Source organism: Campylobacter sp. MIT 97-5078 (assembly GCF_006864455.1).
In the GTDB taxonomy this organism is placed as follows: domain Bacteria; phylum Campylobacterota; class Campylobacteria; order Campylobacterales; family Campylobacteraceae; genus Campylobacter_D.
Genome location: NZ_QHLK01000008.1, coordinates 1 through 57,671 on the forward strand (window position 1 = coordinate 1; position 57,671 = coordinate 57,671).

General features: G+C 34.5%; 53 protein-coding genes and 2 pseudogenes (2 of these 55 only partly in view). 31 read left to right on the forward strand and 24 right to left on the reverse strand.

Annotated features, from left to right (window positions below; translation table 11 throughout):
- The first annotated feature begins 224 nt into the window (after window positions 1-224).
- The 13 genes and pseudogenes from sstT to aat all read left to right on the forward strand — a co-directional run bounded on the left by sstT (window position 225) and on the right by aat (window position 12,471).
- A pseudogene (gene sstT / locus DMB91_RS05245) lies at window positions 225-1,446 on the forward strand (serine/threonine transporter SstT).
- A gap of 8 nt (window positions 1,447-1,454) precedes the next feature.
- Window positions 1,455-2,336, forward strand: coding sequence for an aspartate carbamoyltransferase catalytic subunit (locus DMB91_RS05250; protein WP_034906389.1), 882 nt, complete (start codon window positions 1,455-1,457; stop codon window positions 2,334-2,336).
- Between the two features lie 13 nt (window positions 2,337-2,349).
- Complete coding sequence (locus DMB91_RS05255) at window positions 2,350-4,068, forward strand: M3 family oligoendopeptidase (protein ID WP_034906392.1); 1,719 nt, start codon at window positions 2,350-2,352, stop codon at window positions 4,066-4,068.
- Complete coding sequence (locus DMB91_RS05260) at window positions 4,065-4,511, forward strand: hypothetical protein (RefSeq protein ID WP_034906395.1); 447 nt, start codon at window positions 4,065-4,067, stop codon at window positions 4,509-4,511. The genes DMB91_RS05255 and DMB91_RS05260 overlap by 4 nt, the downstream gene beginning before the upstream one ends.
- On the forward strand, window positions 4,508-6,598 hold the full coding sequence (locus DMB91_RS05265; RefSeq protein WP_034906398.1) for an ATP-dependent helicase: 2,091 nt from the start codon (window positions 4,508-4,510) through the stop codon (window positions 6,596-6,598). Before DMB91_RS05260 ends, DMB91_RS05265 begins: the two co-directional genes overlap by 4 nt.
- On the forward strand, window positions 6,595-7,407 hold the full coding sequence (gene truB, locus DMB91_RS05270) for a tRNA pseudouridine(55) synthase TruB (protein ID WP_034906401.1): 813 nt from the start codon (window positions 6,595-6,597) through the stop codon (window positions 7,405-7,407). The genes DMB91_RS05265 and truB overlap by 4 nt, the downstream gene beginning before the upstream one ends.
- Window positions 7,401-7,634: a carbon storage regulator CsrA gene (gene csrA, locus DMB91_RS05275; RefSeq protein WP_034906404.1), complete on the forward strand. Its 234-nt coding sequence runs from the start codon at window positions 7,401-7,403 to the stop codon at window positions 7,632-7,634. The genes truB and csrA overlap by 7 nt, the downstream gene beginning before the upstream one ends.
- Complete coding sequence (locus DMB91_RS05280) at window positions 7,631-8,389, forward strand: 4-(cytidine 5'-diphospho)-2-C-methyl-D-erythritol kinase (protein WP_034906407.1); 759 nt, start codon at window positions 7,631-7,633, stop codon at window positions 8,387-8,389. Before csrA ends, DMB91_RS05280 begins: the two co-directional genes overlap by 4 nt.
- A complete protein-coding gene (smpB, locus tag DMB91_RS05285) occupies window positions 8,389-8,838 on the forward strand; it encodes an SsrA-binding protein SmpB (RefSeq protein ID WP_034906410.1) in 450 nt (149 codons plus the stop codon). The genes DMB91_RS05280 and smpB overlap by 1 nt, the downstream gene beginning before the upstream one ends.
- Window positions 8,839-8,840: 2 nt before the next feature.
- On the forward strand, window positions 8,841-9,458 hold the full coding sequence (locus tag DMB91_RS05290) for a TlpA disulfide reductase family protein (protein ID WP_052043242.1): 618 nt from the start codon (window positions 8,841-8,843) through the stop codon (window positions 9,456-9,458).
- Complete coding sequence (locus tag DMB91_RS05295) at window positions 9,445-9,735, forward strand: ATP-dependent Clp protease adaptor ClpS (protein WP_034906412.1); 291 nt, start codon at window positions 9,445-9,447, stop codon at window positions 9,733-9,735. Before DMB91_RS05290 ends, DMB91_RS05295 begins: the two co-directional genes overlap by 14 nt.
- Window positions 9,732-11,852 carry an AAA family ATPase gene (locus tag DMB91_RS05300; RefSeq protein ID WP_143116856.1) on the forward strand — a complete coding sequence of 707 codons (2,121 nt, stop codon included), beginning with the start codon at window positions 9,732-9,734 and terminating at the stop codon, window positions 11,850-11,852. Before DMB91_RS05295 ends, DMB91_RS05300 begins: the two co-directional genes overlap by 4 nt.
- On the forward strand, window positions 11,827-12,471 hold the full coding sequence (aat, locus tag DMB91_RS05305) for a leucyl/phenylalanyl-tRNA--protein transferase (RefSeq protein ID WP_034906324.1): 645 nt from the start codon (window positions 11,827-11,829) through the stop codon (window positions 12,469-12,471). The genes DMB91_RS05300 and aat overlap by 26 nt, the downstream gene beginning before the upstream one ends.
- Before the next feature lie 161 nt (window positions 12,472-12,632).
- On the opposite strand, the gene DMB91_RS05310 is transcribed toward aat, so the two are convergent.
- The 7 genes from DMB91_RS05310 to rimO all read right to left on the reverse strand — a co-directional run bounded on the left by DMB91_RS05310 (window position 12,633) and on the right by rimO (window position 19,182).
- On the reverse strand, window positions 12,633-14,300 hold the full coding sequence (locus DMB91_RS05310; RefSeq protein WP_081946941.1) for a hydrogenase small subunit: 1,668 nt from the start codon (window positions 14,298-14,300) through the stop codon (window positions 12,633-12,635).
- 158 nt (window positions 14,301-14,458) lie between these two features.
- Window positions 14,459-15,103: a uroporphyrinogen-III synthase gene (locus DMB91_RS05315; RefSeq protein ID WP_034906321.1), complete on the reverse strand. Its 645-nt coding sequence runs from the start codon at window positions 15,101-15,103 to the stop codon at window positions 14,459-14,461.
- Entirely contained in the window at window positions 15,097-15,387 is a 291-nt protein-coding gene (locus DMB91_RS05320; RefSeq protein WP_034906318.1) for an MTH1187 family thiamine-binding protein, read from the reverse strand. Before DMB91_RS05320 ends, DMB91_RS05315 begins: the two co-directional genes overlap by 7 nt.
- Complete coding sequence (gene thiE / locus DMB91_RS05325; protein WP_034906315.1) at window positions 15,384-16,025, reverse strand: thiamine phosphate synthase; 642 nt, start codon at window positions 16,023-16,025, stop codon at window positions 15,384-15,386. Before thiE ends, DMB91_RS05320 begins: the two co-directional genes overlap by 4 nt.
- Entirely contained in the window at window positions 16,022-16,834 is an 813-nt protein-coding gene (gene thiD / locus DMB91_RS05330; RefSeq protein ID WP_034906311.1) for a bifunctional hydroxymethylpyrimidine kinase/phosphomethylpyrimidine kinase, read from the reverse strand. Before thiD ends, thiE begins: the two co-directional genes overlap by 4 nt.
- Before the next feature lie 42 nt (window positions 16,835-16,876).
- Window positions 16,877-17,872, reverse strand: coding sequence for a tRNA lysidine(34) synthetase TilS (gene tilS, locus DMB91_RS05335; RefSeq protein ID WP_052043241.1), 996 nt, complete (start codon window positions 17,870-17,872; stop codon window positions 16,877-16,879).
- Window positions 17,872-19,182, reverse strand: a complete 1,311-nt coding sequence (gene rimO, locus DMB91_RS05340) for a 30S ribosomal protein S12 methylthiotransferase RimO (RefSeq protein WP_034906309.1) — start codon at window positions 19,180-19,182, stop codon at window positions 17,872-17,874. The genes tilS and rimO overlap by 1 nt, the downstream gene beginning before the upstream one ends.
- Window positions 19,183-19,332: 150 nt before the next feature.
- Between rimO and prfB the strand changes: the two genes are divergently transcribed.
- The gene (gene prfB / locus DMB91_RS05345) at window positions 19,333-20,424 is read left to right on the forward strand and encodes a peptide chain release factor 2 (protein ID WP_034906306.1); all 1,092 of its coding nucleotides are present in this window, start codon (window positions 19,333-19,335) and stop codon (window positions 20,422-20,424) included.
- A 237-nt stretch (window positions 20,425-20,661) separates the two neighbouring features.
- Window positions 20,662-20,819 (forward strand): annotated as a pseudogene (locus DMB91_RS08865) (hypothetical protein); the annotation flags it as partial.
- Window positions 20,820-20,935: 116 nt separating this feature from the next.
- Here the strand turns inward: DMB91_RS08865 and DMB91_RS08870 are convergent.
- Window positions 20,936-21,097 carry a hypothetical protein gene (locus DMB91_RS08870; RefSeq protein WP_156104124.1) on the reverse strand — a complete coding sequence of 54 codons (162 nt, stop codon included), beginning with the start codon at window positions 21,095-21,097 and terminating at the stop codon, window positions 20,936-20,938.
- A 210-nt stretch (window positions 21,098-21,307) separates the two neighbouring features.
- Between DMB91_RS08870 and DMB91_RS05350 the strand changes: the two genes are divergently transcribed.
- The 7 genes from DMB91_RS05350 (at window position 21,308) to DMB91_RS05380 (ending at window position 30,076) form a co-directional block, all read left to right on the forward strand.
- Window positions 21,308-22,468 carry an efflux RND transporter periplasmic adaptor subunit gene (locus tag DMB91_RS05350; RefSeq protein ID WP_034905134.1) on the forward strand — a complete coding sequence of 387 codons (1,161 nt, stop codon included), beginning with the start codon at window positions 21,308-21,310 and terminating at the stop codon, window positions 22,466-22,468.
- 1 nt (window position 22,469) lies between these two features.
- Complete coding sequence (locus tag DMB91_RS05355) at window positions 22,470-24,431, forward strand: MacB family efflux pump subunit (RefSeq protein ID WP_034905125.1); 1,962 nt, start codon at window positions 22,470-22,472, stop codon at window positions 24,429-24,431.
- A gap of 4 nt (window positions 24,432-24,435) precedes the next feature.
- Window positions 24,436-25,785, forward strand: a complete 1,350-nt coding sequence (locus tag DMB91_RS05360) for a TolC family protein (protein ID WP_034905124.1) — start codon at window positions 24,436-24,438, stop codon at window positions 25,783-25,785.
- A gap of 164 nt (window positions 25,786-25,949) precedes the next feature.
- On the forward strand, window positions 25,950-27,089 hold the full coding sequence (locus DMB91_RS05365; protein WP_034905116.1) for a hydrogenase small subunit: 1,140 nt from the start codon (window positions 25,950-25,952) through the stop codon (window positions 27,087-27,089).
- A gap of 2 nt (window positions 27,090-27,091) precedes the next feature.
- A complete protein-coding gene (locus DMB91_RS05370) occupies window positions 27,092-28,807 on the forward strand; it encodes a nickel-dependent hydrogenase large subunit (RefSeq protein ID WP_034905114.1) in 1,716 nt (571 codons plus the stop codon).
- Window positions 28,808-28,817: 10 nt separating this feature from the next.
- The gene (gene cybH, locus DMB91_RS05375) at window positions 28,818-29,540 is read left to right on the forward strand and encodes a Ni/Fe-hydrogenase, b-type cytochrome subunit (protein WP_052043207.1); all 723 of its coding nucleotides are present in this window, start codon (window positions 28,818-28,820) and stop codon (window positions 29,538-29,540) included.
- On the forward strand, window positions 29,540-30,076 hold the full coding sequence (locus DMB91_RS05380; RefSeq protein WP_034905112.1) for a HyaD/HybD family hydrogenase maturation endopeptidase: 537 nt from the start codon (window positions 29,540-29,542) through the stop codon (window positions 30,074-30,076). Before cybH ends, DMB91_RS05380 begins: the two co-directional genes overlap by 1 nt.
- A 212-nt stretch (window positions 30,077-30,288) precedes the next feature.
- Here DMB91_RS05380 and DMB91_RS05385 read toward each other — a convergent pair whose 3' ends face one another.
- The gene (locus tag DMB91_RS05385) at window positions 30,289-31,476 is read right to left on the reverse strand and encodes a type II secretion system F family protein (RefSeq protein WP_034905109.1); all 1,188 of its coding nucleotides are present in this window, start codon (window positions 31,474-31,476) and stop codon (window positions 30,289-30,291) included.
- Window positions 31,473-33,116: a GspE/PulE family protein gene (locus DMB91_RS05390; protein WP_081946918.1), complete on the reverse strand. Its 1,644-nt coding sequence runs from the start codon at window positions 33,114-33,116 to the stop codon at window positions 31,473-31,475. The genes DMB91_RS05385 and DMB91_RS05390 overlap by 4 nt, the downstream gene beginning before the upstream one ends.
- A gap of 349 nt (window positions 33,117-33,465) precedes the next feature.
- Between DMB91_RS05390 and plsY the strand changes: the two genes are divergently transcribed.
- The 4 genes from plsY (at window position 33,466) to DMB91_RS05410 (ending at window position 36,677) form a co-directional block, all read left to right on the forward strand.
- Window positions 33,466-34,092: a glycerol-3-phosphate 1-O-acyltransferase PlsY gene (gene plsY, locus DMB91_RS05395; RefSeq protein ID WP_034905131.1), complete on the forward strand. Its 627-nt coding sequence runs from the start codon at window positions 33,466-33,468 to the stop codon at window positions 34,090-34,092.
- Window positions 34,077-34,394 (forward strand): dihydroneopterin aldolase, encoded by a 318-nt coding sequence (locus DMB91_RS05400; protein WP_034905107.1) that lies wholly within the window; start codon window positions 34,077-34,079, stop codon window positions 34,392-34,394. The genes plsY and DMB91_RS05400 overlap by 16 nt, the downstream gene beginning before the upstream one ends.
- Before the next feature lie 83 nt (window positions 34,395-34,477).
- A complete protein-coding gene (hsrA, locus tag DMB91_RS05405) occupies window positions 34,478-35,149 on the forward strand; it encodes a homeostatic response regulator transcription factor HsrA (protein ID WP_034905105.1) in 672 nt (223 codons plus the stop codon).
- Between the two features lie 67 nt (window positions 35,150-35,216).
- Complete coding sequence (locus DMB91_RS05410) at window positions 35,217-36,677, forward strand: Ppx/GppA phosphatase family protein (RefSeq protein WP_034905102.1); 1,461 nt, start codon at window positions 35,217-35,219, stop codon at window positions 36,675-36,677.
- Between the two features lie 428 nt (window positions 36,678-37,105).
- On the opposite strand, the gene DMB91_RS05415 is transcribed toward DMB91_RS05410, so the two are convergent.
- The 13 genes from DMB91_RS05415 to accB form a co-directional block, all read right to left on the reverse strand.
- Complete coding sequence (locus tag DMB91_RS05415; protein ID WP_034905100.1) at window positions 37,106-37,903, reverse strand: hypothetical protein; 798 nt, start codon at window positions 37,901-37,903, stop codon at window positions 37,106-37,108.
- A complete protein-coding gene (gene fliN / locus DMB91_RS05420; protein WP_034905094.1) occupies window positions 37,903-38,214 on the reverse strand; it encodes a flagellar motor switch protein FliN in 312 nt (103 codons plus the stop codon). The genes DMB91_RS05415 and fliN overlap by 1 nt, the downstream gene beginning before the upstream one ends.
- Complete coding sequence (locus tag DMB91_RS05425; RefSeq protein WP_034905089.1) at window positions 38,207-38,629, reverse strand: hypothetical protein; 423 nt, start codon at window positions 38,627-38,629, stop codon at window positions 38,207-38,209. Before DMB91_RS05425 ends, fliN begins: the two co-directional genes overlap by 8 nt.
- Before the next feature lie 72 nt (window positions 38,630-38,701).
- The gene (gene trpA, locus DMB91_RS05430) at window positions 38,702-39,445 is read right to left on the reverse strand and encodes a tryptophan synthase subunit alpha (RefSeq protein WP_034905086.1); all 744 of its coding nucleotides are present in this window, start codon (window positions 39,443-39,445) and stop codon (window positions 38,702-38,704) included.
- Entirely contained in the window at window positions 39,438-40,616 is a 1,179-nt protein-coding gene (gene trpB / locus DMB91_RS05435; protein WP_034905084.1) for a tryptophan synthase subunit beta, read from the reverse strand. Before trpB ends, trpA begins: the two co-directional genes overlap by 8 nt.
- Window positions 40,613-41,203, reverse strand: coding sequence for a phosphoribosylanthranilate isomerase (locus tag DMB91_RS05440; protein ID WP_034905080.1), 591 nt, complete (start codon window positions 41,201-41,203; stop codon window positions 40,613-40,615). The genes trpB and DMB91_RS05440 overlap by 4 nt, the downstream gene beginning before the upstream one ends.
- Window positions 41,193-42,806, reverse strand: a complete 1,614-nt coding sequence (gene trpD / locus DMB91_RS05445; RefSeq protein WP_034905077.1) for an anthranilate phosphoribosyltransferase — start codon at window positions 42,804-42,806, stop codon at window positions 41,193-41,195. Before trpD ends, DMB91_RS05440 begins: the two co-directional genes overlap by 11 nt.
- Window positions 42,806-44,047 carry an anthranilate synthase component I family protein gene (locus tag DMB91_RS05450; RefSeq protein ID WP_034905075.1) on the reverse strand — a complete coding sequence of 414 codons (1,242 nt, stop codon included), beginning with the start codon at window positions 44,045-44,047 and terminating at the stop codon, window positions 42,806-42,808. Before DMB91_RS05450 ends, trpD begins: the two co-directional genes overlap by 1 nt.
- 107 nt (window positions 44,048-44,154) lie before the next feature.
- A complete protein-coding gene (locus DMB91_RS05455; protein ID WP_052043206.1) occupies window positions 44,155-47,325 on the reverse strand; it encodes a S8 family serine peptidase in 3,171 nt (1,056 codons plus the stop codon).
- Between the two features lie 48 nt (window positions 47,326-47,373).
- The gene (gene glmS, locus DMB91_RS05460; RefSeq protein ID WP_034905073.1) at window positions 47,374-49,170 is read right to left on the reverse strand and encodes a glutamine--fructose-6-phosphate transaminase (isomerizing); all 1,797 of its coding nucleotides are present in this window, start codon (window positions 49,168-49,170) and stop codon (window positions 47,374-47,376) included.
- A gap of 3 nt (window positions 49,171-49,173) precedes the next feature.
- A complete protein-coding gene (locus tag DMB91_RS05465; protein WP_231549675.1) occupies window positions 49,174-51,228 on the reverse strand; it encodes a nucleotidyltransferase in 2,055 nt (684 codons plus the stop codon).
- Window positions 51,229-51,703: 475 nt separating this feature from the next.
- A complete protein-coding gene (locus DMB91_RS05470) occupies window positions 51,704-53,035 on the reverse strand; it encodes an acetyl-CoA carboxylase biotin carboxylase subunit (protein WP_034905069.1) in 1,332 nt (443 codons plus the stop codon).
- Window positions 53,035-53,487, reverse strand: coding sequence for an acetyl-CoA carboxylase biotin carboxyl carrier protein (gene accB, locus DMB91_RS05475; protein ID WP_034905066.1), 453 nt, complete (start codon window positions 53,485-53,487; stop codon window positions 53,035-53,037). The genes DMB91_RS05470 and accB overlap by 1 nt, the downstream gene beginning before the upstream one ends.
- A gap of 146 nt (window positions 53,488-53,633) precedes the next feature.
- Between accB and dcd the strand changes: the two genes are divergently transcribed.
- Complete coding sequence (gene dcd / locus DMB91_RS05480; protein WP_034905064.1) at window positions 53,634-54,194, forward strand: dCTP deaminase; 561 nt, start codon at window positions 53,634-53,636, stop codon at window positions 54,192-54,194.
- A gap of 80 nt (window positions 54,195-54,274) precedes the next feature.
- Window positions 54,275-55,129 carry a UDP-2,4-diacetamido-2,4,6-trideoxy-beta-L-altropyranose hydrolase gene (pseG, locus tag DMB91_RS05485; RefSeq protein WP_034905062.1) on the forward strand — a complete coding sequence of 285 codons (855 nt, stop codon included), beginning with the start codon at window positions 54,275-54,277 and terminating at the stop codon, window positions 55,127-55,129.
- A 516-nt stretch (window positions 55,130-55,645) separates the two neighbouring features.
- Here pseG and DMB91_RS05490 read toward each other — a convergent pair.
- Window positions 55,646-56,323, reverse strand: a complete 678-nt coding sequence (locus DMB91_RS05490) for an NAD(P)H-dependent oxidoreductase (RefSeq protein WP_034905061.1) — start codon at window positions 56,321-56,323, stop codon at window positions 55,646-55,648.
- 220 nt (window positions 56,324-56,543) lie between these two features.
- Between DMB91_RS05490 and DMB91_RS05495 the strand changes: the two genes are divergently transcribed.
- Window positions 56,544-56,771, forward strand: a complete 228-nt coding sequence (locus DMB91_RS05495; RefSeq protein ID WP_034905058.1) for a winged helix-turn-helix transcriptional regulator — start codon at window positions 56,544-56,546, stop codon at window positions 56,769-56,771.
- A protein-coding gene (gene fmt, locus DMB91_RS05500) for a methionyl-tRNA formyltransferase (protein WP_034905056.1) crosses the window boundary here: on the forward strand, window positions 56,764-57,671 show its 5' portion. Its footprint extends 7 nt past the window's final position; the window shows 908 of its 915 coding nt (coding positions 1-908); it begins with the start codon at window positions 56,764-56,766; the stop codon falls past the right edge of the window. The genes DMB91_RS05495 and fmt overlap by 8 nt, the downstream gene beginning before the upstream one ends.
- A protein-coding gene (locus DMB91_RS05505; protein ID WP_034905054.1) for a biotin--[acetyl-CoA-carboxylase] ligase crosses the window boundary here: on the forward strand, window positions 57,659-57,671 show its beginning. 623 nt of this gene lie beyond the right edge of the window; the window shows 13 of its 636 coding nt (coding positions 1-13); it begins with the start codon at window positions 57,659-57,661; its stop codon lies off the right edge, out of view. Before fmt ends, DMB91_RS05505 begins: the two co-directional genes overlap by 20 nt.

Below are 57,671 nucleotides of genomic sequence, written 5' to 3' on the forward strand. Positions count from 1 at the left end.
TTTTTCTCCTTATTTGTAGTTTTTTAATATATTTTTAGTGACAAAGCAGTTGTTGGTTTTTAAATTGGTTTTTAAAAATGAAAGGGTATTATATCAAAAAAAAAAAAAAACGAAAGGAAGTTTTTTGAAAAAGTTTGGGAAAAGATAAATAAATTTGAAAAAGTTTTGAATTTAAGCTTGATTTTGCTAAAATTTTGCAATTTTAAAAGAAAGAAAGGCTTTGCATGCTTTCAAACCTAATTCACAACTATAAAAATGGCAATTTGATCTTACAAATTTTCATCGGCATCATTACTGGTGTGCTTCTTGGGGCTTTTGTGCCTAAATTTGTGCCTTATATAAGTATTTTGGGCGACTTATTTATAGGAGCTTTAAAGGCTATTGCACCTATTTTAGTTTTTATACTCATAGCAACTTCGCTTTGCACCAAAGACTTTTCTCAAAGCAATCACAAGATGAAAAATGTCATCTTTTTATATATCATCGGCACTTTTTTAGCCTCAGTAAGTGCTGTTATCATAAGCTTTGTATTCCCTGTTGAGCTTGTTTTAAGCGGAGTTGAAAAGGCGAGTAATTCTTCGCCTGAAAGCATAGATATGGTTTTTAAAGACTTGCTTTTTAAGATCGTTGACAATCCGATCAATGCCCTTGCAAATGGCAACTATATAGGCATTTTAACTTGGGCTATAGCCTTTGGTATGGCGATGAAACATTGCTCAGCTCATGCCAAAGAACTATTTGTTGATATCAATCATGGTGTTTTAAAGATAGTTAATTTCATCGTCAAACTTGCTCCTTTTGGTATCTTTGCCCTAGTGGCTCATTCTATCGCAAGCACTGGTTCAGCTGGCTTGAATAGTTACTTAAAACTGCTTGTAGTGCTTGTTTTGACTATGTTTTTTGTGGCTTTTATCATCAATGCTCTCATCGTTTTTATCGTTACGAAAAAAAATCCTTATCCGCTCATCTTTATCTGCCTTAAACGAAGTGCAGTTTTTGCCTTTTTCACGCGAAGTTCAGCTGCAAATATCCCTGTAAATATGGCGCTTTGTGAAAAGCTTGGCGTGGATAAAGACTTATATGGGGTTTCTATCCCAATAGGAGCTACAATAAATATGGCTGGAGCAGCTGTAACCATAGCTGTTTTAAGCCTTGCAGCAGCTCACACTTTAGGCATACATGTTAGCTTTTTTGAAGCTATACTTTTAAGTATAATCGCTACTTTTGCAGCGTGTGGGGCTAGTGGGGTGGCTGGAGGCTCTTTACTTCTTATACCTTTTGGCTTGCTCTTTGTTCAATATTGACTATGATATCGCTATGCAAGTTGTGGCTGTAGGCTTTGTCATAGGCGTGATACAAGATAGCGTCGAAACAGCCTTAAATAGTTCCACTGATGTTCTTTTTACAGCGATTTGTTCTCAAAATGAGCTAAATTTAAAGATATAGGAGAGGCTATGAGACACCTCATCACAACAAAGGATTTTAGTAAAGACGAGGTTTTAGAGCTTTTTAAGGAAGCGAGCGAGTATTTAGATGAAAAGCCTAGAAATACGCTTAAAGGTAAAAGTATCACGACCATCTTTTTTGAAAACTCAACTCGCACACTTTCTTCTTTTGAAACAGCCGCAAAAAGACTTGACGCTAAAGTTTTGCGTCTTGATGTCTCAAGATCAAGTTCGAGCAAGGGCGAAACCCTCTTTGATACAGCTGCAATTTTAGATACGATGAGTCCAAGTGCCATAGTGGTACGTCATCAGCATGCTGGCGTGCCTGCTTCTCTTGCTTCTTATATGCATTGTCCGGTGTTAAATGGAGGCGACGGCAAGCACGCTCATCCTACACAAGCCCTACTTGATCTTTTCACTATCATGAAAGCTTTTAAGAATGAAGTAGAAAATAAAACTATCATCATCGTTGGAGATATCAAAAACTCAAGAGTAGCTGCTTCAAATATAGAGCTTTTAAGTCGTTTTGGCTTAAAGATCATCCTAGTTGCTCCGCCTCATTTTATGCCAAATGTCAAACTTGAAAAAACTTATAAACTTAAAGAAGCGATAGATCAAGCTGATATTATCATGAGCCTTAGGACCCAAACCGAGAGACATCAAAAGCAAATGTATGGTTCTTTAAAAGACTATGCAAATGATTTTTGTATCACTAAAGAACTGATTAAAGATAAAAAAGTTATCATCTTACACCCAGGACCAGTGCATAGAAATATAGACATTAGCGATGAAGTATTAGCCGATCCTCGCTCTTTGGTTTTAAAGCAAGTCAAGCACGGCGTAGCCATTAGAATGGCAGCTTTAAGAAAACTTATCTTAGAAAATGAATAAAGGAAAAATGATAATGAAAGAAAATTGGAATTTAAAGCATTTATTTGAAAATGAAAATGAGCTTGAAAAAGCCATACAAGAGACACAAAAACAAAGCGAAGCTTTTAAGCAAAACTATAAAAATAAGCTTGAAATGTTTTCTTGTCAAGATTTTGAAAAAGTTATAAAAGAGTATGAAAAGCTTTTAATCAAAGTTGGTAAAATCATGACTTATGCGTATTTAAATTTTGCAAGCGATACAAGTAAGGGTAGCTTTTTAGCAAAATGTGAAAATGAATGCAAACAAAGTGAGGAAAATTTACTCTTTTTCGAACTTGAGTTTTGCGAGTTAAACGAAGTAAAAAGCAAAGAATTTGCAAACAATTTAAAAGAATATAGCTTTTATCTCAATAATCTTTTAAAAAACAAAAAACACAAACTCAGCCAAAAAGAAGAGCGAATCATCTTAAATCTTTCAAACACAGGAGCACAAGCTTTTTCAAGGCTATTTGATGAAAGCCTAGCAAGGCTTAAAATCCCTTTTGAAAACGAACTTTTAAGCGAAGAAGAAATATTGAGCAAAATGTCAAATGCTGATAGAAAGGTGCGTAAAAAGGCTGCAAAAGCTTTTAGCAAAGCACTTGAAAAAAATGCCCCGCTTTTAACTTATATCTACAATATGATAAAAACTGAAAGAGCAAGTATTTGCAAGCTAAGAGGCTTTAAAAATGCTGAAGAACCAAGACATTTAAGCAATCAAATTTCACAAAATAGCGTTGATGCACTTATCAACTGCACAGAAAAAAACTTTGATTTAGTCAGCAAATTTTATAAAAAGAAAAAGCAAATTTTAGGCTTTAAAACGCTTAAAGATTATGATCGATACGCTCCTATTGGTAAGGATGTTAGCATGGAGTTTAGCGAGGCAAAAAGCATAGTTTTAAAAGCCTTTAAAAATTTCAGCCCGGCTTTTTTTAACATAGCAAATGAAGCTTTTGAAAAAGAATGGATTGATATTTACCCAAAAGAAGGCAAAAGAGGTGGGGCATTTTCACATTCAGCCACGCCTGATACGCACCCTTATATCTTGCTTAACTATACCAAAAAAAGACGCGATCTTTTTACTCTTGCTCATGAGCTTGGACATACCATACATCAAAAACTTTCTTATAATGTGAGCTATCTTAATCAAGACACGCCCCTAACCACAGCTGAAACAGCTTCAGTTTTTGCTGAAATGCTTGTTTTTGATCTCTTAAAAAAAGAGCTAAAAAAAGATGAGCTTATAGGGCTTTATGCAGCAAAGATTGAAGATATTTTTGCTACACTTTACAGACAGATCAATTTTACCACCTTTGAACGCAAAATTCACGCTCATACTGAAGAACTTAGCACCAAAAAAATCAATGAAATTTGGATGCAAGAAAGTAAAAAAATGTTTCAAGATAGCGTAATTTTAGGCAAAAGATACGCTTCTTGGTGGTCTTATATCCCACATTTTATCCATAGTCCATTTTATTGCTATGCTTATGCTTATGCTCAGCTTCTTGTTTTGGCTTTATATGGGCTTTATAAGAGTAAAAAATGCGAAAATTTCACCGAGCTTTATATCAAAATGCTATCTTTAGGAGGCAGTAAGGATCCAAAAGAGCTTATTGGTATGTTTGGCTTTGATATAGAAGATAAGTATTTTTGGGATATAGGCATAAAAGAGATAAAAAAACTTGTTGATGAATTTATGGAGCTTGAATGAAAGTAGAAAATTTCCTTGCTAATGCTGATTTTGTAAAACTTATGCAAAAACATTGCTTTGAGGTTATCAAAAGCTTAATAACTCAAAAAAGCGAATTTGGTGTAGTTGCAAAGACAAAATTTATCGATTTTGATCCACCTTTGCCCGAGCATTTAGACCTTAAAAAAAATCCTTATGCTCTGTTTGCTTTGGCTGGTTATACCTTTGAAAGCATTGAACTTAATGAAGAGCAAATCACCTTTCATGCTGGTTTTGGACTTGATGATTTTGCTACCTTTGTAAGCATTGATCTAGGAGCGATCACACAAATTCAGATCGAAAATGATGTTGTTTTTGTGAATTTTTCTCATTATGAAAGAAAAAAAGATGATAAGGAGCTCACTCAAAACTCGATCAATATCTTTTTAAAAAATCCAAAAAACAAAGACAGCCTTAAGAAATGAAACTCTTTGAAGGACTAAATGAGAGCCAAAAAGAGGCTGCAAGCCACCTTGAAGGAGCTATGTTAATCCTAGCTGGAGCAGGCTCTGGAAAAACTAAAACCATCACCACCCGCCTAGCTTATTTAATCGATGAAATAGGCATTGACGCAAACCAAAGTCTAACTTTAACCTTTACAAACAAAGCCGCAAATGTGATGAAAAGCAGAGCCTTAGCACTCATTCAAAAACAAAAGCTTGCTAGTCCTCTACTTTGCACTTTTCATAAATTTGGACTTTTATTTTTAAGGCTTCATATAGAAAAACTTGGACGTAAGAATGATTTTATTATCATTGATAGTGAGGATAAAAAACGCATTATAAAAGAACTAATCAATGAGGATAAAAAGCTTTCAAGCTCAACTTTAAGCGCGTATATCTCAAAACTTAAAAACGAAGCTAAGAGTGTAAAGGATTTTTTTAAAGACTTAGAACTCCTTAAAAACCAAAATCCAAATCCAGACACTAATCCAAACCCAGACACTCTTGAAGAGCTTGCACGAGTATATAAGCTCTATGAGACTTTTTTACTGCAAAATAATCTTGTGGATTTTGATGATTTGTTGCTTTTAACAAGTAAGATTTTAAATGTTGATGAAAATTTTAAAAAAGAGCAAAGCAAGCACTATCAATACATAATGGTTGATGAATATCAAGATACAAATGCCTTACAATACACCATCTTACAAAGCCTTTGTGCAACGCATCAAAATATAGTCGTTGTAGGCGATGATGATCAAAGCATTTATGCTTGGCGTGGAGCAAGGATAGAAAATATCTTAAATTTTCAAAAGCAGTTTGATAAGGTTAAACTTATAAAATTAGAGCATAATTACCGCTCAAGCTCTCAAATTCTAAAAGCTGCAAACGCCTTGATAGCCAACAATGAAACAAGGTTAGGAAAAACGCTCATCAGCACTAAAAATGAGGGCGAAGAAGTGCAAATCATAGAAAATTTTGATGAAAAAGCTGAAGCTAGTTATATCGCTTCAAAGATCAAAAAACTTCTCTCTCAAGGTATAAAAGCAAGTGAAATTGCCATACTTTACAGGGTGAATGCCCTTTCTCGCTCGCTTGAAGAAGCTTTTATGCGTGAAAAAATCCCTTTTAAGATACTTAGCGGAATTCGTTTTTATGAAAGAGCGGAGATTAAGGATATGATCTCTTATCTTAGACTTATTCATAATCCGCACGATAACTTTTCATTTAAACGTATCATCAACCGTCCAAAACGAGGCTTTGGCAATAAGGCTTTAGAAAAACTTGAAAATTTAGGCAAAACCCAAAAAAAATCACTTTTTCAAGCCCTTTTAAGCGTGCTTGATACGAATTTTTTCAGTGCAAAGCTCAATGAAGAATTAAAAAATTTTGCAAACGAGCTTAAAAACTTGCGTGAATTAAGCCAAAATACAGATTTAAAGACTTTATTTGTAAGTTTTGAAAAAAGCTTTGGCTTAAAGGAGTATTATAAAAATCTCATTGATGGCGAGGATAGAGTGCAAAATATGGACGAGTTTTTTGCCAGCCTTAAAGAAAAAGCAAGAGAGTATGAAAGCTTAGAGGACTTGCTTAATGAAATTTCCTTACTTAGCGATCAAGATGATTTAGAAGGCGAAAGTGTTTTTTTGATGAGCATACACGCAAGCAAGGGGCTTGAGTTTGATTATGTTTTTATTATAGGGCTTGAGGAAGGCTTTTTTCCTTTACAAAATGATATAAACGAGCTTGAAGAAGAACGAAGACTTGCGTATGTAGCCATTACAAGAGCTAAAAAAGGCTTGTTTTTAAGCCATGCTCACTCGAGGTTTTTTAGAAGTTCAAGAGCACAAATTCGCAAAAGTAGATTCTTAGATGAAATCACAAATGAAAACAAAGATAAAAAAGAAGAGTCAAAAAATACCGAATTTAAGAAAGGTGATTTGATCAAACACAAAATTTTTGGTATAGGTAGGGTAGTGAGTGTGATTAACAAAGGCGAATTAAAACTTGGCATAAATTTTGGTGGCATAGAACGAACCTTACTTGCTTCTTTTGTAGAAAAAATTTCATGAACAAACTTTTTGTAGCGTATAAACCAGCAAATATTAGCTCAAACGCCTTTTTAAGCACTTTAAAGAAAAAATACAAAGTCAAAAAAGCAGGCTTTTCAGGCACACTTGATCCCTTCGCAAAAGGTGTTTTAATCATCGCTTTTAATCAATATACCAAACTCTTTCGCTTTTTAGACAAAACGCCTAAACATTACAAAGCAACGATTTGGCTAGGAGCAAGCTCAAAAAGTCTTGATAAACACAATATCACAGAATTAACCTTGCCTTTAGCCTTTAGCAAAGAACAAATCAAAAGCACGCTTATCAAAGGCGAACTTGAGTTTATCCCACCTCAATTTAGTGCTAAAAGAGTGCAAGGAAAAAGAGCCTATGAGCTAGCTAAAAGAGGCGAAAAAGCTGAACTTAAAACATGCAAAATGCACATTTATGAGTGTAAAATGCTACATTACATGCACCCTTTTTTAAGCATAGAGCTTAGCGTTAGTGAGGGTGCATATGTAAGGTCATATTGTGAAATTATCGCTTTAAAGCTTGGCGTAAAAGCCACTTTAAGTGCACTTGAAAGACTAAGTGAGGGAAAATTTGTATATAATGATGAAAAAAGCTTAAATGTGCTAGAATATTTAAATTTAAAACAAAACTCGCTTTTAGATTTAAATAAGCTTGAAAATGGCACAAAAATCAATCTTGATGAGCTTGAAATTCAAGATGAGGGTGAGTATTTTATCGAGGATAAGGATTTTTTTAGTGTGATTCGCATCAAGGATAAAAAAGTAACTTATCTTTTAAACAAGGTGGAAAAATGTTGATTTTATCAAGAAAAGAAAATGAAAGCGTGCAAATTGGCGAGGATGTAGAAATCAAAATCATTCAAATTGGCAAGGGATATGTTAAAATAGGTATAGAAGCACCAAGGTCTTTAATGATACTGAGAAAAGAGCTTATCACACAGATTAAGGATGAAAACCTACACTCTATCATCAGCTCTGATATCAAACTTGATAATCTAAGTCAAAAGCTAAAGCAAAACAAATGAAAGCGTATGCCAAGGCAAATCTTTTTTTAAAACTTATTGGACTTGATGAGAGAAACTATCATCTTTTACACTCTCGTTTTATCTTGCTTTATGATTTTTTTGATGAGCTCTTTTTAAGCACTGAAAAATCAAAGGCTGGCTTTGAGATTATAAGTGATTTTTACTGCGAAGATAATATCATTTTCAAAGCTTTTAACGCACTTTGCAAAGCTGGATTTAAAAACGAGCTTGAAGAATGCTTTGCCAAATATAGCCTCAAACTCATCAAAAATATCCCTCAAGGTGGGGGACTTGGCGGAGGAAGTAGCGATGCAGCTAGCTTTTTAATGCTAATGAATGAGACTTTAAATTTAAAAATTCCTCAAGAAAAACTTATGCAAATTGGCTTTTCTTTAGGTTCTGATGTGCCGTTTTTTTTAAGCCGATATAAGTGTGCTAATGTCAGTGGCACAGGGCAGTTCATTACAGAGTTTGAAGATGATTTACCAAAACTTGAATTTATTTTTCCAGATATAGAGTGCAAAACCCCTTTGATTTACAAAGAATTTGATCATAACCCACATGATTATAAAGCCAATGAAAAGCTTGCTTCAAAGCTTATCACACTTAAAAATCATGAACTTTTTGAGCATAAAAATACGCACTTAAATGATTTATTTACAATTTGTGTAAAATTATATCCTAAAATGCTTTCTTTTATGCAGGAAAACTTTTTTTTGAGTGGTAGTGGAAGTAGCGTATTTAAGGTGGTTTGATGAAGATTATTGCACGCAATAAAAAGGCTTTATTTGATTATGCCATACTTGAACGTTTTGAAGCTGGAATGGTGCTTAAAGGAAGTGAAGTTGTGGCTTTAAGGGCTGGCAGAGCGAATTTAAAAGATTCTTTTGTAAGAGTGATTAAGGGCGAACTTTTTTTGCTTAATGCTCACATTTCTCATCTTAGCACAACAAATTCACATTTTAAACACGAAGAAAGAAGAGCAAGAAAACTTTTAATGCATAGAAAACAAATCGACAAACTTTTTGGCAAAGTCTCACAAGATGGCTTAACCTTAGTCGTTTTAGAACTATATTTTAACGTCAAAAACAAAGTCAAAGCAAGCTTAGCCCTAGCCAAGGGCAAAACTTTACATGATAAAAGAGAAGTTTTAAAGAAAAAACAAGCTGATCTTGAAGCAAGAGCAGCTTTAAAGGGGATATAAAATTGAAAGCATTTTATGTAAAAGCCTTACTTTTAGGTATATTAAGCCTTTTTTTCATCGCCTGTAAAAATCAAGAACAAGTGCAAAATGACTTTTTGTTTGATGAGTATCAAAAAGGCGATGAACTTGTTTTACAAAACGTCAATGGAGGCAGTAAAACACTTATAAGAACTCAAAATGGCTTTGTTATCAAGGGTGAAGAAGGAAAAATCATCATGCTTGATTTTTTTGGCACTTTTTGTGCACCGTGTAAAGAAGAGGCAAGTTATTTAACTCAACTTTGGAAAAATAATGCTAAGGATTTTGTCCTCATTGGCTTAACGCATTTTGAAAGCGTGAGTGATGAAGCTGTGAGGCAGTTTGCTCATGATTTTGGAGCGTTTTATTTCTTAAGTAATTCAGATCAAAACGAAAGGATTATCGCTCAAGTCTTAAAAGATATAAATTATCAAAATATGGAACAGCTCCCTTTTAAAGTCGTGCTTCAAAACGGAGAGTATCAAGACTTAAGCGATTACTATAATAGCTCTAAAAGTGTGAAATTTTATCTTGGAAAGATTCCAACCGAGCTTATGCAAAAGGATTTAAATACGATCAAGGAAAAAAATGCCAAAAACTGAAAGTCTTGAAAAGCTAGAACTTAGCGAACCAAAGATGTTTAAGCTTTTACTTTTAAATGATGAAGTTACGACTATGGACTTTGTGATCGAGATTTTAATGGATATTTTTCATTTTGATTTAGATGCTGCAAGTCGCCTTATGTTTGAAATTCATTATCAAGGAAGTGGAGTATGTGGAGTATATACCGAAGAAATCGCCCTTTCAAAACAAAAACAAGTTGAACAAGCTGCTAAAATAGCTAATTTTCCACTTCAAACAAGGATAGAAGAAGAATGAAATACCAAGAAGATTTGAAAAAATACCTTGCTAATGCTAAGCACCTTAGTGCAATTAACCGCCATGAGTTTGTAACTTGCGAGCATTTGCTTTTTGCTCTTTTAAAACTAAGTCCGGATTTTAAAGAAATTTTTGAAGAATTTGCAGATGCAGATTTTGACGCCCTAGAAAATGAACTAAAAAATCATATCGCTCAAAAAAATCAAATCCTAAACAAAGACATAGAACCCATAAATTCAGTTGTTTTAGATGATATCTTACACAAGCTTGACACAGAGCCAAAAATTTTGGACTTCCTCGAAGAGCTTAGCAAAGACGAACGCACTTATTCTAAATTTTTGCTTGAAAAGCATGCTTTAAATTTAAACAAGATCGAAGAATTAAAAACTCAAAGCGAGCTTGAAAATCTTAAAAACTTTACCACAGATTTAACCGAACTTGCCACCAAAGGCAAACTAGATCCGCTCATTGGCAGAAATTTTGAACTCGAAAGAATGGTGCAAATCCTCTCGCGTCGCAAAAAAAACAACCCTATCTTAGTAGGCGAAGCAGGCGTCGGTAAAACAGCTATCGTTGATGGTTTAGCTTTAGCAATAACTCAAAAAAAAGTTCCACAAGACTTAGAAAATGCAAGGATTTTTAGCCTTGATATTAGTTCTTTGCTTTCTGGCACCAAATATAGAGGCGATTTTGAAAAGCGTCTTAAAGATATAGTAAGCGAACTTCAAAAAATAGATAATGCCATTTTATTTATCGATGAAATCCACACTATGGTTGGTGCTGGAGCAGCAAATGAAAGTCATACTGATATGTCAAATTTACTCAAGCCTGCTCTAAGCAATGGCACACTAAAATGTATCGGCGCGACAACTTTTATGGAGTATAAAAACTCTTTTGATAAAAACAAGGCTTTAAGCAGACGCTTTGCAAAGATTGATGTTGATGAACCAAGCAAAGAAGAATGCCTGCAAATCCTAAAAGGCTTAAGAAACACTTACGAAAAATACCACGGCGTGAAATTTGATGATGAGGTGCTACAAGCTTGCGTAGAGCTTAGTAAAAAGTTTTTTACAGATAAGTTTTTGCCTGATTGTGCGATTGATTTACTTGATGAGCTTGGGGCTTCTTTTAAGCTTGAAAAACGCAAAACAAGCAAAGCTAGCCTTAAAGAGCTTGAAAACACACTTGCCAAAATGACTCATTCACATAAGGTTTTTGAACTTGATAAGGCAAAAATGCTTAAAAATTTAAATGCTAATCTCAAAAAAGAAATTTTTGGACAAGATGAAGCTATAAACTCACTTTGTGCAACTTTAAAACAAAGCTATGCTGGCTTAAAAAATGCCAATTCTCCAAAAGGAGTGTTTTTATTTACCGGCTCAAGTGGGGTTGGAAAAACTGAGCTTTGCAAGACTTTGGCAAAAAACTTAGGTCTTCATTTAGAACGTTTTGATATGAGCGAATATGCCGAAAAACACGCTATTTCAAGGCTTATTGGAGCTCCTGCTGGCTATGTTGGTTATGAAGATGGTGGGCTTTTAAGTAATGCGGTGCGAAAAAATCCTTTTAGCGTGATCTTGTTTGATGAGATTGAAAAAGCTCATCCTGATCTAAGCAATACCTTTTTGCAGATCTTTGACAACGCAAGTTTAACTGATAGTAGTGGCTTAAGGGCTGATTTTCAAAATACTATCATCGTAATGACTTCAAATTTAGGCTTAAAAGAGAGCAATGAACTTGGCTTTTTAAGTAGGTCTGAAGAAAAAAGCTCAAAGGCTGTTAAAGACTTTTTTGCACCAGAGTTTTTAAACAGGATCGATAAAATCATTCATTTTAATGATTTAGATGATAGTGTGCTTGAAAAGATAGTGCAAAAAGAACTTGATGAGATCAGTGAAAATCTCAAAAATGTCAGCATAAAAGCAGATAAAAAACTTAAAATTTACCTAGCCAAAAAAGCCTATAAAAAAGAATTTGGCGTGCGTCTTTTAAAACGCGTTATCGCTGAAGAAATAGGTGAGAAACTCAGCGATGAGCTTTTATTTGGCAAGCTTAAAAATGGCGGTTTAGTTGAGCTAAGGCTTGGCAAAAATGGCACAATCGAGTTTGTATTCTAAGCTTTTAAACGCCCCTAGTGATGCACCGGTGTTTTTAACCCCTCATTTAGAAAGTGATTTTTTGCTTAAAGCCTATCGCTTTGGGCTTTTCCCTTGGACGAGCAATCCTACAACTTGGTGGTGTCCTGATCCTAGAATGACACTTTTTCCAGCTGATATTTACAAACAAAAAAGCCTCAAACGTTTTTTTAAACATTATGAATTTAAGCTCGATAAAGCACCTTTAACCCTGATCAAACTTTGTGCAAGCACAAGAAAATACACTTGGATTGATGAAAATTTTTTAAAAGCCTATGAAGTGCTTTTAAAACAAAGCTTTTTACACTCCCTAGAAGTCTATGAAAAAGACGAACTAGTGGGTGGAATTTATGGACTTATCATAGGTAAGGTGTTTTTTGGTGAAAGCATGGTAAGCCTTCAAAAAAACATCTCAAAACTAGCAATGATAAAGCTTTGTGAGCTTTTAGAACCTTATGAGTTTATCATTGATTGTCAAGTACATAATCCACATTTAGAGTTCATGGGTGCAAAAAACATTGCTAGAAAGGACTTTCTCGCTCTTTTAAAAGAAAAAGTAGATCAAGAAAGTGGCTTTAAAGACTTTAAAAATTTACTCTAGCTTAATTTGCTTTCAAATTTGATTTGAAAGTAATTTCATTTATATATAAGACAAAAATTAAGATAAAAGAAAACAAAATCTTACAAAACCTAAAAAGATACTAAAACAAGAAAGCTTCAAATACGCTCCTATTCAAAGTTCCAGCTTTTAATCAAGCTTTTTCAATTAAGCCTTGCAAGCTGACTTTGAAAAAAGGCGTGATCGTAGCTTTGAGGGAAGTTAAACGCTATAGCTTTATTTTGTTTTTGGCTTAAATGTTTTAATGCTTGATTAAGATTTTTAAACATAAGCTCACAGGCACTAAAGGCTAAAGCCTCTATCTCAAGCCCACCGCTAAGATAAATCAAAGGCATTCTAAAGCTCTTGCTTACATCAAGTTTAGCTTCAGTATCATTTAAACTTAGCTTGATATCTAAGGGGCTGATATGCTTGAATTTATAACTTGCTGCCAAATCTAAAAAAGTCTTCATATCTGGTAAAAACTCCCCGCGAGCTAAAACATGAGTGTATTCAAAAAACTTAAAGATATTTGAACTAGGACGTGGCGTATCATCATAATTTGCCTCTATAAAAGCATAATTTTGAGCAAATTCTTTCTTATATGTTTCAAGCAAAGAAGCTCCAAGTTTATTTTTAGCGATATTTGCAAGCACAAGTTTAACATTACTTTCAAACTCAAATTTCAAAAAATCACAAGGCTCATCATCAAGTCCCTTATACAAAAGCCTTGTCTCATTATCAAAACTTAAAATCACTCTCTTATCATCAAGCACGCTTTGAATTTGTGCTTTATCAAGACTTGCAAAGCCTTTTTTATCACTATTTGCAAAAGAAAAGTCTATATAAGAAGTAAGATTTTTCATTGGCTCTTCATAAAAACCAAATTCATCCCAAAAATTCGCCTCAGAACAAGCCATACAGCCATGTCCGCCTTGCACAGGCCACGAAGTTTTAGCATTAAATTTTACTTTTGGGCAGTTATTATAAGTATAAGGTCCCTTACAGCCTACCTTAAACAAACATGCCCCACTTTTTGCAAGCTCATCATCAAATTTTTGAGCAAAAACTCCAGCTTCAAATTTTGCTTTTCTTTCGCACATATCATGCAAACACTTGCCATACGCCCATTTTGGACGATTTCTTTCATCTAAGTTTGGTAGAGTTTGAAAAAGCATGTAAAAGCTCAAATTTGCAACGATATTAATATCGCTTGGCGGACAGCCTGGCACCTGCACGATCTTTTGACGCAAAACTTCAGCTATACCACATACTTTGCTTGGATTAGGAGTAGCTGCTTGAACGCCTCCATAACTTGAGCAAGTCCCCATAGCAAAGATAGCTTTTGCTTTATTGGCAAGCTTTTGAAGTATTTCATAACCACTCTCACCATTTGCTCCTATGGTTAAAAAATAAGTATCTATGGGAGCTACACCCCCTTCAACAGCCAAAATAAAGTTTTTTTTGCTCGCCAAAAGCTCATCTATGCTGTGTTCAGCTTGCCAACCAGCTGCAGCCATAAGTGTTTCGTGGTATTCTAAAGAGATAAAGTCAAATAAAAGTTCGACTAAATCAGGACTTGTCGTCCTAAAAAGGCTCTCAGAACAGCCGGTGCATTCAGCCAAATGCAACCACACCACATTTATGCGAGGAGCTAGCTCTAACACCCTTTGTGCTAAAGGCACAAAATCATTTGGCAAAGCAAGAGTTTTGATTAAAGCCTGCACGCTTTCTGGATTGATTGCTTTTTCTTCTTTTGTATCTGAGTTTTCAAGCTCTGCGATACGTTTTTCAAGCAAGACTTTCAACTCTTCATTACTCAAATCAGCCACTTTGAAGCTCCTTTTGTTTATATTGGGTGGATTATAGCGTTTTAGTATTTACAATGAGTTTAAAATTTCTCTTAAATTTTGTATTTTTTTGAAAATTTTAAAACTACAAGGGCTATAAAAATTGCGATTTTATTTAGAATTAAGATTCAAACCCTGCCTTACTCTTGCTTTACTAGACTTTTAGCCAAGCTAACACAAGCTTGCAAACTTTGCTCTTGACTGATATAAATTTTATTTAAAAGTCCTTGTGGCAAAGCTTTTGCTGTGCTTTGTCCTAGACAAATGATGATGTCTTTTTCATTAAAGCTATAAAAATGCAAGAAATTTCGCAAGGCTGAGTAAGCATTAAAGATAAAAATGGCAGGTTGTATTAAGCTTATATCAGGCTTTAAAGGCTTATTTTCATAGGCTATACATTCTCTTAAATAAACACCTAAATTAAGAAGTTCTTTACCTAAATTTGAACGCACTTTTTTAGCCCTTAGATAAAGGCATTTTTTGCCTTTAAGCTCCTCTTTAAACTCAGCTAAAAGCTCACTTGCATAGGCTTTTTGAGGAAATTTTACCTCTTTAAAGCCATATTCTAAAGCTTTTTTAGCTGTTTTAGCTCCTACTGCATACACGCTTAAATCTTTTATAGGCTTGATATGAAGCCGTTTAAGAGCTTTTATAGCATTTTTTGAAGTGATGATAAGAGCGTCAAATTCATTTAAATCAAGGCTGAAATCAAAAAAGCAAATTTCATTTAAAACAAGATTTTGCACCCCTTCAAAATGAACTTCTCCAACAAGATAGATCATAATTTTTCTTTAACTGCTCTAACCTTACTTTCAAAAGCTTCTTTTCTAGCCTCATAACAATCAAATTTAGCCGTGATATAAAAACGTTTGCTATCAAAACAATTTGAAGCCATTTTAAGCACTTTTAAAGCCTTTTTCATGGATTTACACTCAACGCAAGTTCCCATAGGATTAAGCTTATAAGCTATGTTTTTACTCTCTAATTTCCTTATCACCTTAGCTACTTCAGCACTCTTTGAAAGTTTCCCACTTATGCTAAATATACAAAATTCCATCAAAACACTCATCTAGCCTCCTTAATCTGCATTATGCTAGCCTTAAGCTTTAAAGCTGTTTCATAAGCATTAGCACTTTGCATTAAAGCCCTTATCACAGCTATGCCAGCGATTTTGCTTGAACTTAGTTCTAAGACATTATTTTCATCTATGCCACCTATTGCTACTACCCTTAAATTCGTATTTAAGGCTAGTTCTTTAACGCCTTTTACGCCTATAAGCTCACTTTCTTTTGAAAGGCTAGGAAACACCGCCCCACAGCCTATATAATCAGCCCCTGATGCGTTTTCAAGCTGAACTAGAGTTTTTACACTTAAGCCGATGATTTTTTGTTCTCCTAAAAGCTTTCTTGCCACACTTAAGCTTAAATCATCTTGCCCTAAATGCACCCCAGCACATTCAATTGCCAGGGCAATATCAAGCCTATCATTAATGAGTAATGGCACATAAAACTCATCACATAGCCTTTTAAGCTTCATACCAAGCTCAAAAAACTCTCTTGAGTTAAGCTCTTTTTCTCTAAGCTGCACCACACTTACGCCGCCTAAGATAGCGTTTTTAACTTGATTTAAAAAGCTTTCATCGCTTCTTTTTTGCCTGCTTGCTACAAGATATAAGCTCAAATCAAGCTTGTTTTTATCAAAATTCATTCAAGCCCCATAAACTCAAAAAGATGATTCGTAGGACCACAACCCTTGCCTAAATTTAAAGAATATTTTATAGCCTTAAACACATAGTCTTTGGCTTCCTTTACCGCTTCGATCTTGCTTTTACCAAGGGCTAAATTTGAAGCTAGGGCTGAACTTAAGGTGCAACCTGTGCCATGCGTATTTTTTGTCTTTAATCTCTCAGCCTTAAAAATCTGCACATTTTGCCCATCAAAAAAGACATCATTAGCATTTGTTTCACTATGTCCGCCCTTAAGCAAAACAGCCTTTGCTCCAAGCTCACAAAGCTCTTTTGCAGCTTTTATCATGTCTTTTTCATCTTTGATCTCAAAACCACACAAATACTGAGCTTCTGGGATATTTGGGGTTAAAACATCAGCAAAACGAAGCATTTTTTGCTTAAAAAGTTCGCAATTTTTAGGATCCATTAAGGCAAAACCATTTTTAGCAAACATCACAGGATCAATCACAATATTTTCCGGCTTAAAATGAGCTAAATTTTCGCTCACACATTCTATAGTTTCCTTGCTTCCAAGCATACCTATCTTAACAGCTTTTGGAGGAATATCCTCAAAAATAGCTTGCATTTGCTCATCAATAATTTGCTTTGGTATATCAAAACAACTTATCACGCGTGCTGTATTTTCAGCCACAACGCTTACTACAACGCTCATTCCAAAAAGCTTAAAAGCACTAAAGGTTTTAAGATCAGCTTGCAAGCCAGCCCCACCACTACAATCACTTCCTGCTATCGTTAAAATAGGTGTTAAGATCGATCCTATAGCTTTCATTTGTATCCTTTTTTGTTCGAGATTATATCAAAATTTAAAACTTTATGATTTAAGTTTAAAGCTTTCTTGAATTTTATTTAAAAAATCCTCCTCATGAATGCCTTGAGTGTAAAAATAAGCCCTTAAAAGCTTAGGAATACCTGCTTTTCTATACCTTTCTTTAAATTCCTTTGGGATTTTTTCACAAGTTTTATACTCAAATACAAAGGCAAATTTTTCTTTAAAGCAAAGTGCTATTTTGCCTGATATTACGCCGTCTTGCTTCATCATTTGCTCTCTTTGTTTAGCGCTTATCCTTACACCTTTTGCTTTAATGGCTTTTGCGATCAAGCTTTCTTGCTTTGAAACTATGCTTATGCCTTTAAATTCCTTATAAAAAGCATTTTGATAAAAGGTATTTAAATCTTTTTGAAGATAGTTAAAACTTCTTTTTACTCCCTTAGCAAAAAGCTTTAAAAAGGGTTTTGAAAAATGTTTTCTTATATAATTGCGTTCAAATTGTTCATCTTCATTGCTTAAATCTTTAAAATAAAAAATTTGATTTTGCTCTAAAAAATCTAAAATTTCGTCTTTGCTTATGCTTAAAAAAGGGCGGACCAAAGTAAAACTTAGCTCTTTTTGAAGCTCTTGCATACCTAAAAGTTCGCTTAAACCTGCTCCTTTTTTAAGCTGCATTAAAAACCACTCAAAACGATCATCAAACTGATGGGCTAAGATAAGGTTTTCATAGCCTTTTTGCTCGCAAAGTTCTTTAAAAAAGCTGTAACGAAAATCCCTTGCGTTTTTTTCAAAATTATTCTTAAACTTTGGAGCAGTTCTTATAAAAATTTGCTTATTATGCTTTTTTGCAAGTTCTTTAGCTGCTTTTGCTTCAACCTTACTTTGCGTTCTTGTACCATAATCAACCAAAGCTAAATCAAAGCTAATATTTTGTTCTAAAAGCATATAAAATAAAGCTGTGCTATCGCTTTGATAAGAAAAGCCAAGTAAATTCTTACCCCCACTTAAAGCCTGCAAGCTTTTTTGACTAAGCTTCATCAAAGCTCTTTTAAGGCTGTTGCGATGAGCTTTTTATCTAGGCTTTGAGTGATTTTGCATTCATAAATTTTACCAAGTTCTAGCTTGCCACATAGGCTTTCATTGATGAGAATTTCCCCATCAATTTCCCTATCCCAACGCAAATCCTTTCCAGCGATGAAAAACTCGCCCTCGCTACTTTGCCCTGTGATCACAACCTGCCTTGTTTTACCCACTTCTTTTGCAAAACTTTTTTCTAGGCTTTGATCGACAATTTTTTCGATGATTTTAAGCCTTTTGTTGATGATCTTACTTGGCACTTGAGGCAGGCTAAAAGCACGAGTATCTTCTTCTTTAGAATAGCCAAAAATACTAATTCTATCAAAGTCAAATTCCTTAATAAACTCGCAAAGTTCGTTAAATTCAGCCTCATTTTCATGAGGATGTCCTACTATAAAGCCTGTGCGTAAAAAGCTATCTTTTGCTGATCTCATAAGCTTTAAAAGCTCTAGCAAAGCCTTTTTGTTTGTGCCTCTTTTCATGATTTTAAGCATATCATCATTTATATGTTGCAAAGGCATATCAAAATAATTTACAAAAACCTTTGAAGCGATGATTTTTTCAATCAAAGCCTTACTCACGCTTGTTGGATACAAATACAAAATGCGCGCACTCTTCACACCCTCTAGCTTTTCAACTGCTTTAATAAGCTTAATCAGTCCATCTTTTTGCCCCTCATCAAAAAGATAAGAACTAGTATCTTGAGCGATGAAAGAAAAGTCAAAATAACCCTTTGTTATAAGGCTTTCAAGTTCGCTTATTATGCTCTTTATGCTTCTGCTTTTTAGCCTGCCTTTAAAGCTTGGTATGGCACAAAAGGAGCAGTTTTGATTACAGCCTTCAGCGATTTTGATGAAAGCATGCGTTTTTGAGCCAGTGATAAGCCTTTTGCTTTGCTCATTTTGCAAATACGTTGAGTTTGAAAACAAATTCACCTTTTTAAATATAATCTCATCGATCTTATCATAATCGCCCACGCCAGTAAATAAATCAACCTCAGGAAGCTCCTTAACAAGCTCATCTTTATAACGTTGCATCAAACAGCCAGTTACGACAAGCACTGAATTATCTTTTCTTTGCTCATGCAAAGATAAAATGACATTTACACTTTCTATCTTGGCAGATTTGATAAAGCCACAAGTATTAACTATCAAAACATCGGCGTTTTGAGGCTCATCACAAAGCTCATAATTTTCAAGCCGACCAAGCATAATCTCACTATCAACTAAGTTTTTATTACAGCCCAAAGATTGCAGGTAAAGTTTTGGCATAATCTTCCTCTTAAGAAATTTAAAGACAAATTATAGCTAAAATTGTTTTAAGTTTGCAAAAGTTTTTATGAATATAGTTTTTATATCACAACAAATTTTTTCAAACTTTAAGCCAAGTTTTGTTAGAATTTAGGTTTTTTGAGGGATAAAATGGATACTTATGAATATAGCGAACTTTTAAAAAGCTTAAAAAATAAAGTCGGCAATATCGCATCTATCATCAAGCCAGATGAGCTTAAAACGCGTTTAAAAGCAATAGAAGAGCTTGAAAACTCGCCTGATTTTTGGCAGGATGCTAAAAATGCAGCAAGCATTGGCAAAGAAAAAACTAAGCTTTTAAATTTGCTTAAAAATTATGAAAATGCTTTTAATGCCCTAAATGACGCCAATGAACTTTTTGATCTAGCTAATACTGAAAATGATTTAGATACACTTCAAGCTTTGTTTGAGGATTCTAAAAGCCTTGAAGAGCATATCAGTCAGCTTGAAATTTCTATGCTTTTAAGCGATGAAAATGACAATAAAAATGCCATTATTTCCATCCACCCCGGAGCTGGTGGAACAGAAAGCAATGACTGGGCAAGTATGCTTTATAGAATGTATCTAAGATTTTGCGAGCGAGAGGGCTTTAAGGTTGAAACCTTAGACTTTCAAGAAGGCGAAGAAGCTGGGCTAAAAGATGCTAGCTTTTTGGTAAAAGGTGTCAATGCTTATGGATATTTAAAGGCTGAAAATGGCATACATCGCCTTGTAAGAACTAGCCCTTTTGATAGTGCAGGACGAAGGCACACAAGCTTTTGTAGCGTTATGGTAAGCCCTGAACTTGATGATGATATAGAAATAGAAATTGCTGACAAAGATATAAGAGTGGATTATTACCGTGCTAGCGGAGCTGGAGGACAGCATATTAATAAAACCGATTCAGCTGTAAGGATCACGCATTTTCCAAGTGGCATAGTGGTGCAGTGCCAAAACGATCGCAATCAGCACAAAAACAAAGCCACAGCCTTTAAAATGCTAAAATCTCGCCTTTATGAGCTAGAACTTATGAAACAACAAGATGCGAGTCAAGTAGGAGAAAAAAGCGAAATGGGCTGGGGTCATCAAATTCGCTCTTATGTGCTTTTTCCTTATCAGCAGGTTAAAGATACGCGTTCAAATGAAGCTTTTGGCAATGTTGAAGCTATTTTAGATGGGGATATTAAAAAGCTTATAGAAGGTGTTTTAATCGCACAAAAATAAAAGCTAAATTGAGCTTTATTAAAGCAAATTTAAACTAAAATCAGCCTCATAAATGACGGAGCTTGTGTAAGGCTTAAGACCGAACTAAAACTAAATAATGCTAGTGCCGGGAATATTTATGTTTTTGCTGTTTTTATCTTTAAATATTGTAAATTTTGCATACGAAAAGATAAACACTCCTCATTTCTCACACTCAAACTTCCTTCATTTATCTTCAAATTCAAACAAGAAGATCAAATGAATACTCAAATGTCTTATGCTAAAAAGGGCGTTTTCACCACTCAAATGCAAGAAGTTGCTAAAAAACAAGTTAGCGAGGATTTTTTGCTTGAAAATATCGCCAAAGGAAGGTTGATTTGGCACATAAATTTAAGATTGAAGCCATTTTGAATTTGAAAACAAACTTGAATTGAAATCAAGACTTTTTAAATTTAAATTGTTATCTTTTACTTTTTTTAAAAAAAAAAAAATGGGGGGGGGGGTATCAATATCTTTCTTTGTGAAATTTCCCTCAATACTGCCTACAAGTTGTGAAAACTTGATAAGCTCTAGCTAAACTTTTAGCCAAATCTACACTTGTAAAAGCTCTAGCAGTAGGATTTTTTTCTAAACTTGTTATGGAATTTACAAAACTCTTAGCTCTTTTTGTATAAATTTTATCATCCTTTGGCAATTTAGTCGCTTCATTAAAACCACTGGTAAAACAACCCTCTTCATCTACACCTTAACCTAAGACTTAAAAGCTTGCCTTACTTTTTGAAACTTGTATTTAATTCACCTTTAATTCATTTTTTAAGATTAAAATTATGTTTTTAAATTTTGATAAAAGGTTTTTAGTTTGAATTTTTTGTTGCAATTAAAGTCAAGGCTACTTGCTCATAAAATGCTTATTTTAGCAAGCGTTGCGTTGATACTTATCATTTTGATCGTGTATTATTTCTTTTTCTATAATACAAACACAAACTCTTATATCACTCAAGCCGTGAGCAGAACCAACATAGAACAAAGCATAGAAGCAGTAGGCGAAGTGTATGCTAAAGAACAAGTTGATGTGGGCGCTCAAGTAAGCGGGCAGATTATCAAACTTTATGTAGATATTGGTGATAGGGTTAAGGTTGGGGATTTAATCGCTCAAATTGATAAAGACAAACAGCAAAACGAGCTTGATATCACCAAAGCCCAGCTTGAAAGCACAAAAGCAAATTTAGAAAGTAAAAAAGTCGCCCTTGAAATTGCTGATAATCAATACAAAAGAGAGCAAAAGCTTTATGAAAGCAAAGCAACTTCGCTTGAAAGCCTAGAAAGTCTAAAAAACAATTTTTATACTTTAAAAGCAAATGTTGCAGAGCTTGAGGCTCAAGTTGTCCAGCTTGAAATCAGCCTTAAAAACGCCCAAAAAGATTTAGGTTACACCACCATAACAGCTCCAATGAATGGCATTATCATCAATGTCGCTGTTGATGAAGGACAAACCGTAAATGCTAATCAAAACACACCAACCATAGTAAAAATTGCAAATTTAGACGAAATGGAAGTGCGTATGGAAATCGCTGAAGCTGATGTAAGTAAGATCAAAGTCGGCACAGCTGTAAAATTTGCCACCTTAAATGATCCAGATACTAAATACGACGCAAAGATAGCCAGTATAGATCCAGCAAATACGACGCAAAGTGATGCTACAAGTGGTGGAGCAAGCTCAAGTTCTAACTCAACAAATTCAAGTTCAGCAATTTATTATTATGCTCGTTTTTTTGTGAAAAATAAAGATAATTTTTTACGCATAGGTATGAGCTTAGAAAATGAGATCATCGTTGCAAGTGCTTCAAATGTCATTGCTATACCAACTTATGCTATACAAAGCGATCAAAGGGGATATTATGCTTTGGTGCTTGAAAATAAAAAGCCTGTAAAACGCTATATAAAACTTGGTATCAAAGATAGCTTAAATACCCAAATCACAGAAGGTTTAAGCGAAAATGATACCTTAATCGTAGGTGATTTGAATGCTAAAAGTAGTTCAAGCATAAGAATGGGTCCTCGTTAAGATGATCAGTCTTGAAAATATTTATAAGCAAATCGGACAAACACCGATTTTACAAAGCATAAATCTACACATTGAAAAAGGCGAATTTGTCGCTATAATAGGACAAAGTGGAAGTGGTAAAACTTCACTTTTAAATATCATCGGCACGCTTGATGAACCAAGCTCTGGTTTTTATCGTTTTCAAGATTATGAAGTAACGATGATGAGTAAAGATGAAAAAGCAAGATTAAGACGCGAAAAAATAGGCTTTATCTTTCAACGTTATAACCTTTTAAGTCTGCTTAGTGCCAAAGAAAATGTTGCTTTACCAGCTGTATATGCAGGCAAAAGCACAGAATCAAGGAATACAAGAGCAAAAGAGCTTTTAAAGGAACTTGAACTTGATCACAAACTTGATTCTAAGCCAAATGAACTCAGTGGCGGACAGCAGCAAAGAGTAAGTATAGCAAGAGCGTTGATGAATGGAGGAGAGCTTATCTTAGCTGATGAACCAACTGGGGCACTAGATAGTAAAAGTGGCGTGATGGTGCTTGAAATTTTAAAAGAACTTAATGCCAAAGGACACACTATAATCCTTGTAACACATGATCCAAGTATAGCCGCACAAGCAAAAAGAATCATAGAAATCAAAGACGGACAAATCATCAAAGATAGCCAAAACAGAACTCAAACAACCCAAAATAAAGACTTAAATTTACCAAAACACATCTCAAAAACAAGCATACAAGCAATGCCTAGTGAAAGAAAAACTTATAATTTGCTTAAAAATCAGCTTTTTGAATGCTTCAAAATCGCTTATTCATCAATCATCGCTCATAAACTTCGCTCGCTTTTAACCATGCTTGGTATCATCATAGGTATAGCCTCAGTTGTTTGTGTTGTCGCACTTGGGCTTGGCTCTCAAGAGCAAGTTTTAGCCTCCATTTCAAGACTTGGGACAAATACGATAGAAATAAGAGCTGGTAAGGGTTTTGGCGATATTCGTTCGGGGAAAACAAGGCTTAATTTAAGCGATGTAAGCACCTTAAGAAGCCTTCCTTATCTTGAAGCGGTTGAGCCTCAAGATGATACGAGCGGAACTATAGTATATAAAAATATCATGCTTAATGCTAGGGCTGAAGGCGTGGGGATAAACGAATTTAGCATAAAGGGCTATGAGCTTGAGCTTGGGCGGATTTTAAATGAATATGATATAGCCACAAGTGCAAATGTCGCTGTGATCGATTATAATGGACGCAATGCTTTATTTAAGGATATGGCTGTAGATGAAATTCTAGGCAAGGTGTTTATCTTTGCTAATAAAGCTTTTAAGGTTATTGGGGTGTTGAAAAAGGACCTTAACCGAAGGGTTGAGGATACGACTATACGAATTTATATACCTTTTTCAACGCTGATTAATAAGCTTACTGGAGATAAATTACTTAATGAGATCGTGGCTAAAGTCAAAGATGATGCTTCTCCAAGCGTGGCTGAGCAAGCTATCATCAGGGTTTTAGAGATTAAAAGAGGACAAAAAGACTTTTTTACCATCAATTCAGACGCCATTCGTCAAAGTATAGAAGAAAACACAAGAACAATGACAATTTTAATCACTTCAATCGCCCTTATTGCTTTAATCGTCGGTGGTATAGGAGTGATGAATATCATGCTTGTTTCAGTAAGTGAGCGCACAAGAGAGATTGGCATAAGAATGGCAATAGGAGCTCGAAAAGAAGATATTTTAATGCAGTTTTTAATCGAAGCGATTATGATATGTTGCTTAGGAGCTGTGCTTGGAATTTTGCTTTCCTTTGCTGTAGTGCAAGCTTTTAATGTGTTAAGTCCTGATTTTAAGATGATTGTTTCAATTTCTTCAGTATTTTTAGGACTTTTAAGCTCGGTATTTATAGGCATTGTTTTTGGCTTTTTCCCAGCTAAAAATGCAGCAAATTTAAATCCTATCAATGCCTTATCAAAGGAGTAATAAAATGAAAATCTTATATACTTTTATCTTAAGCATTTTTTTCTTAGCTTGCTTTCACACAAAAGAGCTTAATCTCAAGCAACATGAACTCACACAAAGCGAGCAAAGAACACTAAAAATCAATGAAAATTGGTGGCAAGAGTATGAAAATCAAAAGCTTAATGCCCTTATGCAAGCTATACTTGAAAATAACAGCGAACTTAATGTTGCAAGGATAAATCTACTCAGTGCTATTGCAAGATATGATTTAATCAATTTTGATCTTTATCCTACTTTAAGTGGAAATTTAGGAGCAAGTGTAGCAAAAGATTTGAACTTAGGCACAAATTCGCAAAATTTTTCAAATGCTTTAAATTTAAATTATGAGCTTGATGTTTATGGCAAAATTTATGATGAACGAAAAGCAAATGAGTTTAGCGTAAAAGCAAGTGAGTTTGATCTTGAAAGTTTAAAATTAAGCCTTATTAATTCAAGTATAGATAATATCTTTGATTTGGCGTATTTTAACGACGTGGAAAGCCTTTTAAGTGAGTATTTAAGTAACTTAGAGCAAATGAAAGAAATTTATGCTCTAAAATATGAGCTTGGTAAGATAGAAGAGCTTGATTTGCTTAATATAGAGCAAAGTTTGCTTAATGCCAGACAAAATTTACTCAGCAACGCACAAAATAAAGAACTTACAATTAAAAACCTTAAAGATTTACTTGGAGCAAAGCAAAATTTTGCACTTATAAATTCTTTTGACACGCTTAGATTAGCTGATTTTAAGGACTTGAGCTTAAATTTTGATCTTCCTTTGGCTCTTTTCGCATACAGACCAGATATAAAATCAAAAGCAAGCTCACTTCAAGGGGCTTTTTTAAACATTAACGTGGCTGAAAAATCAATGTTTCCAAGCATAAGTCTAGGCTCAAGTTTAAGCGGGGGTAATGAAAACTTAAGTCAAAACTTTAAACTTCTTACTTTGGGTGGAAATTTACAGATCAGCTTACCTTTTTTAGACTATGGCAGGGTAAGACAAAATATCAAAATTTCACGTCTTGCATATGAAGCTTTAAGACTTGAATACGAACAAAGCTTGCAAACGGCAATCAATGAGTTTTATTTATGTTATAAAGACTATGAATTTTACAATAAACTCTTAGCAAATATCAAACTCATCAATGAAAAACAAGAAAAAATAACCCTTGCTTACGCTCAAAAATACAATCTTGGCAAAAGCGAACTTAAAGACTATCTTGACGCTAAAAATAGCCTTATCAGCTCAGCTCAAGAGCTTTTAAGATCAAGGTTAAATGTCTTAAAAACGACAAATTTATATTATAAAATCACCACCGTAAAGCTGGAAAATTAAATAATGTAAAAATAAGCAAATTTTAAACAAAAACTTACAAAGTATAATTCTACTCGTGTTTATTTTTCACACGTTTAAAAATAAATTATCAAAATTAAACTAAAATTAATAAATCTTATCTTATCATTAACTTATTCAAATAAAAAACCAAAAAAGGGGTAAAAATGACTTTTAAAGAACTAGAAGCTCGTTTAAAAGAGCTTGAAAGCTTGCCTTCTATGAAAGGAAATTCTTCTATACCCAAAGCTTTAGAAGAAGCTGGATTTTCAAGAAGAGATTTTATGAAATGGGCTGGGGCAATGACGGCGTTTTTAGCCTTACCTGCAAGCTTTGCACCTATGGTAGCAAGGGCTGCAGAACTTACTGATCGCGTGCCTGTTATATGGCTACATATGGCTGAGTGTACAGGTTGTAGTGAAAGCTTACTAAGAAGCGATACGCCAACCATTGATAGCCTTATTTTTGACTACATCTCTTTAGAATATCATGAAACCGTTATGGCAGCTTCTGGTTGGCAAGCTGAAGAGAATTTAGAATCAGCTATTGAAAAATACAAAGGTAATTATTTTTTAATGGTTGAGGGAGGAATTCCATTTGGAGATACAGAAAACTATCTTACTATAGGACCTTACGCTAAAACGGGCAGACAAATCGCTACTGAAGCCTGTAATAACGCTAAAGCCATCCTTGCTATAGGCACTTGTTCAAGCTTTGGTGGCATTCAAGCAGCCCACCCAAATCCAAGCAATGCGAAACCTTTGCACAAAATCACAAACAAAGAAGTGATTAATGTTCCGGGCTGTCCGCCAAGTGAAAAAAATATAGTTGGCAATGTGCTTCAGTTTTTACTCTTTGGCAAGCCAGCTTTAGATGTTTATAATCGTCCAAAATGGGCTTACGGCTTAAGAATTCACGACCTTTGCGAAAGAAGGGGACATTTTGATGCGGGCGAATTTGTCGAACATTTTGGCGATGAGGGAGCAAAAAATGGATATTGTCTGTATAAAATGGGTTGCAAAGGACCTTATACTTTCAACAATTGTTCAAGAGAAAGATTTAACCAGCACACTTCTTGGCCTATCCAATCAGGACATGGCTGTATAGGTTGTTCTGAGCCAAATTTCTGGGATACCATGCAACCTTTTGAAAAACCTTTGGCAAGCCACCAATTTAACAGCGTATTTGGTAGTTTGGGTTCTGATTCTATGGCTGATAAAATCGGTATAGGAGTGCTTTGTCTTACAGGCGTAGCTATAGCTGCTCACGCTGCAATTGCAACTATGAAAAAAGGAAATGAGGAATAAAAATGAGTCAAAAAATTATTGTAGATCCTATTACAAGAATAGAAGGACACCTTAGAATTGAAGTTGTTGTTGATGAAAATAATGTCGTCAAAGAAGCGTATTCTGGCTCAACTTTATGGCGTGGTATAGAAGTTATCGTTAAAGGACGCGATCCAAGAGATGCTGGCTTTTTAACACAAAGAATTTGCGGGGTTTGCACCTTTTCTCACTACAAAGCAGGTGTTGCAGCAGTTGAAAACGCTCTTGGCATTACACCTCCGCTTAATGCTCTTTTAACAAGAACATTAATGAACTCAGCCCTTTTCTTACACGACCATATAGTGCATTTTTATCAACTCCACGCACTTGACTGGGTAGATATAGTTTCAGCTTTAAGTGCTGATGTGAAAAAAGCAAGTGATTTGGCTTTTACTTTCACTCCAAATCCTTATGCAACTGGAGCTGATAAACTCCTAGAAGTGCAAAAAAGAGTAAAAACCTTTGTAGATAAGGGCAATCTTGGACCTTTTGCAAACGCATATTATGGACACTCAACTTACCACTTAAGTCCAGAGGAAAATCTTATCGCTTTATCTCATTATCTTGAATGTTTAAGAATACAAAGGATTATCGCTCAATGTATGGCTATTTTTGGTGCTAAAAATCCACACCCGCAAAGCTTAACAGTCGGCGGTGTAACTTGCGTTATGGATCTTTTAAGTCCAGCTAGAATGGGCGAGTATCTAGAAAAATTCAAAGAAGTAGCTGACTTTGTAAACCGTGCGTATTATCCAGATTTAATTATGGCCGGGAAAAAATACGCTACAGAAGCAAGTGTGGTTAATGATGTGGGCGTGCCAAATTTATTCACTTTCCAAGAATTTCAACTTGGGGCAAATGAATGGCTCTTTGAAAGTGGCATCATTAAAAATGGCGATTTAAGCAAGGCTTATGAGGTAGAAGAAGATAAGATTACTGAAGAAGCAACGCATTCTTGGTATAAAAATGATGCTCCTTTGCACCCTTACGATGGTGAAACTGAGCCAAATTATACTGGACTTGTTGATGGTGAGAGCATAGATCATCACGGCAAAGTTGTTAAAACAAAGAATTTCAACACAGCAGGCAAATATAGCTGGATCAAAGCACCAAGATATGATGGCGAAGCTATGCAAGTAGGACCTTTAGCAAATATAGCTGTAAATTATGTCAAGGGCAACAAATATGTCGTGCCGGTTGTTGATGGGTTCTTAAAAGCAACAGGACTTCCTATAACAGCCGTTTTAAGCACACTTGGAAGAACCGCAGCTCGTTGTATAGAAGCAAAGGTTGTCGCTGATAATACTCTTATAGCGTTTAATAATTTGGTTGAGAATTTAAAAACAGATCAAAGCACTTGTGCACCTTATGTCATCGATCCAAACAAAGAGTATAAAGGACGATATATAGGGAATGTGCCAAGAGGAACACTTTCTCATTGGTGCAGGATCAAAAACGGCGTGATTGAAAATTGGCAAGCTGTGGTGCCAAGCACTTGGAATGCTTCTCCAAAAGATAGCAAAGGCAAAGGCGGAAGCTATGAAGAATGCCTCATAGGACTTAAAATAGCCGATGTCAAACAACCGCTTGAAATCATACGCAAAATTCACTCTTATGATCCTTGCATAGCGTGTTCTGTGCATGTTATGGATACTAAAGGCAATGATTTAAGCGAATACAAAGTAAACGTAAATGTCTAAGGAGCTTCACATGAAAGAAAAAATTGCACTCAATAGCCTAAGACCTGATCTTGACGGACAGCCTCGACGAACTGAATATGAATTTAGCATAGGTTTGCGTGTTGCACATTGGCTTAGAGCTATTAGCATAGTAATTTTAGTAGGCACAGGCTTTTACCTTTCTTATGTGTTTCAAAGCCCTATAAGCAATGGCGAACCAACAAATTTTATGCAGGCAAAATACCGCTTTGTGCATGAAGTTGCTGGCTTTATCTTGCTTTCTTGTATTCTTTTCAAGGTATATTTGTTCTTCTTTGATAGAATCAGCCACAAAGAACGCGTCAGTCTTAAAGATACACTTAACCCAAAAGTATGGATAGAACAGCTCAAATTCTATCTTTTCATAGGCAAACACCCACATTTAAAAGGTTGTTATAATCCTTTGCAGTTTGCAACTTATACTCTTTTTTATGCGGTTATGTTTGGTATCATTATCACAGGGCTTACTTTATATGTGCATGTATATCATGACGGACTTGGTGGCTTTTTGTATGGCATACTTCGCCCTATAGAAGCTATGCTTGGCGGATTAGCTGAAGTTCGCATTTATCATAGGCTTTTAATGTGGGTTGTTATTGTTTTTGTGCCTATACACATTTATATGGCTGTATTTAACTCGCTTAAAGGTAAAGATGGTAGTTTAGATGCTATATTTAGTGGCTATAAATACATAAGAGATGATCAAAGATTTTAATGCGTTATCTTGTACTTGGTATAGGTAATATTATGTTTGCCGATGAGGGCGTAGGCGTACATTTTGTAAAACTCATGCAAAAAAACTACACCTTTCATCACCCAAGTGCAAGCCTTGAATTTATGGACGGAGGCACCTTAGCCTTTCAGCTTAGTTACATACTTGCAGACTATGATAGGCTTATCATTGTAGATTGCTTAGAAGCTGATGATGCAAATATAGGTGATGTATTTTTCTTTCCTTACTCAGCCATGCCAAAAAAAGTTTCTTGGAGTGGAAGTGCTCATGAGATAGAAATGCTTCAAACCCTGCAGTTTATGGAGCTAAATGGGGATTTACCCCAAACTCAAATTCTAGCTGTCATACCAAAACGCATAGAACCTATGAGTTTTAAGCTTTCAAACGAGCTTTTAAAGGCTATACCCCTAATGCAAAAAACATTACTTGAATATCTTAGCAAAGAAGGCTTTAGCTATGAAAAAATAAGTGATTTTTCTATACAAGAACTTGCTGAAATTTCATATAAAAATCCCTAAACCACGTCTATTCATTTTTTTAATATAAATTTTTCAATTTAATACTTTTTTTTAAAAATGAAATTGAGGAAAATTAATCCGTTGTGCAAAAATTGAAACCAAGAATGAATTGGTTATTAAGCTTGCGATGACTAAATATTAGGTTATGATTCCCTTTCATTTCTCACAATGGAAAAAATCTGGTTTTTTTATGATTTATTTTTTATTTTATATCAAAAACTCACACCAGAATTAAGTTCCCACATCGGCAAGAAAATTCCTAAAGCCAAAAATAACACCAAAATTGCTACAAAAAGCGTCATTAAAGGCTCTAAAAGAAGTAAAAAAGTATTCATGATATGATTTTGTCTTAACTCGTAATACTCAGCGATTTTCGCACTCATCTCGTGAAGTTTTGAGCTTTTCATCGCTACGGCTAGCATAGACAAAACTATAGGCTCAAACAAACCCAGCCTCTTAAACGCCTCATCAAGCCTTAAACCTTGCTCACACAACTCGTCTAGTTTTTGAAACTTTTCTTGCAAGAAAAGATTACTTAGGCTCATTCTTGCAAGTTTTAAAGAGTGCTGTAATGGCAACGCACTTTGCAAAAGCAGAGCAAAAATCATAAAAAAATGAGTGTTTTGATTATAAAAGATCAGCTTTGAGAAAAAAGGAAATTTTAGCAATAAAGCATGATTAAAATACGCAAAATCGTGATTTTTCTTATACAAATACACAAAAAACATCAAAAACACACAGCAAAACACAAGCAAAGGTATGAAAAAGTCTTGCAAAAAATTATATATAGCCAGCATAAAACGCGTAACAAGAGGCAATTCGAGCTCAAAATCATCAAAGATAAGTTTAAATTCAGGCACTACAAAAAGCATTAAAGCACAAAATACCACAATCAAAGATACAAAAACAAATAAAGGATATGCTAAAGCTTTCTTAAGAAGTTTTATATTGTTTAAGCTTTTTTCTCTTAGTTCGCAAAGTCTTAAAAACACACTAGCCAAATCCCCTGTATTCTCTCCCATCTTAATCAAGGCAAGCTCAGCCCTATCAAAAGCAAAACCAGAATTTTCAAAAGCTATGTTTAAGCTTTGTCCGCTTTGAAGAGCTTGGAGAATTCGTGTTAAAAAAAGCTTGATTTTAGCATCTTTGTGATGAGCTTTTAACTCTTTAAAAGCTAAAGATACGCTCACTCCAGCACCTAAAAGCAAGGAAAGCTCTTTAAAAAGCAAGGCTAAAATTTGTGGCTTTAAACTAAGATCAAAATACCTAAACTCCTCTATACGAAGGATGTTAAAGCCCTTAGCCCTAAGTTCATCTTGAACTTTTAGCTTGTTTTGAGCTTTGATGATAAGGCTTTTTGTTTTATTTTTAGACTTGATAAGAATACTAAATTTTTTCATCTTAGCACCCTTAAAAGCTCTTGCAAGCTCGTAATCCCAAGCCTTACCTTAGCCAAACCTAGTTCAAACATGGTTTTAAAGCCTTGTTTTTTTGCATACGCTAAAAGCTCGTTTTTACTCTTATTTTCTCGAATCATTTCAGCTAAATGTGTATCAACAAATAAAAACTCAGCCACCACTTCCCTACCTGCAAAACCGCTTTGTCTGCAATATTCACAACCCCTTGCTTCAAAAAACTCTTCTTTTACGCCTTCAAATTCAATATTGATTTTTTCTTTACAATGCTTACAGAGCTTTCGCACAAGCCTTTGAGCGATGATGAGCGTAAGAGCTGAAGCAAGCAAATAAGACTTTGCTTTCATATCAAGCATTCTGCTAATGGCTGAAACGGCGTCATTTGTATGTAAAGTTGAAAACACCAAATGCCCTGTAAGAGCTGATTTAACAGCTATATCAAGACTTTGCTCATCTCTCATCTCACCTATCATAATCACATCTGGATCCTGCCTTAAAATCGCCCTTAAAGCATTGTTAAAATCAAGCCCGGCTTTAGGATTAAGTAAAATTTGCTGCACTAAGCTTAAGCGGTATTCTACTGGATCTTCAACACTAATAATCTTTTTATTTTCATTTTGAATTTCACTCATCGCCGCATACAAAGTCGTGCTTTTTCCACTTCCTGTTGGTCCTGTAACAAGGATCATACCAAAAGGCAGTTGAATACTTTGGCGAAAAAGTTGCAAATTCTTAGCTTCAAACTCCAAATTTTCAAGGCTTAAAAATTTCTGTTTTCGTTCTAAAATTCGAAGCACCAAACTTTCAGCATAGAGCAAAGGCAAAGATGAAAGCCTAAAATCGTATTCTAAGCCCTCAAATTCCATCATAAAACTTCCATCTTGAGCTTTTCTTGTCTCAGCCATATTTAAGTGAGCCAAAAGTTTGACATACAAAATCAAAGCATGATAAATTTCAAGCTCTACTCGCAAAAAAACACCCAAAAGTCCATCTATCCTAAATCGTATCAAAGCTTCTTCACTGCTTGGTTCAAAGTGTATATCACTTGCTTTAAGCTTTATAGCTTGCAAACAAATAAGCTCAAAAAGCTTTGCTACTGCACTTTTATCCTTTTTATCGCTATGTGTAAGTTCTATTTTAAGTTCAGCGATCAAATCATTAATCTCGCATTCAAGGCTATATTTTTCAATGAAATTTTCTATCTTTGAAGGATTGGCAAGAAAAATTTTGATAAATTTATGCTTAAAAGAAGCTTGAAGCTTGTCTAAAAGTTCATTTGAAGGTATTTTTGCAAAAGCAAAATAAATGAAATTTTCATCCTCTTGAAAAACAAGACATTGATACTCTTTCATTTGCTTAAGACTTAACTTAGATAAAAAATAAGGATCATACTCTTTTAAAGCTTGAAATTCAAACCCTTTAAATGTAGCAAAATCACGCAAAAAACGCTCTTTATTAATATTTAAATCAAGATAAATTGTATCAAGTGCAAGCTTATCTTGCTCATATAACTCACACAAAACAGGTAAGATTTTCACATACTCGAGGTTTTGAAGTGAGTGTTTATCTTGCATATTTATACCTAAAGCTTGAAATTTGTTTTTTAATCCATCACAATTTTGCACCCTACCCTCCTTTCTTTAATCATAACAAAAGCAAACTTTAAGAAAGGCGAATTTATAAAGATTTTTTAAGAATGTGTTAATTTATGGCTTATGAATTCAGGTATAATTTCAAAAAATAAGGATAAAATTCATGCAAAAAAATACCCCTCTCTTTGCTTTTGGCTTAGCCGTAGCTGTTTTGATCTGCGTTGTGCCATTTTTTTATACTCATTTTATGCTTAAAATTATCTGCGGACTGGCTTCTGGACTTATTTTGCACGTTTGTGCGTTTAAAAAATTAGACTTTGATGATAGTGCTTTATATGTTTTTGTAGGCTTTTTCATCGTGCTTAACTTTGCTTTTGGTGATATAAGTTCAAATCAAGGGGCAAATTTACTCATTTATCTTAGCATATATCTTTTGGGCTCTATTCCTTTTGGACTGATCTTAGCCCTTGTTTTTGCAAAAGTAAATATCAAAAGCGAGGGGAGCAAAAGCATAGGTGCAACAAATGTCTTAAGAGTAGTTAAACAAACTGACCCAGCCCTAGCTAAAAAGCTTGCTATCGCAACTGTCGTTCTTGATTTTGCTAAGGCAGCGTGTCCGATTTTAATCGCTAAATTTATGGGAGCTGATGCAAATATGCTTTGGAGTATAGGTGTTTTTGCAGTGCTTGGGCATTGTTTTTCTATCTATCTTTTTTTAGACGGAGGCAAAGGTATAGCTACTGGGGCTGGGGTTATGGCTGTTTTGTTGCCACTTGAGCTTTTAGTGGCTTTGTTTGTTTGGTTTGCGGTTGGTAAAGTATTTAGAATTTCAAGTCTTGCCTCACTTGCCGGGGCATTAAGCTTTATCATCGCCTCTTTTGTGTTTCATTACGATATGCCTGAAATTCATACACATGCACCGATTCTTATCATTTGCTTTATTATCTTTTATAAACATATACCAAATATCAAAAGATTGATTTTCAAAGAAGAATGCAAAGTCATATAAAAATAAAACTTCAATTCAAATGCATCATTGGAATTTTGGATTTTGAGCGAGAAAAAAAGCAAAAAATTATCATTAAACTCAAGGCTAAGAGTAGTGATTTTTTAGATTATGCTTTGATTTGCAAATGGCTTAAAAAGACTTTCAAAGAAGAACGATTTAAGCTCTTAGAAGAAGCTTTAAGCTTTATAAATCTTCATTTAAAAGAACTTTATCCAAATTTAATATTTATAAAAATCAGCATTTATAAACCAAAGATTATAAAAAAAGCAAAATGCGGTGCTTACTTAAAGAAAAAATATTAATTTTTTTTTAAAGTTTTTTGAATATTTACTTAAATTGTGTTATCATTTACACTTAAGATTTTAAAAATTTAAGGATTAATCCAATGAGAATTTTAGTAATTGAAGACGACAATGCTTTAAACAAAAACCTCGTAGAAAATCTCAATCAATCAGGCTATCAAACTGATTCTTCAGAAAATTTCAAAGATGGCGAATACTTTATCGGTATTAGACATTATGATCTTGTGCTTTCAAGTTGGAACTTACCAGACGGCGAGGGTGCTGATCTTATCAATGTGGTAAAGCAAAAATCTCCTCACACTGCTGTTTTAATACTCTCTGCTAAAAATGACAAGCAAAATGAGATCAAAGCCCTTAAACTTGGTGCTGATGATTATATCAAAAAGCCGGCTGATTTTGATGTGCTTTTAGCTCGCATCGAGGCTCGTTTAAGAATGGGTGGAAGCAACGTCATTAAGATAGATGAGCTTACTATCGATCCAGATGAAGAAAAGATCACTTATAAAGGACAAGAAATAGAGCTTAAAGGCAAGCCTTTTGAAGTTCTCACACATCTTGCAAGACATTCTGATCAAATTGTCTCTAAAGAACAGCTCTTAGATGCGATTTGGGAAGAACCGGAGCTTGTTACTCCTAATGTTATCGAAGTTGCTATCAATCAAATTCGTCAAAAAATGGACAAACCTTTAAATATCTCAACCATAGAAACCGTAAGAAGACGCGGTTATCGCTTTTGTTTTCCTAAAAAATCATAAGCTATTTAAAGTTTGAGATAATGCAAAAACTCAACAATCAAACCCAAATTGCTTAGAGAGTTTTGTGATGGCAAAACGAACAGCTATAGTGGATTTGGGTTCTAATTCAGTGCGTCTTGTTATCTTTGAAAAAAGCTCTCGATACGCCTTTCATACTTTAGCTGAATACAAACGCAAAGTAAGACTTGGCGAGAATGCTTATAATAACGCTAAATTTTTACAAGCTCAAGCCATGCAAAGAACTCTAGAAACTTTAGAGTATTTTAAAGAAATGGTTTTAAAACACAAATGTAAAAAAATTCTCATTGTTGGAACCTCAGCCTTAAGAGATGCTCCAAACGGCAAGGATTTTATCAAGGAAGTAAAAACTAAACTTGGCTTAAATATACGCTGTATAGACGGCAAAACAGAATCTTACTTAGGCGGATTAGCGGCTTTAAATTTACTCTCAAACATAAAAAACGCCACAACCTTAGATATAGGCGGAGGCTCAAGCGAACTGTGTTTGATCAAAGATGGTAAAATTCAAGACTGTCTTTCTTTAGACCTTGGAACAGTGAGGCTTAAGGAACTATTTTATGATACAAACAAACTTGAAAAGCTTGACGCTTTTTTAGATGAGAGTTTAAAACTGATCCCAGAACATTTTAAAAACGACAAACTCATCGCTATAGGGGGAAGTTTAAGGGCGATTTCAAGTTCTATTATGGACAAAAACTCATATCCACTGAAAACCTTGCATGAGTTTAGCTATAAACTTGAAAATGAAAAAAAACACCTTGAGAGAATTTTAAATGCAAATATTGAGGATTTGTATGATTATGGTATCAAAAAAGATCGCTTTGATACGATCAAAGAAGGCACGTTGATCTTTACAAAAATTGCTACCAAACTTGGCACTAAAGAAGTGATCACAAGCGGGGTTGGGGTTCGAGAGGGCGTGTATTTAAATGATATTTTACCGCCTAACAAACGCTTTGCAAGCAATTTTAATCCAAGTGTAAGGTCCTTGCAAGATCGATTTTTAGGCAAGCAAAAAACCAAAATTCCTCATTATGTTTCTTTGCTCTTTGACGAGCTTTCAAATTTACACAATCTTGACGCACATTATAAAAGCACATTAATTCATGCTGCTAAGCTTTGCAATATAGGCTCATATTTGAATTTTTACTTTTCAAACGAGCATAGTTCATATTTTATACTTAATGCTTTAAATTATAATTTTTCTCATCAAGAAAAAGCACTCATTGCCATACTTATTCGCAGTGCTGGGCGAAAGATCGGTATTTATGCTGAGCCTTTTAAGGAGCTTTTGCCTCCATTTGAGATTATGACTTGGCTGAATTTTATGCTTGGTTATGCAAAAATCATCGCTTTAAATCACCCAAATGAAAGCAAACTTGAATTTACACTTCACAATAATAGCCTATATCTTTACAGCATTAAAAATCTCAATATCCCAAAAGATGAGCTTAAAAAACTCATCTTACCTCAGGACTTAGTTCTTGTTTTAAATCAAAAGCCTTGATCAAGACTTAGAATTTATTATGAAAATATAAGCTTATAGGTGTTTTGATAATTTTGATCTATCTTTTTCTCACTATCCATAAGAAAAGTCAGCTGCAACAAAGGCAAAAGAAGTATGCCCACTAGAAAAGCCATCAAAACTACCATTTTAGGATGCTGGGAAATTTTAGTTGAGTGTTTACCGTGTTTAAAAAGAGATACGAAGCCGTATTTTACTGCGTAAATCGAAGCAAGAATTAAAGTAGAGCCTAAAGCAAGTTATTTAAATCCCTCATAATCTTGTATCACAAGCATGTAAATAACCAAGCTTAAGGGTAAAAACTGCATCACATCGCCATAATTTTCAATCCAATACCCAGCCCTCATCGCCATAAGAAAGGCTTAGCATACAAGCAAAAGCTAGCACAAGCTTTCTTAATCGACATTTTTTCATTGTTTTTCCTTTTTTTTGATAAGATTTTGGATTTTTTGTTTGTTTTCCTCAAAAAAGCTATCAAAACTACGCTCTTTAGGTGTATGTTCAAGACTTTCTTCACTCTGTGCATCACTTGTTTGTAAAAGTAGGTTTGAAGCTCCTATGATTAAGGTATAGCGTTTATTATCATACTCAAGTATGACGAATTTATTATTTTTATCTAAAGGTCTTTGAAAGATAAGTTTGACTTCTTTTGAGTTGAAATTATTTTTGTATTCAAGTTTGCGTTTAATCCACCAAAGCACGATTAAAAGCAAAACAAGCACACTTAAAACGAGGATATAATTTGTAAAGTCAAAGCCTTCTAAGCTCGAGTTCTTAGGCTTTATGCTTTGGTTATTTTCATTTTTTAAGTTCAAAATGCTTGCCGTAGAGGTATTTAGTGAGCTTTGACTCACACCCTCAGGCAAAACTCTTACACGAAGTGAAATTTGATCTTTATCACTACTTGCATTCACGCTTGCGTTATTTTGCATTTCAAGCATGATAAGGGTTTGTTTATTTTGCGGGGTGATGAGAATTTGCTTGAGTAAATTTGACTTGAGTTCCCTTTTTTCTTCTTTTGCGACACTTAATCCATCAAGTGTGATAAGCACGAAATTCCCTTCTTTTTTCTGGACGAGCTTACCCTTATACGCACTATCAAAAACAAACATCAAATCAACCCTATCGCTTCTTTCATACACGTTAAAATCAACAAGTTTAGTAGCAAAAAGGGGCAAGGCAAAGCATAACAAGAGTAAAAATTTCATTATACTTCTTTTTTAAAGTATTGCAAAACGCTTTTAGAATCTAAAATTTCATTAATACGAATGGCAAGATTTTTTTCATATACCATCACTTCACCTTTACCAAAGATTCTTTTATTGATATAAAGTTCAACACTTTCTCCAGCTGGCTTTTCAAGATCAATAACAGAACCTACATCAAGCTTTAAAAGATCATTTACGCTCATATTTGTAGTGCCAAGTTCGCTGACAAAATCAACGGTTATATCTAAGATATCTTCGTATGATTCAAGTAAGCCGGCATGATCACCAAATTCATTTAATTTTTCACTCATATTTTTTATAACCCACTCTTAATAAAGCTCCGTTAAGATCAAAAGTTAAAGCTTTATCAAGCTTGAAATTTCCAAAATCAACTCTACCTAAATACTCAGGTATGCCAAGGACATAATCCCCGCCTTTTTCATTGAGTTTCATCTTTGCATAGCCTATGATTTCATTAGCACATTCTTTAGCCAAGTCGCAAAAATCACCCTCATGAAAAGTTACATTTTGCAAAAATACCAATCTAAAATGCTCAAAAACTTCTTTTGAGAAAAAAAGATAGAAGTTAAATTCCCCCTCGATCTCGCTTTTAAGCATAATAGCCGCACCATAAAGCTCACCTTCTATATGCTCCCTTTGAGTAAGTTTGCCTTTTAAAATCTCCTCAAAAAAATACTTTATAGAATCCTCGACAGCTATAAACATCTTTTCTCCTTTTTTAAGTATAAGTATAATTATAATAAATGAAAAATAAAAAAATAATTTATTCTTCGCTTTTTAAAAAATTTCATTTACTTTTTGCATAATGTTTGCGATTTTTTTCTCCTTAAAAGCCTCAACAACGCTTGTTCCGACTATAGCTCCATCGCAAATTTGCTTGATATTTTGCACATCTTTAGCATTTTTTATTCCAAAACCTATAAAAATAGGTAAAGTTGTATAAGCTCTTAGTTCTTTAACTAAATTTTTAAGCCTTGAAAATCCTACTTGCTTGCCCCCTGTTATGCCAAGACTAGCCACCACATACACAAAACCACTTGCCCTTGTGAGTATTTTTTGCATACGTTCTTTTGAAGTTGTAACGCTGATTAAAGGGATAAGCACAAGCCCTGTTTTTTCGCACTCCTTGAAAAGCTCTTCATTTTCCTCAAAAGGAAGTTCTGGCACAATGAGCCCTTTAATACCGACTTTTTTACTCTCCTTAACAAATTTTTTTATGCCATAAGAAAAGATTAAGTTATAATACACCAAAAAAACTATAGGCTTTTTGGTTTTTATTTGGGCTAAGGTTTTAAAAACCTCATGTATATTTATGCCCTCATTTAAGGCTTGTAAAGCCGCCTCGCTGATCACTTTGCCATCAGCTATAGGATCAGAATAGGCTATTCCAAGTTCTAAAATATCGATCTTGCTTACATCAAGCCTTTGCAAAAAAGCCTTAGTTGTGGCTAAATTTGGATAGCCAAAGACACTAAAAGCTATATTTGCCTTTTCTTTGTAAAAATGCTTAAAATCAACCATAAATTTTTCCTTTTTTATAGCCTAGTATAGTGTGCATATCTTTATCGCCTCTGCCTGAAACATTGACTACTATAACACTTTTTTTCTTTAAATTTAAACAAAGCTTTTCAAGATAAGCTAAAGCATGAGCGCTTTCAACAGCAGGGATAATGCCTTCTTTTTGACATAAAAGTTTTAAGGCGCTAATACATTCATCATCGCTTATGGCATAGTATTTGACGCGTTTAAGCTTTTGCAAATACGCATGCACTGGACCCACGCCCGGATAATCAAGCCCAGCTGATATGCTATGAACAGGCAAGATATTGCCAAATTCATCTTGTAAAACTTTAGTTTTCATGCCATGAATTATGCCGTCTCTACCCTTTGTTAAAGTGGCTGCATGATAAGGCGTATCAGTGCCTAAACCTGCTGCTTCTATACCAATAAGCTTGGTGTGCTTATCCTTTAAAAAGCCTTGAAAAATTCCAATGGCATTTGATCCACCACCCACACAAGCAATGACATAATCAGCCTTTTTACCAAGCTTTTGAAGCTGTTTTTTACACTCCTTACCAATCACACTTTGAAAATGAGCTACGATTTGAGGATAAGGATAAGGACCAACCACGCTTCCTATGATATAAAAGCTTTTTTCTATCTCATTGATCCACGCTTGAATGGCTGTTGTAGTGGCTTCTTTAAGTGTTTTTAAGCCGGTATGAATTTCTCTTACCTTAGCACCTAAGAGTTTAATTTTTTGGACATTTAAAGCTTGTCTTTGTGCATCAGTTGCTCCCATAAACACTTCACATTCTAAGCCCAAAAGTGCTGCAGCTGTGGCTGTGGCTAAGCCGTGCTGTCCAGCTCCAGTTTCCGCAATGATCTTTTTCTTTCCCATTTTTTTGGCTAAAAGAGCTTGAGAAAGGGCATTATTGATCTTGTGTGAGCCGGTGTGATTTAAATCTTCTCTTTTAAGATAAATTTCATGCCCATAATATAAACTTAAATTTTCTGCCTTATAAAGTGGAGATTTACGCCCTACATAGTCTTTTAACAAGGATTTGAGTTCTTTTTTAAATTCCTTTGTAAAAGCTATGGTTTTAAAAGCATGTTCAAGCTCAATAAGAGCAAACATAGCCGTTTCTGGCACGAAAGCTCCGCCAAAATCCCCATAATAACTTTTCTTCATCGTCCTACCTTTTTTAAAAGCTCTTTGATCAAAGTGCTATCTTTTAAACCTAAAGCATTTTCAACCCTTGAGTTTATATCGATGATCTTAGGTTTAAATTTACAAGCTTGTTCTATATTATCAAGTCCTATACCACCAGCTAATGCAAAGTCTTTTGGGTAATTCTGAAGCAAATTCCAATTAAAACTTGTGCCATTACCACCTTTAAACTTGCCTTTGGTATCAAAAAGCACTAAATCAGCATTGATATTTTCGTCATATTCAAGCTTTTCATCTACACTTATAACTTGCCAAAGCTCAAGTCCTAAGGCTTTAATTTGAGTATATAAGTCCTTGCTTATTGTTTTATAACATTGAATGACATTTAAAAAACTTGCATGTTCAAGTATAAAATCATCACTCTCATCAACAAAAACCCCAACAGCTTTTTTTTCAGAATTTTTAATGATAAGGCTAAGCTCTTGAGCTAAATCAAGACTAACTTGTCTTGGGCTTTTTGCAAAGATAAGCCCCATATAATCAATATTTAAGCTAGCGATTTGCTTGCAATTTTGCCTTTCTTTAATCCCACAAATTTTAATTTTCATGCAAGATTCTTAATTGTTCTTGATATGAGTGAAAAAATTCAATCACTCTACCAGAATAAATAGCCTCAAGCACTATATCCTTAGCCTGCATAGGATTTTCAACCTTGCACGCTGTATAAAAAGCAAACATAGCATTAAGCACAACTATATCAAATTTTGCTCCCTTAATCTTACCGCTTAGAGTATCTAGCAAAATCTTAGCATTAAAGCTTGCATCAGCTCCTATTATATCGCTGTGAAAAGCTCTTTTAAAGCCAAATTGTTCTGGGCTTACTTCATAGTATAAAATTTCTCCATCTTTAAGCTCATATACGCTAGTGTCCGCACAAATACTTATCTCGTCCATTCCGTCCTTACCACGTACCACAAGGGCATGTTTTCGTCCAAGTGCTCTTAAAACCTCAGCTAAAAGCTTATGCACAGGCTCGTGATAATTGCCTACGAGTTGATACTTAAGCTTTAGATTTGGATGAAGCAAGGGTCCTAAGACATTAAACACGGTTTTTACCCCAAGTTTTTGTCTGACCTCTTTTACTTCTCCAACTAAGGAGTGAAAATAAGGAGCATGAAAAAAGGCAAGATGAAGCTCATCAAGCACCTTTTTTTGTTTGCTTATACTCTCAAATGTGCTAATTTTTAGAGCTTCAAGCACATCAGAGCTTCCACTTGAGCTTGAAATGGCTTTGTTTCCATGCTTTGCTACCTTTACGCCAAGTGCGCCTAAGATAAAAGCCGTTGTGGTAGAGACATTGATACTTTTAAAGCCATCGCCTCCAGTGCCTACTATATCGATCATCTCACTTTCATCGCTAAAGGTTTGTGAGTATTTTAAGATATTACGCACTAAAGCACTTAGGGATTCTTCATTCAAAGACTTTTCAGTGATTAAGATGAGCAAGGCAGCAAGCTGTATAGGTTCATATTCTTCTGAAGCGATGATTTTACAAATTTTTTCAAAATCAAGACTTGTAAGGGAAATATTTTCTTGAAGTTTATTGATAAAATGTGTAAGTTTTGGTTTTTCTTCAGGCTTTTTTTCAACTTTTAATTCTAAGAAATTCTTAAAAATCTTCAGCCCATACTCGCTAAAATAACTCTCTGGGTGAAACTGCACGCCAAAATAAGGCAAGCTCTTATGCCTCATCGCCATTAAAATTCCATCTTCAGTATAAGCAAGAGCCTCTAAACATTCAGGTAAATCCTCAACCACTAAAGAATGATAACGCATGACTTCAAAACTTAAGGGCATATCTTTTAAAATACAATCTTGAACCTTAAGCTCAAGCTTTGAAGTGCTACCATGTGCAACTTGATTAAGCCTTGAAATCGTGGCATTAAAAGCAAGTCCTAAAGCTTGATGTCCTAAACAAACGCCTAGTATAGGTATATCTAAGCCACTTTTAAAAAGTTCTAAGCTTATTCCGCTATCTTTTGGGTGTTTTGGTCCTGGGCTTATGACTATAAAATCTGGCTTTAAAGTCTTAATTTCAGCCAAGCTAATCATATCATTTCGCACTACTTTTACTTCGCCATCATAAAGCTGAGTGAGCATGGTTTTGACATTAAACACAAAAGAATCGTAATTATCAATCAACAAAATCATCATTTATCCCTTAAAGCTTCAAAGCTTTTAATGAGGCTTTGTCTTTTAGCTTTTATTTCAGCGTATTCTTTTTCAGCCTCACTTTTCATCACCACTCCACCCCCACTCGCGATAAAAGCCTTTTTTTGAGTAAAAAAAGCTGAACGTATGATAATGGCTAGGCATACATTTTCATTAAAATTTAAAAAACCAATAGCCCCGCCATAAACGCCTCTATTGAGCCCTTCAAGCTGAGCTATAAGCTCTAAAGCCCTAATCTTTGGAGCTCCACTCAAGGTGCCTGCTGGAAAGATAGCTCCTATAGCATCAAAAATACTTGCTTCATCTTTTAAAAAAGCATACACACTTGAAACTATATGCATGACGTATTGATAATTTACCAGCTCAAAGACATTTTCAACCCGAGTTTTCGTGCCAAATTTAGAAATATCATTACGCGCAAGATCAACAAGCATTCTATGCTCGCATAATTCTTTTTCATCGCTCAATAAATCTTTAGCTAAAGCTTCTTTATCGCTTGTTTCATTTAAGGTTCTTGTGCCTGCTATAGGAGCGATGAAAATTTCTTTATTTTTTATACTTAAAACAAGTTCAGGTGAAGAACCAACTACAACGCCGTATTTACTTGGAAAATGAAACATATAAGGGCTTGGGTTTTGCTTTGCAAGCTCACTATAAAAGCTAAGGCTATCAACATTGCTTTGTATGCAAAGTTGTTTTGAAAGCACAACTTGGAAGATGTCCCCGCTTGCAAGGTATTCTTTAGCCTTTTGTATCATAGCGATAAAATCAGCTTTTTCAGCTTCTAAATCGTTTTCTATCTTAAAATCAAACTTACAAGCTTCATCTTGAAGCTCTTCATCTTTTAAACACTCAAAATACTTTTTATCTCCGTATTCAAAATAAAGCTTAGAATGTTTTTCATACACCAAATACGCCCTTGCATTAGCAAATAAAAATAAAGGAAAATCATAATTTTTCAGCTTAGGCGTATCAATTTTTTCAAAAAAAGTATAAAAATCAGCTGCTAAAACCCCAAAAAAACCAGCATATTCGCACAAAGGCTTTTTAGCACTTTCTTGATAAAACTCAAATTTAAGCTGACTTAAGTCCATATCTTTAGCATCTAAAAAAAGAGGATCAATGCCAATAATAACTTTATTATTATCTTCAGCAAAATAAGAATACTCATAATGCTTTAAAAGTTGTTTATAATACACAAGTGGCGAGCATGAAAGCATAAAAAACCTTTGATTATTTTCTTAATAAAAGTTTAAGATAATAAGGCTAAAATTTGGCTGAATTTAGCTTTAAAAGCATTGTAAAATCAAGAAACAAAGCTAAGAATTTAAAATTGATATTGTGCTTTTATATTAAAATTGATATTGTTTGAGTTTTTACTTATTTCATCATCAAAACCGAGCAAAAAAGAAGTTTTATCTGTGCCAAGACGCACATTTGCTCCTATGCGGATAAGGCTTTTATCCATTTTGTGTTTAAGATTAAAATTTAATCCTGTAAAATCGTGAAAAGAAGCACTATTTTTAAGCACATTGCCTAGCAATCTTTGTTCATAAAATGCAAAAAGATTAAAACCAGAACTTAAACTTGAATAATACGCATCGCTTAATGTGTAAGATAAATTTGTCCCCATACTCATGCTAAGGCTATGATAGTTTTTATTTTCATGATTTACACCAAGCAAGGCTTTGTTTTCTTTGATCTCACCTTGATGCGTAAAGACATAAGCACCATAAATCATAGGAGAGAGTTTTAATTTAGAATCAATCAAGGCGAAAGAAAGCTTTTCATCTAAAAGCAAATCCTTGCTTATACCTGCGTGAAAAGAGCTTAAAAGGTTGTTGTAGCTTGCTTTTGGGCGAGAGTCTTGGTTGTAAATATTTCTTCGAAGTTGATTTCGAGCAAAACCCAAAGATACGCCACTCACGACGCTTATAAAATCAAGATCAGATTTGAAAGTAAAACCCGTTGAAAGAAGATGAGCTTTTATATATGAGTTTTCAAAATCGCTGTAATTATACGCATAGTTTAAAAATCCGGCTAAAAAAGTTCTCTCATCAACACGTTTTAAAGCTTCTAATTTTGAACCCACACCATACCCATCATAAAACTCTCCATCAACATAAGTATAACTTGGATTGAAACTAATTTGCTCGCTATTTTCTTGCAAGAGCAAGAGTATATTTTCAAAGCCTAGTCTTTCTTGAATTTTTCTTATCCTTGCTGTATTTTTAAGATGATCGTTATTATCTATACTTTGTAAGGTTTTTACATAGTCATTATTTGTCATAGCATTAAGCTCACCAAAAAACCGAGTATAAGAATTTGATAAATTCGCTGACATAGCTATAGCCCTTAAAATCCTTGCTAAACTTGCATTAGAGCCTTCATAATTAGCATATATATTAGGTTTAGTTCTAGCATTTAAAACCAACTTATCAGGTGAAAGAGTAAAATCAAATACTGAAGAATTAGCTACACTTACGTTAAACCAAGATAAAGAATTTTTTAAATCACCCAAATCTAAAACAATATTTTGTGTATTAGGTGAAATTTGAGCAATTATAGGTGCATAAACCAAAGAAGCCCCTTGAGCTATACTATAATGATTAGCTTTAAGTAAGGAATTCCCACTTGTATTAAAACTTAGTCTTAAAGTAGCTGAACTTGTTTGAGTATAAGCACCCTTTACTTCAAGCACTGCTAAACTATTGCCTCCTATATCAAGCATGCCATTATTTTGTAAATTTTGATTTAAAATCACACTACTTGTGCTTGGCACAGCCTTAGAAAATACACTTGCAAGTTTTTTAATGCCTGTGTTTAAATTACTTCTTTCACCCGCAAATAAGGTTCCATCTTGTTCTATAAAAACTGAACTTTGAAGACTTCCTCCTAAACCATCACTTCTTTTATATAAAGCAAGAATACCTTCACGCACTATGGTATCGCCTTCATAAGAATTTGCTCCACTTAAGATAAGCGAGCCTTGTCCTTCTTTGATCAAGCCCACTTCAGTGATGGTTTGCATTTGTGCTGCAGGGCTGTTAAGAGCTGAACTTAAATGTAAAGTTGTATCCCAAGTTCTTTGGCTGATATCATTGCTAAATTCAGCTGTGTGTCCTTGAGTATCAAGGGTATAAAAGGCTTGTTCTTTACTATCGTGCGTTTGAATGTCTTTTAAATTCAAGCGATTTGCATCAAGTATGCTTAAACCTTGCAAAGCCTTTTGAGCGTCTAGTATGCCTTGTCCGAAAATTTCTTCTTTGCTTACTTGCTGGGTTATTTGAGTAGTATTTAAATTGGCCATTATATAATCTACATAATCTTGTTCTACACCATTTATGTTAATTTTATAGCCACTATATAAAGCACTTACATCAGCTCTTTTTTGAGTATCATTTGTTGGTGCGGCTTGATCTATATACACTAGAGTATAAGTTGTTTTAACATTTGCACCACTGCCTTCATCAATGCTTTTAATAACCATTTTAGGAGCTTGATAGTCTTTGTTTGCCGTGCTTAAAAGCACATCTGCAATTTGTGTGCCATTTAAAAAAGGAAATTTTTCTTGCACCAAAGCAGCTACGCCACTGACTAAAGGTGCAGCCATGGAAGTGCCTTGCTTCAAAGTATAGCCATTATTTGTATTTGCATCAACTGAATTAATCTTTACCCCAGCTGCTGTGAGGGAAAAATTTACAGCTCCCTTAAAACCATTGCTAAAGTCAGCTACACCCTTGCCATCGATAATAAGCTTACCATCAGCTTGTCTAGTAATATACTCACTATCAAGCGCACCCACCGCCAGCCAAGATCGAATACTCTCATCATATCTTGGCAAAACAGATTGTATGGTTGGCGATAAAACACCTTCATTGCCAGCTGCAAATATGCTTAAAAGATTTCTTTCTTGAGCAAGTTTATACAGCCCACTTGTGTGAGCTAAAGGATTTGTAAGTTCTTTCATAACATAACTTGCATCATCTATCATACTTGTGTTTTGAACTAAGTTGTTATTTAGATCATACTCAAGCCCCACAACAGGGTATATGTTAGAGCCCCAGCTATTATTTACGATCTTTACTTCACTTTTATTTTTAAGTATATTGTAAATATCGGGCAAGTTTGTATGTGTGTTATCACCAAAAATGCCAATACCATAAAAACTTGCATTATATGCTACTCCGTAAGGCTCACTTCCTCTAAGTCTTGAACCAAGTGCTATACCAGCGACATGACTGCCGTGAGTATCAATTAAAAAATTTGGAGTATAACTTTGCCCATTTTGATCGCTAGGATAAGCCACAGAACCTAAAATTCTATCTTTAAGGCTTTGATGAGTAATATTAAAAGCATCATCAAGTATGCTTATATGAACGCCATTTCCTGCAACGCCACTTTGATGAACCTCATTAACATTATGAAGCTCAAAAGGACTTAAAGCAAAAAGCTTTGATACAAAAAGAAAAATCCAAGCCCTTTTAAACAAGCACATTTTAACTCCACTTCAGGCTTTTATAACAATACAAAATAATGTTGCAAATTACTCCACAGTAACTGATTTGGCTAGATTTCTTGGCATATCTACATCATTGCCTAGACGCACAGAAATTTCAAGAGCTAAAAGCTGAGTAATAAGCATCATCTCAAAAAACTCGCACATATAATGCTCTTGCTCTGAAGTTTTGATAAAATCATCACTTAAGTCGAACTCAAACGGAGAGATACAAAGTAAGGTAGAATCCCTTGCTATAAGCTCTTCAACATTTGACTTTGTCTTATCATAAAGCATATTTTTTGGCATTAAGGCTATGGTATAAAGTTTAGCATCAGCTAAGGCTATAGGACCATGCTTCATCTCTCCACTTGGATAGCCCTCAGCGTGTAGGTAACTAAGCTCTTTAAGTTTTAAAGCCCCTTCTAAAGCTAAAGGATAAAATACATCGCGTCCTATATAAAAAAAGCCATGTCCATCTAGGTAACGTTTGCTAAGGCGGTGAATTTTTTCATGAAGCTTGCTATGAACCATAACCATGCTTGGAGTGTGTAAAAGTGCTTTTATGTCTTTGCTGATATTTAAATTCTTTTTTTGGGCTATATATAAAACGATGAGCCACAAGGTAAGCACTTGAGAAGCAAAAGCCTTAGTGCTTGCTACGCCTTTTTCCATACCAGCTCTTGTTAAAATGCTTAAGTGTGCAAGACGAACTATACTTGAATTATCCACATTACAAATCGCAAAGCTTTTTGCCCCTTTTTCTTTGGCGATTTTTAAAGCTTCAAGCGTATCAGCTGTTTCTCCACTTTGAGAGATGACGATGAAAAGTGAATTTGGCTTAATAATACCTTCTTTATAGCGAAACTCGCTGGCTATTTCAACCCTAGCTCTGATTTTTGCTACTCTTTCAAACAAATAACTTGCCACTAAAGCGGCATGATAGCTTGTGCCACACGCACATAAAGTGATCTCATCAAAAGCTGTTAAGTCCTCATTTTCAAGCTCATCAAAGACTATGCTTTCACCCTCAATACGTCCCATTAAAACCTCGCTTAAAACACGACTTTGCTCATAAATTTCTTTTTCCATGAAAAAGCGAAAGCCGTCTTTTTTGGCGTAGGATTTATCTTGAGAAAGTTTATTAAATTGTAAGTTCTTAAGTGTGCCGTTTTCATACACTTCAAGCGAAGTTAAACTCGCTTTGCCATAACTTGAATCTTCAAGATACACAACCTCATCAACATGCCCTATTAAAGCTGCATCGCCTGAAGCAAAATAAAGTTCATTTGAGGTATTTTTACCGATGATCAAGGGTGCAGCATTTTTAGCAAAATATATACAATCTGGGCTTTTTTTACTCACTAAAAGTATAGCAAAAGCCCCTTTTAGCTCTTTTATAGTCAGTTTAAACGATTCAAAAGGCTCATTTGTGCTTGCATAAAATTCAAACAAAGCCACGATCACTTCAGTGTCTGTTTGGCTTAAAAAGCTTACACCCTTACTTTCAAGCTTATCTTTAAGCTCTTTGTAATTTTCTATAATACCATTGTGAATGACGCAGGAGTATTGCCCTAGATGAGGGTGAGCATTGATCTCTGTTGGCTTACCATGTGTTGCCCAACGTGTATGTCCTATGGCTACGCCTAAGCCCTCGCTTGTGAAGTTTTTGCATTTATTGCTTAAATTTTCAAGCTTGCCAACAGCTTTGAAAAAATCAAGTTCGCCGTTTCTCATCACTGCAAGTCCAGCACTGTCATAACCTCTATACTCTAGCTCTTTTAAACCGCTAATGATGAGTTCTTTTTTTTCTTTGTTGCCTATGTAGCCTACTATTCCACACATTTTTTACTCGCTTGTTAGGGATTTGATGAGTTCATCTTTTTTTTGCAATAAGTTTTCGTTTTTTTCAAAATAAAAGCTATTGCGTGTGCGTCCTTTGATTGTTTGAATTTTAGCTGCACTTAAATTCAAATCAAAACGCTTAAACTCGTGCATTACAAAAGCCATTAAGCCTTGCTGATCTTTGGCATTAAGATTAAGCTTAACATAGCTTTTTGAATACTCTAAATCAAATTTTAACTCATCTTTTTTAATGCTTGGTTTTTTCAACTCTATCTTGTTTTTATGCACTAAATTTTGCTCTAAAAGTTGGGTGAGTTTTTGTTTTTGAATATCACTTATGGTATTTGAATGCTCAAATTTAAGATAAATTTTTTCATCAAAAAGCTGAAAAAAGCTCATAAAGATGAGGTTTAGGCTACTGAGTGTATTTAAAATGCCAGCTATATCAAATTGCTTTAGAGCTATCATTTCTAAGATGAGATTTTTTTCGTTGTTAAGACTAAAGCTAAAGTCTTTTTGCTGGGCGATTTTAGCTATCTTAACTATATCTTCAAAGCTATTTTTGATGATGAAAAGGTTTGAAACTATATGCGTGATCTTATCTTGCAAAATACTACTTTGATCTAAAAATATCTTACTTCGCTTTAAGGTTTGTTCTTTTTTTACCCTTCTTGCGATCTCATCAAGGTAATTAACATCCTCAAAGCCAGCCAAAGCATTTGAAAGTAGTTTTTCAAGGCTTCTAAAATAAAAATCATGCGTAATATTTAAAACCCTTGCATTGATAAGAGTTAAAGCATGAATCAAACGTAGGGTTTTTTCATTTTCAAGCCTGCTAATGAGAGTAAAGATAATGGTTTCATTATAAATATCTTCTTTTTCGATGATATCTTTCATGGCATTAAAATTTTTAAATACCCTCAAGCCAAATTCTACTAAATCAGCATTTAAGCTCAATTTTGCACAATATGATCGATAAATATTTGCCAAAGAAACTTCATTTTCAGCCTCAATCGCACTCATCACAACACTTAGCTTTAAGATCATCTTTTCATCAGTATTTAAAGCCTTAAAACATTCAAACTCATCAAAGCTTAACTCAAGCTCTTTAAGGCAAAGCAAAGCATTTTCATCAAGGCTGTAAGTTCCTTCCTCGCTAAGTAAAAATCGAAATGAAGCTAAGGGCTTAAGCATTATGCTTAAAAAACAGCTATCAAAGAAAAGTTTGAGTAAAGAAAAGCTGTGTTTGCGATAAAGACTTTGTTTAAAATGCTTGAGAAGCTCTTCAAAATCATCTTTTTGCACCCTTAAACGTCGCAAACTCATCAAAACACTAATGTCAAATTCAAAAGGCTTATCTTCAAGAGAATTTAAAGCGGCTAAAAACTCGCTTGCATTTTGAAACTGCACATTTTCATCAAGATAAATTACGCCTTTTTGATCTTGCTTGAATTGCCCGGTTTTACTTAAATTTTCGTTCTTATCAAGCAGGCTTTGAATACATTTTTGCAGATAAAGAATATAAATTCCACTTGTTTGCATTGAACTCATCGCTTTTTGTAGCAATACCTTTTTTGCATCAACACTTTTTTTATCTTTTTTTTGCATAAGTTTGCTTAAAAAATCAAGCTTTGCAAGCTGAAATTCATCTTCATCTTTTGAATATTGTATATTTAAAGCAGATTTTAAAGAAAGTAAAAAATCCATAGCTAGCCTCAGCTCGCTTAGTTCATTTTCATCGATAAACTCAAGGGCATAGCTTTGATGGGAGTTTTTAAACAACAAAAGCAAGGAACGAAGCAAAAGATAATTATCAAGTCCGCCAAAGTCTTTTTTAATATCAAATTCTTGAGCGATGAAAGGAATTTGAGTGTGATTAAGTTGGCTTAAAAGTCTGTTTGCAAGTTCGATTTTATGTGTTTGTAAGTAAAGCGTGCTTGTTTCTTTTACGGCTTTAAATAAAGTTTTTGATCCACACAAATACCTTAAATTTAGCACATCAAGTCCAAGCTTTGCTTTGCTTATAAGTCCATTTAACTCACAAATTTCAGCGTGCATAACAAAGCCAAGGTCATTTAAAGTGGCAATAAAGGCTTTCATAATAGGTTTTAAATGATAGGCACGCACATCTTTATACACAAAAAGTAAGGGCAGGGTTTCATAAGCTGCAAGCCTAAAATCTGCATACTGATGATGAGCTAAGATACACAAAGGCACACTTTCATCATCTGGTAAAAAATCTTCGAAAAAATCCTCAAGTATGATTTTAAAGGCTTTTTTTACAAAATTATCCACTTCTTTAGAATAATACAGGCTAAAAGAGCCTTGCTTTAAAAAAAGCTTACCATAACTTGTTTTAAAGGCGTTTAAATCATTTTTAAGTTCTTGAAATTTGCTCTGCAAATCTAACCTCTTTTTTTTAATATTTTGATTATAAAACTTTTTGCAGACCTTATCATAGCGAATTTATCTTTGTATTTTGCTGAGTTAAAAAAGCTAAAGGGCTGATAAACTTCACTCGCCCTTTCACTTTTTAGTGTCTTGCAAGGTAATTTGTGTCAAAGGCATTATTTAAAAAATCTGGATTTTCCATCATTGCAGAATGAAAATCTCGTGTGGTTTTAATACCAGAAATGATTAATTCATCTAAAGCCACTTTCATCTTTGCAATAGCTCTGTTTCTATCCTCACCCCAAACTACGAGCTTTCCTATCATAGAATCATAATAAGGAGGCACGCTATACCCTTGATAGCAATGACTTTCCATCCTTACATTGCGTCCAGCTGGCGGGACATATTTAGTGATTTTGCCCGGACTTGGCACAAAACTTTTTGGATCTTCGGCTGTAATACGGCATTCTATGCTATGCCCTCTTAGCTTGATAGCTTCTTGAGCTGGTAAAGCATATCCTTCGGCAACTTTTATCATTTGCTCGATAATATCAACCCCACTTATCATCTCACTTACGCAGTGTTCAACCTGCAAACGCGTATTCATCTCGATAAAATAAAAATCTAAATTTTTATCCACTAAAAACTCAAAGGTTCCAGCTCCTTCATAACCTATAGCCTTAGCTGCTTTTATAGCCGTATCTAAGAGCTTTGATCTTACTTTTTCATTGAGTAAAATTGCAGGGCTTTCTTCAATGAGTTTTTGATGGCGCCTTTGCATGGAACAATCTCTTTCACCGATATGAATGACATTACCAAAACTATCGCCTATGATTTGCACTTCTATATGACGTGGATTTTGAATGTATTTTTCCATATACATAGTGCCATCGCCAAAGGCTGTCATGGCTTCACTTTCTGCTGACCAAAAGGCTTTTTCTATATCAGCTTCTTTTTCTACCACACGCATACCGCGTCCGCCCCCGCCAGCTGCGGCTTTTAAAATGATAGGATAGCCTATTTCTTTAGCCAGCTTTTTGGCTACTTCAACACCTTTTAAAGCCCCATCACTTCCGGGAATTACAGGCACTCCAGCTCTTTGCATCATTTGTTTTGCTTTACTTTTATCAGACATTAAAACCATAGCTTCTACTGAAGGGCCGATAAACTTAATGTTATGCTTAGCACAAATTTCAACAAAATTTTGATTTTCGCTTAAAAAACCATAGCCCGGAAAAATCGCGTCAGCTTCAGAAATTTCAGCCGCTGAAATGATATTTGGTATATTTAAATAGCTCTCTGTGCTTCTTGCATCACCTATGCAGATATTTGCATCAGCATAACGCAAATAAAGGGCGTCTTTATCAGCTTTTGAATACACACAAATCGCCTTTTTTCCCATTTCTTTGATAGTTCTTAAAGCTCTGAGTGCTATTTCGCCACGATTTGCGATTAAAACGCTTTTGATTTCCATTAATTTTTCTCCACAACAAATAAAGGCATATCAAACTCAACAGGCTGTCCATCAGCGACTAAAACCTCAACTATTCTACAATCATATTCAGCTTGAATTTCATTCATAATCTTCATTGCCTCGATAATGCCTATAGTATCGCCCTTTTTAACACTTGAACCAACTTTAACAAAGCTTGCTGCACCTGGACTTGGAGCCTGATAGAAAGTGCCTACCATTGGGCTGTTTAGGGTTGGTTGGTTGTGTTTTTTACTTGGAGAAGCTTCATTGACAACATTAACATTTATAGGTTGTGGGGTTACAGTTTGTGGAGGACATGCAAGAGCCGGAGCTGGCTCGCAAAGCTCTCTTTCAAGCTCGATCTCAAAGCCATCTTGTTCTTTGATCTTGATCTTGCTAATATTAGCTTCTGCAAATAAAGCCATTAATTCTTTAATTTCTTCTTTAGTCATAAAATCTCCTAATTTTGTCAAAAACTTAAATCCTAAATTATACCCAAAGATTTAAAATTTTGGAATTAAAAATGAGATTTTATTATGAAAGTAATTAAAATTTGATAAATTTCAAGTATAATTTCAAATTAAAACAGAGGTAAAATATGGGCTTAAAAGCAGATAATTGGATACGAAAAATGGCATTAGAGCATAAAATGATAGAACCATTTTGTGAAGCAAATATAGGCAAAGATGTGGTGAGTTATGGGCTTTCAAGCTATGGCTATGACATACGCGTAGGTAGGGAGTTTAAAATCTTTACTAATGTCAATTCAACCGTAGTTGATCCAAAAAATTTCCTTGAAGCTAATGTAGTTGATTTTGAAGGCGATGTGTGTATAGTTCCAGCAAATTCCTTTGCTCTAGCAAGGACTTTGGAGTATTTTAAAATGCCTGATAATGTTTTAGCCATTTGTCTTGGCAAAAGCACTTATGCAAGGTGCGGTATAATTGTCAATGTAACGCCTTTTGAGCCGAGTTTTGAAGGGCATATCACCATAGAAATTTCAAATACCACGCCCTTACCAGCTAAAATTTATGCAAATGAAGGCATAGCCCAGGTATTATTTTTAGAAGGTGATGAGAAATGCGATACAACTTATGCAGATAAAAAAGGTAAGTATCAAAACCAAAAAGGCATAACTTTGCCAAGAATTTTAAAATAAATTTTGAAAAGCTTTAGGCTTAAACCACGACAAAAATAAGAATTTTTCAACGTATTTATGATATAAAGTAAGGGAAAACAATGAAAGTGCTTTTTCGTGCCGATAGTTCTTCTAAGATAGGACACGAGTATATTAGAAGGGATTTGCTTTTAGCTTTAAGGCAATACTATGAAGACGAGGTAAGCTTTGCTTGTCTTGAACTTGAAGGCAATATCATAGAAAACATTCCTTATGAGGTATTTTTGCTTGATAGTAGTGCTATTAGCGAGCTGATTGATCTTATACTTGATGAGGGTTTTGAGCTTTTAATCATCGATCATTATCAAATAAACGCAAAAGATGAAAAACTTATCAAAGAAGCTACTGGAGTTGAAATTCTAAGCTTTGATGATGAGTTAAAGCCTCATTATTGCGATATCTTACTTAATGTCAATCCTTACGCGAAAGCCGAACTTTACAAAAATCTTGTGCCAAGTTTTTGCGAGCTAAGATGTGGCTTTGCCTATGCTTTAATAAGAGATGAATTCTATGAAGAAGCCAAAATTACAAGAAAAAAAATCCATGATATTTTTATCTGTTTAGATAGCACAGATAGTGCAAATTTAAGTGCTAAAATCGCTCTTGACCTGCCTTCAAGCCTTAGCATTATCATCGCCACAAGCTCAAAAAATAAAAACCTCAAAGCTCTTACTCAAATTTGCAAAAATCACAAAAATATCACTTTGGCTGTGGATTTAAAAGATTTTGCAAAAACGATGAATGAAAGCAAAAAGCTCATCATTCAAGCAAGTAGCTTAGTCAATGAAGCTTTGATCTTAAAAGCCAAATTTAAAGCCATTTGCACGCACAAAAATCAAGAAAAAATCGCCTTTTGGCTTAAAGATAATGGCAAGGAAGTTGAGTTTTATGACAAAGCTGGCGAACGTTATGCTTAAAGACTTTACTAAGCTCGATCAAAATGAGCTTAGTAATGATATAAGAATAAATGTTTTCTCCAAAAACAAAAAAATGTAAGCTTGAAAGAATATTTAAACTTCATTGAAAACTCAAAAACGATAAGACTAAAAAATGCTTCTTAGTCTTTGAAAGCTTAAAAGCTAGAGGTGTGATTGATTTTGTAAAAATCAATGAAAAGGCTTGTGAATTGAGCTTATACCAAAACCCAAATTTAATTTAAAAGGATATATGAAGCTTATGCTAGAATACGCCTTTAACACCTTAAAAGTGCAAAACCTTAAAATAAGGGCTTTTAAAGGAGATAAATTTGTATTTAAGTTAATGAAAGTTTTCACAATCAAACTTTTACCAAAAATTTAAAAAAATAGAAAACAAAGCTAGAAAGCTAATATAAAAAGCGGATTAAAAGCAAAAAGCATTTTAAAACGGCTTTTCCTCACTTTTAAAACAAAAATTCAAAGAAGCCAAAAACTTCTTTGAATTTCAAGTTTTACTTAAATAAACTGCACGACAGCCTCAAAATCTTGTCTTGTTTTCGCTCGTTTTGGAGGATTTGCTCTGTAACCTAAAGCAAGGCAGACAGCTACCCCAAAATGCGTGCTATCAATGAGTTTTTCATCAGCTAAAAGCTTTTCAACACCTTCTTGATCAAAACCTTCTATAGCAAGGCTATCAAGCCCAAGTAAAGCTGCTGCACTCATTACATTAGCAAGGGCTATGTAGCATTGTTTGCATGCCCAGTCAAACACCGCTTTTTCATTACCAAAGATACGAAAATTATCCTTTTGAAAATTTGTATAAAATTCGCTTTTAATTTTTTGAATTTTATCAGGTAATTTTTGCACATCTTGCATCATATGCCTAACATGCTCGCCCCCTGGTTTCATATCAATATTTTTTCGTGCTAAGATAATGATAAAATCACTTGCATTTTTTAAGGCATCAACCCCACCCCAAACTATAGGTTCAAGCCTTTCTCTTAAAGCTTTATCTTTAACAACAAGAAATTTCCAAGGCTCAAAGCCAAAAGAACTCGGACTTAAACGAGCCACCTCTAAAAGAGTATTTAAATCTTTTTCACTGAGTTTTTTTGTGCCATCAAAGCCATTGCTATTGCATGCATGGCGAAAATTTGAAAACTCAATGATCTTTTCATTATCTAAAAAACGCATTATTTCTCCTTTGTGAAACTAAATATTTTAGAACTTTAATTATAACAAGCAAAGACATAAAAAACAAGAACGCACAAAAAAGATACACAAGAATATAAATTTTATTTAGGTATAAAATTTATTCTTATTAAAGGCTTGTTTTAAGGAACTTATGCTAGAATAAAATCTTTTCAAAAAGGCTAAAAATGACAAAGAAAATCATGAAAAATACAGAGTTATTATGCGATACTTTACCTGCCCCGTTGAGATAACTTTAAGCTTAATCAGTGCAAAATACAAAGCCGTGATACTTTTCTATCTTTTTGGAGGAAAAAAGCGTTTTAATGAGCTTAAACATTTAATGCCAAGTGTTACGCGTAGAACTTTAACCTTACTTGGCTTATCACTTAAACCTATCATTGAGGCGATGCGAATTTGGAGTGTAGATTATAGAGGAAAAAATGAGTAAAAATATAGTATTTATGGGAACTCCAGAGTATGCAGCAAAGATTTTACAAGGGCTTATTCAAAACAGCTTTAATGTATTAGCTGTCATTACCCAGCAAGATAAGGCTGTGGGTAGAAAGCAAATTCTTGTTCAAAGTGCAGTAAAAACATTTGCTTTAAAGCATAATCTAAAGGTTTTAACTCCAAAAAGTCTTAAAGATGAAGTTTTTCAAGAAGAATTAAAATGCTTAGATATTGATTTTATCATCGTGGCTGCATATGGAAAAATCTTACCAAAAAGCATTTTAGAACTTGCACCTTGCATCAATTTACACGCCTCGCTTTTACCAAAATACCGCGGGGCAAGCCCTATACAAAGTGCGATTTTAAACGCCGATGAAAAAAGCGGAGTTTGCACTATGCTTATGGATGAAGGGCTTGATACAGGTGCTATCTTGCAAAGCCTTGAGTGTGATATTAAGGATAAAAATGCCTTGCTTGTTTTTGAAGAATTGGGCAAATTAGCCACAAAGCTTTGCGTAAAAACCTTAAATGAATTTCAAAGCCTTCGCCCACAAATTCAAGATGAAAGCAAGGCTAGCTTTTGCACGAAAATCAAAAAAGAAAATGGACTTATTGACATAAAAGAGCAAAAAGCAAGGGATATTTATCAAAAATATCTTGCCTTTTATAACTGGCCTCAAATTTTTTTAAACAATGGCTTAAAGTTCATTGAAATAGAGCTTGTTAATGAAGATGAAAAACATCAAGCAGCTCAAATTTTAAGCCTAGAAAAAGATGCTTTTTTATTAGCGTGCAAAAATGGAGTTTTAAGGATAAAAAAACTTCAAGAAGCTGGTAAAAAAGTGCTTGATGCAAGAACTTATCTGAATGGAAAAAGGTTAAAAAGTGGAGATTATTT

What these genes read in the sequence shown, in the direction of transcription:
- truB (WP_034906401.1), top strand. Translation starts at nt 6,595, where the DNA reads ATGAACAAACTTTTTGTAGCGTATAAACCAGCAAATATTAGCTCAAAC.
- DMB91_RS05400 (WP_034905107.1), top strand. Translation starts at nt 34,077, where the DNA reads ATGCAAAGTCATATAAAAATAAAACTTCAATTCAAATGCATCATTGGA.
- DMB91_RS05350 (WP_034905134.1), top strand. Translation starts at nt 21,308, where the DNA reads ATGCTTATTTTAGCAAGCGTTGCGTTGATACTTATCATTTTGATCGTG.
- DMB91_RS05415 (WP_034905100.1), bottom strand. Translation starts at nt 37,903, where the DNA reads ATGAAATTTTTACTCTTGTTATGCTTTGCCTTGCCCCTTTTTGCTACT.
- DMB91_RS05455 (WP_052043206.1), bottom strand. Translation starts at nt 47,325, where the DNA reads ATGTGCTTGTTTAAAAGGGCTTGGATTTTTCTTTTTGTATCAAAGCTT.
- thiE (WP_034906315.1), bottom strand. Translation starts at nt 16,025, where the DNA reads ATGAATTTTGATAAAAACAAGCTTGATTTGAGCTTATATCTTGTAGCA.
- smpB (WP_034906410.1), top strand. Translation starts at nt 8,389, where the DNA reads ATGAAGATTATTGCACGCAATAAAAAGGCTTTATTTGATTATGCCATA.
- DMB91_RS05280 (WP_034906407.1), top strand. Translation starts at nt 7,631, where the DNA reads ATGAAAGCGTATGCCAAGGCAAATCTTTTTTTAAAACTTATTGGACTT.
- tilS (WP_052043241.1), bottom strand. Translation starts at nt 17,872, where the DNA reads ATGAAGCTTAGTCAAAAAAGCTTGCAGGCTTTAAGTGGGGGTAAGAAT.
- hsrA (WP_034905105.1), top strand. Translation starts at nt 34,478, where the DNA reads ATGAGAATTTTAGTAATTGAAGACGACAATGCTTTAAACAAAAACCTC.
- DMB91_RS05495 (WP_034905058.1), top strand. Translation starts at nt 56,544, where the DNA reads ATGCGATACTTTACCTGCCCCGTTGAGATAACTTTAAGCTTAATCAGT.
- DMB91_RS05365 (WP_034905116.1), top strand. Translation starts at nt 25,950, where the DNA reads ATGACTTTTAAAGAACTAGAAGCTCGTTTAAAAGAGCTTGAAAGCTTG.
- DMB91_RS05360 (WP_034905124.1), top strand. Translation starts at nt 24,436, where the DNA reads ATGAAAATCTTATATACTTTTATCTTAAGCATTTTTTTCTTAGCTTGC.
- DMB91_RS05380 (WP_034905112.1), top strand. Translation starts at nt 29,540, where the DNA reads ATGCGTTATCTTGTACTTGGTATAGGTAATATTATGTTTGCCGATGAG.
- aat (WP_034906324.1), top strand. Translation starts at nt 11,827, where the DNA reads ATGGCACAATCGAGTTTGTATTCTAAGCTTTTAAACGCCCCTAGTGAT.
- DMB91_RS05250 (WP_034906389.1), top strand. Translation starts at nt 1,455, where the DNA reads ATGAGACACCTCATCACAACAAAGGATTTTAGTAAAGACGAGGTTTTA.
- trpD (WP_034905077.1), bottom strand. Translation starts at nt 42,806, where the DNA reads ATGATTTTGTTGATTGATAATTACGATTCTTTTGTGTTTAATGTCAAA.
- prfB (WP_034906306.1), top strand. Translation starts at nt 19,333, where the DNA reads ATGGATACTTATGAATATAGCGAACTTTTAAAAAGCTTAAAAAATAAA.
- glmS (WP_034905073.1), bottom strand. Translation starts at nt 49,170, where the DNA reads ATGTGTGGAATAGTAGGCTACATAGGCAACAAAGAAAAAAAAGAACTC.
- DMB91_RS05320 (WP_034906318.1), bottom strand. Translation starts at nt 15,387, where the DNA reads ATGAGTGTTTTGATGGAATTTTGTATATTTAGCATAAGTGGGAAACTT.
- trpB (WP_034905084.1), bottom strand. Translation starts at nt 40,616, where the DNA reads ATGAAGAAAAGTTATTATGGGGATTTTGGCGGAGCTTTCGTGCCAGAA.
- DMB91_RS05265 (WP_034906398.1), top strand. Translation starts at nt 4,508, where the DNA reads ATGAAACTCTTTGAAGGACTAAATGAGAGCCAAAAAGAGGCTGCAAGC.
- DMB91_RS05410 (WP_034905102.1), top strand. Translation starts at nt 35,217, where the DNA reads ATGGCAAAACGAACAGCTATAGTGGATTTGGGTTCTAATTCAGTGCGT.
- DMB91_RS05465 (WP_231549675.1), bottom strand. Translation starts at nt 51,228, where the DNA reads ATGCACGCTGAAATTTGTGAGTTAAATGGACTTATAAGCAAAGCAAAG.
- DMB91_RS05385 (WP_034905109.1), bottom strand. Translation starts at nt 31,476, where the DNA reads ATGAAAAAATTTAGTATTCTTATCAAGTCTAAAAATAAAACAAAAAGC.
- DMB91_RS05295 (WP_034906412.1), top strand. Translation starts at nt 9,445, where the DNA reads ATGCCAAAAACTGAAAGTCTTGAAAAGCTAGAACTTAGCGAACCAAAG.
- DMB91_RS05355 (WP_034905125.1), top strand. Translation starts at nt 22,470, where the DNA reads ATGATCAGTCTTGAAAATATTTATAAGCAAATCGGACAAACACCGATT.
- DMB91_RS05450 (WP_034905075.1), bottom strand. Translation starts at nt 44,047, where the DNA reads ATGCTTTCATGCTCGCCACTTGTGTATTATAAACAACTTTTAAAGCAT.
- fliN (WP_034905094.1), bottom strand. Translation starts at nt 38,214, where the DNA reads ATGAGTGAAAAATTAAATGAATTTGGTGATCATGCCGGCTTACTTGAA.
- DMB91_RS05370 (WP_034905114.1), top strand. Translation starts at nt 27,092, where the DNA reads ATGAGTCAAAAAATTATTGTAGATCCTATTACAAGAATAGAAGGACAC.
- thiD (WP_034906311.1), bottom strand. Translation starts at nt 16,834, where the DNA reads ATGAAAGCTATAGGATCGATCTTAACACCTATTTTAACGATAGCAGGA.
- DMB91_RS05425 (WP_034905089.1), bottom strand. Translation starts at nt 38,629, where the DNA reads ATGTTTATAGCTGTCGAGGATTCTATAAAGTATTTTTTTGAGGAGATT.
- csrA (WP_034906404.1), top strand. Translation starts at nt 7,401, where the DNA reads ATGTTGATTTTATCAAGAAAAGAAAATGAAAGCGTGCAAATTGGCGAG.
- DMB91_RS05490 (WP_034905061.1), bottom strand. Translation starts at nt 56,323, where the DNA reads ATGCGTTTTTTAGATAATGAAAAGATCATTGAGTTTTCAAATTTTCGC.
- DMB91_RS05440 (WP_034905080.1), bottom strand. Translation starts at nt 41,203, where the DNA reads ATGAAAATTAAAATTTGTGGGATTAAAGAAAGGCAAAATTGCAAGCAA.
- cybH (WP_052043207.1), top strand. Translation starts at nt 28,818, where the DNA reads ATGAAAGAAAAAATTGCACTCAATAGCCTAAGACCTGATCTTGACGGA.
- pseG (WP_034905062.1), top strand. Translation starts at nt 54,275, where the DNA reads ATGAAAGTGCTTTTTCGTGCCGATAGTTCTTCTAAGATAGGACACGAG.
- DMB91_RS05255 (WP_034906392.1), top strand. Translation starts at nt 2,350, where the DNA reads ATGAAAGAAAATTGGAATTTAAAGCATTTATTTGAAAATGAAAATGAG.
- DMB91_RS05470 (WP_034905069.1), bottom strand. Translation starts at nt 53,035, where the DNA reads ATGGAAATCAAAAGCGTTTTAATCGCAAATCGTGGCGAAATAGCACTC.
- DMB91_RS05300 (WP_143116856.1), top strand. Translation starts at nt 9,732, where the DNA reads ATGAAATACCAAGAAGATTTGAAAAAATACCTTGCTAATGCTAAGCAC.
- trpA (WP_034905086.1), bottom strand. Translation starts at nt 39,445, where the DNA reads ATGGTTGATTTTAAGCATTTTTACAAAGAAAAGGCAAATATAGCTTTT.
- DMB91_RS05260 (WP_034906395.1), top strand. Translation starts at nt 4,065, where the DNA reads ATGAAAGTAGAAAATTTCCTTGCTAATGCTGATTTTGTAAAACTTATG.
- rimO (WP_034906309.1), bottom strand. Translation starts at nt 19,182, where the DNA reads ATGCCAAAACTTTACCTGCAATCTTTGGGCTGTAATAAAAACTTAGTT.
- dcd (WP_034905064.1), top strand. Translation starts at nt 53,634, where the DNA reads ATGGGCTTAAAAGCAGATAATTGGATACGAAAAATGGCATTAGAGCAT.
- accB (WP_034905066.1), bottom strand. Translation starts at nt 53,487, where the DNA reads ATGACTAAAGAAGAAATTAAAGAATTAATGGCTTTATTTGCAGAAGCT.